At 44.0% G+C, this 55,728-nt stretch carries 65 protein-coding genes and 1 tRNA gene; 51 read left to right on the top strand and 15 right to left on the bottom strand.

Going from position 1 to position 55,728, the window contains the following annotated elements:
* The first annotated feature begins 89 nt into the window (after positions 1 to 89).
* From V2H45_RS06020 to V2H45_RS06010, 3 genes are all read left to right on the top strand, one after another.
* Entirely contained in the window at positions 90 to 806 is a 717-nt protein-coding gene (locus tag V2H45_RS06020) for a tRNA1(Val) (adenine(37)-N6)-methyltransferase (RefSeq protein ID WP_330482719.1), read from the top strand.
* A gap of 76 nt (positions 807 to 882) precedes the next feature.
* Positions 883 to 1,737, top strand: coding sequence for an alpha/beta fold hydrolase (locus tag V2H45_RS06015; protein ID WP_330482718.1), 855 nt, complete (start codon positions 883 to 885; stop codon positions 1,735 to 1,737).
* 37 nt (positions 1,738 to 1,774) lie between these two features.
* Positions 1,775 to 2,101, top strand: a complete 327-nt coding sequence (locus V2H45_RS06010; protein ID WP_330482717.1) for a cupin domain-containing protein — start codon at positions 1,775 to 1,777, stop codon at positions 2,099 to 2,101.
* Between the two features lies 1 nt (position 2,102).
* Here the strand turns inward: V2H45_RS06010 and V2H45_RS06005 are convergent, their stop codons facing one another.
* Positions 2,103 to 2,396, bottom strand: a complete 294-nt coding sequence (locus tag V2H45_RS06005) for a TIGR03792 family protein (RefSeq protein WP_330482716.1) — start codon at positions 2,394 to 2,396, stop codon at positions 2,103 to 2,105.
* Positions 2,397 to 2,474: 78 nt separating this feature from the next.
* Here V2H45_RS06005 and V2H45_RS06000 point away from each other — a divergent pair, with 78 nt between their 5' ends.
* Positions 2,475 to 4,115, top strand: coding sequence for a SpoIIE family protein phosphatase (locus V2H45_RS06000; protein ID WP_330482715.1), 1,641 nt, complete (start codon positions 2,475 to 2,477; stop codon positions 4,113 to 4,115).
* A gap of 237 nt (positions 4,116 to 4,352) precedes the next feature.
* Positions 4,353 to 5,054, top strand: coding sequence for a GDSL-type esterase/lipase family protein (locus tag V2H45_RS05995; protein WP_330482714.1), 702 nt, complete (start codon positions 4,353 to 4,355; stop codon positions 5,052 to 5,054).
* Between the two features lie 207 nt (positions 5,055 to 5,261).
* Here V2H45_RS05995 and V2H45_RS05990 read toward each other — a convergent pair whose 3' ends face one another.
* Entirely contained in the window at positions 5,262 to 6,620 is a 1,359-nt protein-coding gene (locus V2H45_RS05990; protein WP_330482713.1) for a hypothetical protein, read from the bottom strand.
* A 445-nt stretch (positions 6,621 to 7,065) separates the two neighbouring features.
* On the opposite strand from V2H45_RS05990, the gene V2H45_RS05985 reads away from it, so the two are divergent.
* From V2H45_RS05985 to V2H45_RS05930, 12 genes are all read left to right on the top strand, one after another.
* The gene (locus tag V2H45_RS05985; protein ID WP_330482712.1) at positions 7,066 to 7,839 is read left to right on the top strand and encodes a hypothetical protein; all 774 of its coding nucleotides are present in this window, start codon (positions 7,066 to 7,068) and stop codon (positions 7,837 to 7,839) included.
* A 56-nt stretch (positions 7,840 to 7,895) separates the two neighbouring features.
* Positions 7,896 to 8,744 carry a hypothetical protein gene (locus V2H45_RS05980; RefSeq protein ID WP_330482711.1) on the top strand — a complete coding sequence of 283 codons (849 nt, stop codon included), beginning with the start codon at positions 7,896 to 7,898 and terminating at the stop codon, positions 8,742 to 8,744.
* Between the two features lie 56 nt (positions 8,745 to 8,800).
* Entirely contained in the window at positions 8,801 to 9,031 is a 231-nt protein-coding gene (locus V2H45_RS05975) for a hypothetical protein (protein WP_330482710.1), read from the top strand.
* Positions 9,024 to 9,434 carry a hypothetical protein gene (locus V2H45_RS05970; RefSeq protein WP_330482709.1) on the top strand — a complete coding sequence of 137 codons (411 nt, stop codon included), beginning with the start codon at positions 9,024 to 9,026 and terminating at the stop codon, positions 9,432 to 9,434. The genes V2H45_RS05975 and V2H45_RS05970 overlap by 8 nt, the downstream gene beginning before the upstream one ends.
* Positions 9,431 to 9,829, top strand: a complete 399-nt coding sequence (locus V2H45_RS05965) for a hypothetical protein (RefSeq protein ID WP_330482708.1) — start codon at positions 9,431 to 9,433, stop codon at positions 9,827 to 9,829. The genes V2H45_RS05970 and V2H45_RS05965 overlap by 4 nt, the downstream gene beginning before the upstream one ends.
* Positions 9,826 to 10,155, top strand: a complete 330-nt coding sequence (locus V2H45_RS05960) for a hypothetical protein (RefSeq protein WP_330482707.1) — start codon at positions 9,826 to 9,828, stop codon at positions 10,153 to 10,155. Before V2H45_RS05965 ends, V2H45_RS05960 begins: the two co-directional genes overlap by 4 nt.
* Positions 10,152 to 10,784, top strand: coding sequence for a hypothetical protein (locus tag V2H45_RS05955; RefSeq protein WP_330482706.1), 633 nt, complete (start codon positions 10,152 to 10,154; stop codon positions 10,782 to 10,784). Before V2H45_RS05960 ends, V2H45_RS05955 begins: the two co-directional genes overlap by 4 nt.
* A 3-nt stretch (positions 10,785 to 10,787) precedes the next feature.
* Positions 10,788 to 11,177 (top strand): hypothetical protein, encoded by a 390-nt coding sequence (locus V2H45_RS05950; protein ID WP_330482705.1) that lies wholly within the window; start codon positions 10,788 to 10,790, stop codon positions 11,175 to 11,177.
* Between the two features lie 6 nt (positions 11,178 to 11,183).
* A complete protein-coding gene (locus V2H45_RS05945) occupies positions 11,184 to 11,513 on the top strand; it encodes a hypothetical protein (RefSeq protein WP_330482704.1) in 330 nt (109 codons plus the stop codon).
* Complete coding sequence (locus V2H45_RS05940; RefSeq protein WP_330482703.1) at positions 11,510 to 11,896, top strand: hypothetical protein; 387 nt, start codon at positions 11,510 to 11,512, stop codon at positions 11,894 to 11,896. The genes V2H45_RS05945 and V2H45_RS05940 overlap by 4 nt, the downstream gene beginning before the upstream one ends.
* Positions 11,897 to 11,907: 11 nt before the next feature.
* Positions 11,908 to 12,153, top strand: coding sequence for a hypothetical protein (locus tag V2H45_RS05935; protein ID WP_330482702.1), 246 nt, complete (start codon positions 11,908 to 11,910; stop codon positions 12,151 to 12,153).
* Positions 12,154 to 12,259: 106 nt separating this feature from the next.
* Positions 12,260 to 13,579, top strand: a complete 1,320-nt coding sequence (locus tag V2H45_RS05930; RefSeq protein WP_330482701.1) for a hypothetical protein — start codon at positions 12,260 to 12,262, stop codon at positions 13,577 to 13,579.
* 13 nt (positions 13,580 to 13,592) lie between these two features.
* Here the strand turns inward: V2H45_RS05930 and V2H45_RS05925 are convergent, their stop codons facing one another.
* The 3 genes from V2H45_RS05925 to V2H45_RS05915 all read right to left on the bottom strand — a co-directional run bounded on the left by V2H45_RS05925 (position 13,593) and on the right by V2H45_RS05915 (position 14,456).
* On the bottom strand, positions 13,593 to 13,784 hold the full coding sequence (locus V2H45_RS05925; RefSeq protein ID WP_330482700.1) for a hypothetical protein: 192 nt from the start codon (positions 13,782 to 13,784) through the stop codon (positions 13,593 to 13,595).
* A gap of 84 nt (positions 13,785 to 13,868) precedes the next feature.
* Positions 13,869 to 14,204 (bottom strand): hypothetical protein, encoded by a 336-nt coding sequence (locus tag V2H45_RS05920; RefSeq protein WP_330482699.1) that lies wholly within the window; start codon positions 14,202 to 14,204, stop codon positions 13,869 to 13,871.
* 18 nt (positions 14,205 to 14,222) lie between these two features.
* Positions 14,223 to 14,456 carry a helix-turn-helix domain-containing protein gene (locus V2H45_RS05915; RefSeq protein ID WP_330482698.1) on the bottom strand — a complete coding sequence of 78 codons (234 nt, stop codon included), beginning with the start codon at positions 14,454 to 14,456 and terminating at the stop codon, positions 14,223 to 14,225.
* Positions 14,457 to 14,859: 403 nt separating this feature from the next.
* On the opposite strand from V2H45_RS05915, the gene V2H45_RS05910 reads away from it, so the two are divergent.
* The 10 genes from V2H45_RS05910 (at position 14,860) to V2H45_RS05865 (ending at position 20,284) form a co-directional block, all read left to right on the top strand.
* On the top strand, positions 14,860 to 15,309 hold the full coding sequence (locus tag V2H45_RS05910; RefSeq protein ID WP_330482697.1) for a hypothetical protein: 450 nt from the start codon (positions 14,860 to 14,862) through the stop codon (positions 15,307 to 15,309).
* Between the two features lie 60 nt (positions 15,310 to 15,369).
* Positions 15,370 to 15,573, top strand: coding sequence for a hypothetical protein (locus tag V2H45_RS05905; RefSeq protein WP_330482696.1), 204 nt, complete (start codon positions 15,370 to 15,372; stop codon positions 15,571 to 15,573).
* 50 nt (positions 15,574 to 15,623) lie between these two features.
* Positions 15,624 to 15,770: a hypothetical protein gene (locus V2H45_RS05900; RefSeq protein WP_330482695.1), complete on the top strand. Its 147-nt coding sequence runs from the start codon at positions 15,624 to 15,626 to the stop codon at positions 15,768 to 15,770.
* A 65-nt stretch (positions 15,771 to 15,835) separates the two neighbouring features.
* A complete protein-coding gene (locus V2H45_RS05895) occupies positions 15,836 to 15,982 on the top strand; it encodes a hypothetical protein (RefSeq protein ID WP_330482694.1) in 147 nt (48 codons plus the stop codon).
* 4 nt (positions 15,983 to 15,986) lie between these two features.
* Positions 15,987 to 16,190, top strand: coding sequence for a hypothetical protein (locus V2H45_RS05890; protein ID WP_330482693.1), 204 nt, complete (start codon positions 15,987 to 15,989; stop codon positions 16,188 to 16,190).
* Positions 16,177 to 16,446 (top strand): hypothetical protein, encoded by a 270-nt coding sequence (locus tag V2H45_RS05885; RefSeq protein ID WP_330482692.1) that lies wholly within the window; start codon positions 16,177 to 16,179, stop codon positions 16,444 to 16,446. Before V2H45_RS05890 ends, V2H45_RS05885 begins: the two co-directional genes overlap by 14 nt.
* Positions 16,447 to 16,838: 392 nt before the next feature.
* Positions 16,839 to 17,057, top strand: a complete 219-nt coding sequence (locus V2H45_RS05880) for a hypothetical protein (RefSeq protein WP_330482691.1) — start codon at positions 16,839 to 16,841, stop codon at positions 17,055 to 17,057.
* Between the two features lie 2 nt (positions 17,058 to 17,059).
* Positions 17,060 to 17,290, top strand: coding sequence for a hypothetical protein (locus V2H45_RS05875; RefSeq protein WP_330482690.1), 231 nt, complete (start codon positions 17,060 to 17,062; stop codon positions 17,288 to 17,290).
* Positions 17,291 to 17,292: 2 nt separating this feature from the next.
* A complete protein-coding gene (locus tag V2H45_RS05870) occupies positions 17,293 to 20,064 on the top strand; it encodes a DUF3854 domain-containing protein (protein ID WP_330482689.1) in 2,772 nt (923 codons plus the stop codon).
* Positions 20,057 to 20,284 (top strand): hypothetical protein, encoded by a 228-nt coding sequence (locus tag V2H45_RS05865; RefSeq protein ID WP_330482688.1) that lies wholly within the window; start codon positions 20,057 to 20,059, stop codon positions 20,282 to 20,284. The genes V2H45_RS05870 and V2H45_RS05865 overlap by 8 nt, the downstream gene beginning before the upstream one ends.
* Here the strand turns inward: V2H45_RS05865 and V2H45_RS05860 are convergent.
* The 3 genes from V2H45_RS05860 to V2H45_RS05850 form a co-directional block, all read right to left on the bottom strand.
* Complete coding sequence (locus V2H45_RS05860) at positions 20,244 to 21,353, bottom strand: site-specific integrase (protein ID WP_330482687.1); 1,110 nt, start codon at positions 21,351 to 21,353, stop codon at positions 20,244 to 20,246. The genes V2H45_RS05865 and V2H45_RS05860 overlap by 41 nt on opposite strands.
* A gap of 135 nt (positions 21,354 to 21,488) precedes the next feature.
* Positions 21,489 to 21,561: transfer RNA gene (locus V2H45_RS05855), tRNA-Phe, on the bottom strand.
* Positions 21,562 to 21,744: 183 nt separating this feature from the next.
* Positions 21,745 to 22,998, bottom strand: a complete 1,254-nt coding sequence (locus tag V2H45_RS05850; protein WP_330482686.1) for a DUF4912 domain-containing protein — start codon at positions 22,996 to 22,998, stop codon at positions 21,745 to 21,747.
* A 395-nt stretch (positions 22,999 to 23,393) separates the two neighbouring features.
* On the opposite strand from V2H45_RS05850, the gene V2H45_RS05845 reads away from it, so the two are divergent.
* Entirely contained in the window at positions 23,394 to 23,888 is a 495-nt protein-coding gene (locus tag V2H45_RS05845; RefSeq protein WP_330482685.1) for a hypothetical protein, read from the top strand.
* 176 nt (positions 23,889 to 24,064) lie between these two features.
* Positions 24,065 to 25,366: a sensor histidine kinase gene (locus V2H45_RS05840; protein ID WP_330482684.1), complete on the top strand. Its 1,302-nt coding sequence runs from the start codon at positions 24,065 to 24,067 to the stop codon at positions 25,364 to 25,366.
* Between the two features lie 94 nt (positions 25,367 to 25,460).
* On the opposite strand, the gene V2H45_RS05835 is transcribed toward V2H45_RS05840, so the two are convergent.
* Positions 25,461 to 25,892, bottom strand: coding sequence for an NUDIX hydrolase (locus V2H45_RS05835; RefSeq protein WP_330482683.1), 432 nt, complete (start codon positions 25,890 to 25,892; stop codon positions 25,461 to 25,463).
* Positions 25,893 to 26,401: 509 nt separating this feature from the next.
* Here V2H45_RS05835 and V2H45_RS05830 point away from each other — a divergent pair.
* The 12 genes from V2H45_RS05830 (at position 26,402) to V2H45_RS05775 (ending at position 38,266) form a co-directional block, all read left to right on the top strand.
* On the top strand, positions 26,402 to 27,199 hold the full coding sequence (locus tag V2H45_RS05830) for a response regulator transcription factor (protein WP_330482682.1): 798 nt from the start codon (positions 26,402 to 26,404) through the stop codon (positions 27,197 to 27,199).
* 206 nt (positions 27,200 to 27,405) lie between these two features.
* Positions 27,406 to 29,148 (top strand): succinate dehydrogenase/fumarate reductase flavoprotein subunit, encoded by a 1,743-nt coding sequence (locus V2H45_RS05825; RefSeq protein ID WP_408648738.1) that lies wholly within the window; start codon positions 27,406 to 27,408, stop codon positions 29,146 to 29,148.
* A gap of 225 nt (positions 29,149 to 29,373) precedes the next feature.
* Entirely contained in the window at positions 29,374 to 29,715 is a 342-nt protein-coding gene (locus V2H45_RS05820) for a slr1659 superfamily regulator (RefSeq protein ID WP_330482680.1), read from the top strand.
* A gap of 258 nt (positions 29,716 to 29,973) precedes the next feature.
* Positions 29,974 to 30,705 (top strand): diacylglycerol/polyprenol kinase family protein, encoded by a 732-nt coding sequence (locus V2H45_RS05815; protein ID WP_330482679.1) that lies wholly within the window; start codon positions 29,974 to 29,976, stop codon positions 30,703 to 30,705.
* A gap of 142 nt (positions 30,706 to 30,847) precedes the next feature.
* Positions 30,848 to 31,390 carry a ribosome maturation factor RimM gene (rimM, locus tag V2H45_RS05810; RefSeq protein WP_330482678.1) on the top strand — a complete coding sequence of 181 codons (543 nt, stop codon included), beginning with the start codon at positions 30,848 to 30,850 and terminating at the stop codon, positions 31,388 to 31,390.
* Positions 31,391 to 31,444: 54 nt separating this feature from the next.
* Positions 31,445 to 32,323 carry a pentapeptide repeat-containing protein gene (locus V2H45_RS05805; RefSeq protein WP_330482677.1) on the top strand — a complete coding sequence of 293 codons (879 nt, stop codon included), beginning with the start codon at positions 31,445 to 31,447 and terminating at the stop codon, positions 32,321 to 32,323.
* A 141-nt stretch (positions 32,324 to 32,464) separates the two neighbouring features.
* Positions 32,465 to 32,587, top strand: a complete 123-nt coding sequence (locus V2H45_RS05800) for a hypothetical protein (RefSeq protein WP_330482676.1) — start codon at positions 32,465 to 32,467, stop codon at positions 32,585 to 32,587.
* Between the two features lie 394 nt (positions 32,588 to 32,981).
* Positions 32,982 to 33,581: a hypothetical protein gene (locus V2H45_RS05795; protein ID WP_330482675.1), complete on the top strand. Its 600-nt coding sequence runs from the start codon at positions 32,982 to 32,984 to the stop codon at positions 33,579 to 33,581.
* Between the two features lie 57 nt (positions 33,582 to 33,638).
* Positions 33,639 to 36,905 carry an FtsK/SpoIIIE domain-containing protein gene (locus V2H45_RS05790; protein WP_330482674.1) on the top strand — a complete coding sequence of 1,089 codons (3,267 nt, stop codon included), beginning with the start codon at positions 33,639 to 33,641 and terminating at the stop codon, positions 36,903 to 36,905.
* Positions 36,906 to 36,999: 94 nt separating this feature from the next.
* On the top strand, positions 37,000 to 37,272 hold the full coding sequence (locus tag V2H45_RS05785; RefSeq protein ID WP_330482673.1) for a WXG100 family type VII secretion target: 273 nt from the start codon (positions 37,000 to 37,002) through the stop codon (positions 37,270 to 37,272).
* 112 nt (positions 37,273 to 37,384) lie between these two features.
* Positions 37,385 to 37,678, top strand: a complete 294-nt coding sequence (locus V2H45_RS05780; protein WP_330482672.1) for a hypothetical protein — start codon at positions 37,385 to 37,387, stop codon at positions 37,676 to 37,678.
* Positions 37,679 to 37,747: 69 nt separating this feature from the next.
* The gene (locus tag V2H45_RS05775; RefSeq protein ID WP_330482671.1) at positions 37,748 to 38,266 is read left to right on the top strand and encodes a hypothetical protein; all 519 of its coding nucleotides are present in this window, start codon (positions 37,748 to 37,750) and stop codon (positions 38,264 to 38,266) included.
* Between the two features lie 26 nt (positions 38,267 to 38,292).
* Here V2H45_RS05775 and V2H45_RS05770 read toward each other — a convergent pair whose 3' ends face one another.
* The 4 genes from V2H45_RS05770 to V2H45_RS05755 form a co-directional block, all read right to left on the bottom strand.
* Positions 38,293 to 38,850 carry a Uma2 family endonuclease gene (locus V2H45_RS05770; RefSeq protein WP_330482670.1) on the bottom strand — a complete coding sequence of 186 codons (558 nt, stop codon included), beginning with the start codon at positions 38,848 to 38,850 and terminating at the stop codon, positions 38,293 to 38,295.
* Positions 38,851 to 38,900: 50 nt separating this feature from the next.
* On the bottom strand, positions 38,901 to 39,485 hold the full coding sequence (locus V2H45_RS05765) for a Uma2 family endonuclease (RefSeq protein ID WP_330482669.1): 585 nt from the start codon (positions 39,483 to 39,485) through the stop codon (positions 38,901 to 38,903).
* Between the two features lie 77 nt (positions 39,486 to 39,562).
* Positions 39,563 to 40,729, bottom strand: coding sequence for a WD40 repeat domain-containing protein (locus tag V2H45_RS05760; RefSeq protein ID WP_330482668.1), 1,167 nt, complete (start codon positions 40,727 to 40,729; stop codon positions 39,563 to 39,565).
* Complete coding sequence (locus tag V2H45_RS05755; protein ID WP_330482667.1) at positions 40,717 to 41,811, bottom strand: CobW family GTP-binding protein; 1,095 nt, start codon at positions 41,809 to 41,811, stop codon at positions 40,717 to 40,719. Before V2H45_RS05755 ends, V2H45_RS05760 begins: the two co-directional genes overlap by 13 nt.
* 142 nt (positions 41,812 to 41,953) lie before the next feature.
* On the opposite strand from V2H45_RS05755, the gene V2H45_RS05750 reads away from it, so the two are divergent.
* The 5 genes from V2H45_RS05750 to V2H45_RS05730 all read left to right on the top strand — a co-directional run bounded on the left by V2H45_RS05750 (position 41,954) and on the right by V2H45_RS05730 (position 45,826).
* Positions 41,954 to 42,403: an SRPBCC family protein gene (locus tag V2H45_RS05750; protein WP_330482666.1), complete on the top strand. Its 450-nt coding sequence runs from the start codon at positions 41,954 to 41,956 to the stop codon at positions 42,401 to 42,403.
* 112 nt (positions 42,404 to 42,515) lie between these two features.
* Positions 42,516 to 43,541, top strand: coding sequence for a rod shape-determining protein (locus V2H45_RS05745; protein ID WP_330482665.1), 1,026 nt, complete (start codon positions 42,516 to 42,518; stop codon positions 43,539 to 43,541).
* Between the two features lie 11 nt (positions 43,542 to 43,552).
* Positions 43,553 to 44,299, top strand: a complete 747-nt coding sequence (gene mreC / locus V2H45_RS05740) for a rod shape-determining protein MreC (protein ID WP_330482664.1) — start codon at positions 43,553 to 43,555, stop codon at positions 44,297 to 44,299.
* A 114-nt stretch (positions 44,300 to 44,413) separates the two neighbouring features.
* The gene (gene mreD / locus V2H45_RS05735; RefSeq protein WP_330482663.1) at positions 44,414 to 44,962 is read left to right on the top strand and encodes a rod shape-determining protein MreD; all 549 of its coding nucleotides are present in this window, start codon (positions 44,414 to 44,416) and stop codon (positions 44,960 to 44,962) included.
* 39 nt (positions 44,963 to 45,001) lie between these two features.
* Positions 45,002 to 45,826 carry an alpha/beta fold hydrolase gene (locus V2H45_RS05730; protein WP_330482662.1) on the top strand — a complete coding sequence of 275 codons (825 nt, stop codon included), beginning with the start codon at positions 45,002 to 45,004 and terminating at the stop codon, positions 45,824 to 45,826.
* Positions 45,827 to 45,912: 86 nt separating this feature from the next.
* Here V2H45_RS05730 and V2H45_RS05725 read toward each other — a convergent pair whose 3' ends face one another.
* Complete coding sequence (locus V2H45_RS05725; protein WP_330482661.1) at positions 45,913 to 46,200, bottom strand: hypothetical protein; 288 nt, start codon at positions 46,198 to 46,200, stop codon at positions 45,913 to 45,915.
* Between the two features lie 341 nt (positions 46,201 to 46,541).
* Between V2H45_RS05725 and V2H45_RS05720 the strand changes: the two genes are divergently transcribed.
* From V2H45_RS05720 to V2H45_RS05705, 4 genes are read left to right on the top strand one after another with little or no spacing between them, the layout of a single operon-like run.
* Positions 46,542 to 46,958 (top strand): XisH family protein, encoded by a 417-nt coding sequence (locus tag V2H45_RS05720; RefSeq protein WP_330482660.1) that lies wholly within the window; start codon positions 46,542 to 46,544, stop codon positions 46,956 to 46,958.
* Entirely contained in the window at positions 46,946 to 47,284 is a 339-nt protein-coding gene (locus tag V2H45_RS05715) for a XisI protein (RefSeq protein ID WP_330482659.1), read from the top strand. The genes V2H45_RS05720 and V2H45_RS05715 overlap by 13 nt, the downstream gene beginning before the upstream one ends.
* A 39-nt stretch (positions 47,285 to 47,323) precedes the next feature.
* Positions 47,324 to 48,424 carry a pentapeptide repeat-containing protein gene (locus V2H45_RS05710; protein ID WP_330482658.1) on the top strand — a complete coding sequence of 367 codons (1,101 nt, stop codon included), beginning with the start codon at positions 47,324 to 47,326 and terminating at the stop codon, positions 48,422 to 48,424.
* A complete protein-coding gene (locus V2H45_RS05705; RefSeq protein ID WP_330482657.1) occupies positions 48,393 to 48,779 on the top strand; it encodes a hypothetical protein in 387 nt (128 codons plus the stop codon). The genes V2H45_RS05710 and V2H45_RS05705 overlap by 32 nt, the downstream gene beginning before the upstream one ends.
* A 183-nt stretch (positions 48,780 to 48,962) precedes the next feature.
* Here the strand turns inward: V2H45_RS05705 and V2H45_RS05700 are convergent, their stop codons facing one another.
* The gene (locus V2H45_RS05700; protein WP_330482656.1) at positions 48,963 to 53,918 is read right to left on the bottom strand and encodes a chemotaxis protein CheB; all 4,956 of its coding nucleotides are present in this window, start codon (positions 53,916 to 53,918) and stop codon (positions 48,963 to 48,965) included.
* Between the two features lie 640 nt (positions 53,919 to 54,558).
* Here V2H45_RS05700 and V2H45_RS05695 point away from each other — a divergent pair.
* Positions 54,559 to 55,692: a PAS domain-containing response regulator gene (locus tag V2H45_RS05695; RefSeq protein WP_330482655.1), complete on the top strand. Its 1,134-nt coding sequence runs from the start codon at positions 54,559 to 54,561 to the stop codon at positions 55,690 to 55,692.
* Positions 55,693 to 55,728: the final 36 nt, after the last annotated feature.

The raw sequence follows: 55,728 nt of genomic DNA, 5'->3' as shown, positions 1-55,728 counted from the left end.
GGAACTGATCCACAAAAAAACTATTGCGATCGCATCTTGTAACGATAGCAATTCTGAAGCACAAAAAACATCTGTAGAAACACCACGAAATGCCCAATCCCTACTTCCATTTTCAACAGTTCTCAATCTTTCAAGAACGATGTGCGATGAAGGTTGGCACGGATGGTGTATTACTGGGGGCATGGGTAGATACCACATCCACTAGGCGAATTCTAGACGTTGGCACGGGAACGGGTTTACTTACCCTGATGTTGGCTCAGCGATCGCCTGCACAGATTGATGCCATAGAAATAGATGCGATCGCCTACGATCAAGCGAAAGAGAATATTCAGCGATCGCCTTGGGCAGAGCGTATCCAAATCCATCTTGGTGCGATTCAGGACTATACATCCTCCTGTTTGGAACGTTACGATCTAATTGTTTCCAATCCTCCTTTTTTTGAGAATGCCTCTAAAGCAAACAAGCATTCCAGAACCCTAGCAAGACACAATGATTTTCTCCCGCCCGTCGATCTTTTGAGAACTGCGGCAAGATTACTTAAGGAAGATGGTAGGTTGGCGATAATTTACCCAACTGAAGCGGCCCATAGTTTCCAGGCTAAAGCCGAAGCTTTTAATTTTTTCTGCAATCGCAAACTTTGTGTCAAAACAACACCCAAAAGTCCGATCAAGCGTATTCTATTCGAACTCAGTCAAAGACAGTCCGATTGTAGGGAGGATGCGATCGCGATAGAAGTCGCAAAGCATGTCTACAGCGAGGAATATCATGCCTTAACGAAAGATTTCTATCTCCGCAATTCTTCTTAAATTTGAAATCTGGAATTTAGTTGCATCGCGCCAACTAATTTGATTTGATAGAGGACAGTTTCTACACTTTTCTAACTTGTCCAACCCCGATCGCTATACCCTCGAACTACCAAATCTACGCCTCTCCTATCTCGTTTGGGGACAGGGGCGCGAACCTCTCTTGTGCTTGCACGGCATGGCGGACTGTGGTTTGGTCTGGTCGCATTTAGGGCAGTCGCTCAGCGATCGCTATTGTGTGGTTGCCCCAGATCTGCGCGGTCATGGCGAAAGTGATAAACCCGCCGATTACTCCTTTGATAGTATCATCGCCGACTTGGAAGCCTTAATGCAGGCATTGGGTTGGGAAAGCGCTCACATTCTCGCCCACTCTTGGAGTGCAAAGACAGTAGCTCTATGGGCGCAGCGATCGCCTCATCGTTTTAAAAGTCTGATTTTGGTCGATCCATTTTTTATGGGGCGCTTTCCTGCTTGGGTGCGGCTCACATTTCCCTTGTTCTATCGCGTCTTGCCATTCCTCAAATTGGTGGGCAAGTTTCCCAGCTATGAGGTTGCGGAGCAGATTGCCCGAACGCTCAAACAATATCGGGGTTGGACGGCTTTGCAACAAGAAGTCTTTCGTGCCACGATCGCCCAACAATCGGATGGATCTTGGCAGAGCAAGTTTCCTGAAAACGCCCGCGATCGCATCTTTGAGGCAATTCTCAATATTGATGGCTTGACCGCAACGATCGCCGTACCGACGTTATTTGTCAAACCGCAGCAGGGACTCAACCGCATGGCTTGGCAACTGCAACCCTACAAAAACCATTGTCTCAATTTACAAATTCGCGAAGTACCTGGAAATCACTGGACATTCTTGACCGAACCAGAAGCTTTCGATCGCGCGATCTCTGAATTTCTGGAAGGCTTAAAGTCTTCTAGTTCACCTTAAATAGTCTCAAGAATTAAGTCCAGCATATGATGTCAGTATGGCTAATATTTTTAACCTTCCCCAAGAATCGATTCCATTAGAGTTATTTGAAGCACTGGCATCGGGTGATGACATCCTGATCGAGCGGATTATTTCCAGTGGGCAAATTACGCCAGAGGGACAATGGTACGACCAAACCACAGATGAATGGGTGATTTTGCTTCAGGGTGAAGCCGAAATCGCCTATCTTGACGGTTCGCGACAACAATTACGAGCAGGCGACCATATTCTGATCCCTGCCCATCACAAACATCGCGTTGCCTACACGAGCATTGAACCTGCCTGTATTTGGCTTGCCGTGCATGGGAGGATGCAGGCAGCCTAATCTAATGGAAGAACTTCCGTACTTGGTACTGCTGGCTTTCAAGTAAAGGCATGGTGAGTTCGCCCATTTGTTTCTCTAGGTAATCTATCTTGGCTTTGGGAACTGCTTCCCAAGCTTGGCGGCTTTCCCATCGAATCACCAAGACAACATCGAAGGTAATGGGATCGATCCATACTTCTTTCCCTAAAAAGCCCGAAAATTTTTGCATTTCCTGCGTCCACACTTCATCATCCTTGCGAATAAAGGCTTCTCGCAAAGATTCAGGTACGTGAAATTTCAGCCATTCGATCATCATTGTTTTTAGATTTGTGCGATCGCAGCTAATTGTATACTGACTAAATGGCTTGTTCGCTAGCGTATGTAGGAGTTTATTGTGAGTAGTTTGACTCTATGGTTGCTAGGGGCTATAGCTGGTTTGATTGCACTTTTGGCTATGGCTTTGTATCTCGGCGATCGAGAGCGGCGGAGGCTTCAAGATACTTTGCGCCAAAGCGAAGCGACGAGTAAAGCACTGATGTCTGCCATGCCCGACCTATTGATTCGGATGAAGGGAGATGGCACCTATTTGGGAATAGTCAGTAGCGATCGCCTTTCTGTATTGAATCCTGAACTCTCCTCAGCGGGGGATGTCAGTATCTATGACATTCTGCAACCCGATATTGCCGAGCAGCGGATGTACCATATTCGCAAGGCGCTCCAGATGGGCGAAATGCAAATTTACGAACAACAGATTGACATTGATGGTCAAATTCAGCATGAAGAAGTGCGGATCGTGATCACGGGTGACAATGAAGTTCTCAATATCATTCGGGATATTACCGATCGCAAGCAAGCAGAAGAAGCCCTGCGCCACAATGAAGAACGCCTGCGCAGTCTGATTTCTAATATTCCGGGGGCAATTTATCGCTGTAAAATAAATGCTGTTTGGCTCGTCGATTTTATAAGTAATTCCATTCTAGATATCGCTGGCTACCCTGCGGAAGATTTCATCGAAAACAGAGTCCGAACCCTAGAGAGCATCATCGATCCTGACGATCGCGAAATTTTAATGCAAACGATACACGAAGCTCTGGCGAAACAACAGCCTTACCAAGTGGAATATCGTATTTCACACCAAAATGGATCTACGCGATGGGTACAGGAGCGCGGCAAAGGTATCTTTGACACAAATGGAAAGCCACTGTACCTTGATGGGGCAATGTTTGATATTACCGAACAAAAGCAGGCAGAGGCGATCGCTGCGATGAACGAACAATTAAAAACCGAAAACCTGCGCATGGGTGCGGAACTCAATATTGCCCGCCAGATTCAGCAAATGATTTTGCCAAAACCTGAAGAGTTAGCGATCGAAGGGCTTGATATTGCTGGCTACATGGAACCTGCGGATGAGGTAGGGGGTGACTATTACGATGTCCTCAATACCGATGGTGTAGTCACGATCAGTATTGGCGATGTCACGGGTCACGGGCTCGAAAGTGGCCTGCTGATGCTGATGGCACAAACAGCGGTGCGAACGCTTAAAGAAGTGCGAGAAGAAGATCCAGTTCGGTTTTTGTCAACGCTGAACCGCGCCATTTACAAGAACGTACAGCGAATGGACTGCAACAAAAACCTATCCTTGCTGGTTCTCAATTATATCGATGGCAAAATCAGTATCAGCGGTCAACATGAAGAAATGCTGGTAGTTCGTAAAAATGGGGCAGTAGAGAGAGTCGATACCATCGATCTCGGTTTTCCGATCGGGCTCGATGATGACATTGCGAACTTCATTAATTTAGCGATTATTGAGTTAAATTTTGGAGATGGTGTTGTGCTCTACACCGATGGCATTCCTGAAGCGATCGATATTCAAAAAAAGCAGTATGGCATCGAACGGCTATGTCGTCAGGTTAGTGAAAATTGGCATAGATCGGCAGATGAAATCAAGCAAGCTGTAATTGATGATGTTAGCTGCCACATTGGCTCGCAAAAAGTGTTTGATGACATTACCCTACTGATCCTAAAGCGTCTGTAATTGAACTGCCTCGTTTTTATGCCTGACTCACTCTGCATCTATAGGTCTTTGGACGGAAAGTATTAGGAAGGATTAGGCTTCGCTCAACCAACGAGGAGAATTTTGTCTTAACTTCTCTAGCGATCGCTATACTAAAAAAATATACTAAAGAAATATTAAGCGATCGTGCTTAATTACGCTAATCTAAATGTAATTTTATGAAGTTTTCGTCCTACCTTTTTCAAAGCGCATTTTCTGATGACGACCTTAAACCTTCTGAAAGCTCCCACCATTTCTTCGCGCTCCCATCAACCTCTAAGGGTTACAGCCTTTGGCGATAGTCTAATCTATGGCTATGGCGATCCAGTCCATGGAGGTTGGGTGGAGCAACTACGGCGACAATGGATGGGTACAGAAACAGGGCATGTCCTCTATAATTTGGGAGTAAGGGGCGATACGGTTTCCCATGTCAATCATCGCTTAGAGCAAGAATTTTTACTGCGGGGCGAACTCCGTAATAAGATTCCCGATTTGATGATTTTGTCCGTTGGCGTGAATGATTCTGCAAGGGTTGGCAAACGCGAAAGTAGAACGATGACGGATTACGATCGCTTTACCTTAGAAATAGTCAACTTGCTTGACAAGGCGCAAAATCTCTGTCCAACGATCTTTGTGGGTATGGTTCCCGTCGATGAATCGAAAATGCCTTTTTTGGACTGTTTGCACTTCAATCATGAAGATCAGTTTCGCTATAAAGAAATGACAAAATTAGCTTGCCAAGTAGGAAATATTCCCTACTTAGATATCTTCGATCTATGGCAAGAACGAGGGCAAACTTGGATGCGCGATCGCATCTGTCAGGACGGATTGCACCCAAATACGAATGGCTATCTTGCGCTCTTAGAGGATATTTGTAGCTGGCAACCCTTGATGCAATTGGGGCAGGTATCCGCATCGTAATCTCCAATGTGAGGAGAGTACGGGCAAATTACTATTTATCTATAAAACTTGAGTATTTATGATGCCAGGAACGAGACTTGAACTCGTGACACGTGGATTTTCAGTCCACAAAGCGCATACTGAAAAAGCTTTCTGGGCAAAGCTTTGAAAATTATTAAATTTTGAGTGACTAGACTTTAGCCTAAAAATGCTTAGGTATTACCAGATCTAACAGCCATTTCTAGGGGGTTTAAATGTCCAAACATTTTTGGGTTCACCAGTATCTTTATCTATATCGATCCATGTAGCCGATACAACCTTAAGTACCCTGTTTCTTGGTTTTCTTAAAGGCGATCCATTTTTTACAATTCTTACGGGTAGATCGTCATTACCCATCACGGGTTTAGTTTGAGAAAGTGGGATGATCCACTTAGTCATGAAAGCGATCGCCTCTTCTTCGCTCTGAAAATAACAGGATGTTTTATTTTTATGGCTACCAAATTTCACGGTAGCAAAAACGTTGCCTATAACCCTTTGCATGGGTTCAAAATGCACGCACCAGAAAATTTTCTCACATGGTATCGGATCGGGTATTGAAACATACCAAGCAGATTTCTTTTCTTCCCTTGTTTTTGCATCTTTGTGCTGAAATTTAAGAACTAACTGCGAAGACACTGGAAGCATTTCAAACTTTTCACCAATAAATATCGGCACAGCATCAGAGCCACTTGAGGAAATATTACAGACTGATTCCACAATCTTTCCTTGCTGCCTACTAAGTTCGCTTCCTAGTGGGGCTAATATGTTAAATCCTCTTCCAGTAATTACTTTAGACGTTGGAACGAGGCTAAATGAACCAGTGTTATCTTTAACGCATTCCAAAGAAGAGATAGGAATTGTTAAATCTGGGCATAAAAGCTGGGTCATTTTGTCTAGATGCTTTGCAAGCATGGAAACCTGATTAGCTATACCATTCAAGCCCTGACCTGTATAAGTGAGAGTAATTATTTTAGGAGCTGGCTTGAGTGTTTGCCTGATTAGTTGCGATATGAAATCGGCTAAGGCATTGCTAACTAATTCAGATACTTTTGAAATTACTAAATTTATCAAAGGATTTGCTTTGAATCTTCCGAAAGCTGCATTGATAATTAGGTTTGTTAAATTAGAAATCAAAGCACTTATCAAAGCATCGACAATCGCAGGATAGGGAACTGTAGGGGCTGGCTCGTCTTTACAGGAAGTAAATTCAAATTCTCCTGTAATATTTATCGAGACATAACCCTTAATCGTACTTACATCGCTCTCAATAGTAATTAATTTGTCGTAGATATCAGTTATTTTCTTCTCAAAAGAAACTAGTTTGTTGTATGTATTAATCACATCGCTTTCGATAGAAATTAATTTGTCATAAATATCTGTTAATTTTGTCTCAACAGAAACTAATTTATTGTAAGTATTAGTTACCTTTGTTTCAATATTAGTAACCTTAGTTTCTACATTTGTAAGTCTCGTGTCAAAATCACAAAACTTTTCATAAATATCATTTATTTTGCTGTAAATGTCTTGTAGGGTCTGTAGTTGAGTCATTTTTTAATAATTTTATATTGACTTATTTTTTTTTCCAAAATTCAAGAATTACTGACTTACTCCACCTATATGAGTGAGGACAAGGACAAACAAACAAATTTTTACGAAAAGTTATTCCGAACAAATGCTTTTCTCTAAGTAACTTTTTGCATTGTTGAACTGTTAAAAAATAAAGATTACAAAAATCGGAAAGTTTAATCATTCTTGGCGGCATCAAATAACCATCTATTTCACATGGAGACATGTAAAAAGTAGATTTGTAATGTTTTGAATGAAGTCTAGCCATTTTAAACCTTTATCTTTTTGCGTCTAGTAATCGACTCCATTATTTTAACGCTGAAACCATTGAAAATACTAGTGTTATTGCTATCTTTGATGCAACGAACTTTTATTGACTTAAGGTTCTTTTGTCGATTTAAGCAACAACAATTATGAGGTTTCTTTCATGAGTTTTGAATATTTTGACGCTGCTGGCAATGCTACGAATGATGGTGTTTTCATTCCTGTCGCAGCTCTTCCGGGCGTACTTGCTACTGAATTAGCTGCTGCACAACCTGCTACAACCAAATTAAGTAAAGCAATCTTTGCAATCCTCAATCAGATCTATGACACCATCTCGCCTACAACCTTTAATGCACTTGGTTTTACTGCATCTAAGGCAAACCCTTCAGGGGCTGGTACTGACCTCTTAAATCAGAATTTTAGCTTTACTGCCCAAAAGCTAATCAACTTTGATACTGATACTGTTTCTCAGGTTCCAGTTCCTTCTACTGGTGCAAACACAGGGCTAGGTAAATTCAGCATTTCAGACATTTTTGCAGGTGCTGCTGTCGTAGCTGCCGCTGGTACAGTTGCTGGTGCAGGCATCGTGATTCCTACTTCTTTATTGCTTCCTTATACCAGTCTGACTCATGCAGGGCTGACTATCAGTGGAACTTCTGATAATAGAGACTGGTTTGCAGCTTTGTTTGATTTCTTAGGCAACGATTTACCTGTTCGTAGCTCTACGGTTGCATCTGCTGTTACTGCTCGGACTGCTTCAGCGATCGCCGCCACTACGATTCCTGCCGCTTATGTTGATGCAACTGCACCCACATCAGGAATTTTGGTAGCAGATCTCCCTGCGCGTGGCTTGGTTTCTAAATCCTACTCACTCACAATCCAACTGATTTTAGACCAAAGTTCCCAATCCTTTGACGTAAATTCAGTCATCGGTTAGATCGTTTCAATTTAGGGGCAACCATGCCCCTTTCAGCCCTTTACTTAATAACCAAAATGAAGAAAGCAAAAAAAGTTCTCGCTAACTACATCAGCGATATTCAAGGTGGAGGTTTAAACGACGATGGTATTTATAGCGACATACCATTTTCAATCCGTGAAGGCTTAGACGATTGCATTCCCTACAACAATGTAGTCTCTAACTGTCTATGCGCTATTAGTACTTTTAACATGCGTGCTCTAGTTGCCACGTTTGGTACAAAAAATCCCGATCGCTCTTGCATGTCGATCCGATTCCCAATACCTTCCCCCAACCCAGACTCTATCGCGGCTTTTGTTCAAAAGCTAAAAGCTTGCGGTGCAATTTGCATAGATCTTGATGGCGAAGAATGGAAGGTCGTACCCCCCGGTCTGAGTCCAAGACTTAACTACGGACCAACCTTCACCCCAATTCAGTTACCCGTTGGAGCATTTGCACCTAAAATTTCAGGGCGTATGGCAGAGTATGAAACCGATGGGACTGTTGCCATTCAACGCCCAAAGGTAGCGGTAGAATCTGAGCCTGTTGCTTTCTCTAGCATTATTGTTGGTGATGTGGTGGTATCGACAATCAACGGGATTAAAACTGCAAGCGTTGCAGGACCCGGGGGCTGCACAGGACAACTTTTAAAACAAGATATTTGCTTACTTGCAAATATCTCGCCACGACATGCGATCGCTTATGGGTCATCTATCGCCGCTGGCAACAATGCCGTTGAGGCAGTGAGTAAGTTTGTAAGAAAAGCACCCATCAAAAGACGGCAAGATATTATCGATTGCATCAAAAAACTCGGCAACTATCCTGGTATTCATTGTGTGGGCTATAAAGGCGAGTCTATTAAGAACATTCACGAACTCGTATCGTAAATTGCTCTGATTTCGCTCCTGACATTTCCTGAAATCCCTTACAGAGTCTAATCGCCATGATTATTTCAAGAGAGTTTATACAAGCACTTGATACCCTTGCTAGTCAGTGGACAGGCAAGAAATTTCAAGCTGCTGAAGACCTTTACGATGCGATCGACGAATTGCATAATTTCGCTGAAGAGCATAGAAATTTGGATTTCGTTCAAATCCCTCCTCAGCAATCAGAGGATACTGTACCCGCAATAGATGCAACTGCACAGTCCGTAACTACTCCTACCAATGGCTAGGTACACTGGGACTTATCAGCTAGACAACGGCTATATCGCCGAAAGCGTTGCATTGACTGTATTTGCAGTCAATCTTGCAAATCCTATTGCTGGCAGTCCCTTTGGTGGCGAAAGAACTGACACGCGGTTAGATTTCGATAAGAACTTCTTACCGCCTAGTTTTCTTCTAAATCTTGTTGGTGTAAGACCTTGCTGTACAATCCCTGTCAATTCAATTCGTCACGCTAGGCTATTTTACTCAGATACGCGATATCTCTTTATCCCATGCCCATTTAGAGGCGGTACACCTGAGTTTTTTGGCTTCTATAAAGAGCTATTTTTGAACACTCAACAGGTTCATTTAGAAGCTCATGGCGAGACTGTTGGAGCTGATCGCATTCTTGTTTTTGCAAATAGACCATGATTAAAGCTGGGGCTAAAACAAGACGTTACGAAGTAGTAGGAGTCTACTACGACAATGATTTTGCCCTAACTAGCATCGTTCCCTTACGAATCTATAAGGATGAAATCGGCACTGTACAGACTCCAATCACCTCTTTGCTTGTAGGCAGATTTGTAAATACAGATTGTGCCATCCCAAAGGCGAAAGAGTTTGAACCGAGATACGTCAATGCTTGCTCAGAGAATGGTAGCAGTGTTACTGGTGAATCAAACTTTACTGTAATCGTGCCATTCCACCCAACCAACGAAGTCAATCACAAAGCCCAGATTAGAGAGATTGCTAAATTTCCTGATGTGTTGGCTATTAGTTATTTTGGGGAAACCCATACAACATCTATAGAGAGGTTTATACGGTGAGAGTTTTAAATGTTTCCGATGACTATCTAGCTACGGTTTGGACTGCCTGCTTAGCGGTTCTAAACTGTCCTAAAACAGTAGAAGAAAAGGTTCAAATCCTTGAATCTGCCCTAGTTCAAAAACTTCTAACTACAGGTCAAAGCCTAGCGCAACTGCAAACAGGGCTAGAACCTTTTGACACGGCAATTGTCAGCTATACGACTGACTTAGAGAAGAAGCTGGAATCTGCTAAATCCGTGAAGGTAGATACTGGCTTTACTGCCTTAGACACAGCGCTTACAAGCCACGTTCAAGACTTCCTTACAAAATTCGCGCCTGAGTCATGACCAATGCGATCGCTAACCAAATATGGAGTGGATTCACCAATCCTAATCAGATCGATAAATCAACTACTTTCTCTGGCTGTGATTTCTTGCTTCTTAACGCTCTGTCTGTGGGTCGCGATAACTTTGAAATTGCTGCTTCTATTGTCGTCAACGTGATTGCAGACACGCTCTATCTGAATGGGTCTGTACAAGTACCGCAAGCACCGCTAGGCAAGAAAGAGATACCTTTAGAGATTTCCTATTTTGACACCGCTTTGATCGTGGCTCTGCCTTCAGAAGCAACGCGATCGCAGTGTGAATGTCAGGTATGTCTCACTACTAGTTACAGCGTCAATCTTGAGATTTTCTCTGTTTCTAAAAAGGCTCTTTGCGATTGCAAGTTAGAGCTTGACCAGATTCAGAGTGATGTCAATTTTTTGAAGTTGCTGACAGGTGCGATTGGCGTAAATCAGGTAGCTCAAGATGTGGTGTTATTGGCGACGGCTACAGTAATTGGTGCAGGGTTAGCGCTGCCAACTGCGGGCGCGTCTCTTGCTCTGCCACCAGCTGCGGGTGCTGCACTTACCCCTGCATCTGGTGCGTTAATTCCTATTTTGGTAAGTGCAGGTTTCGCAATTGCAGGAGGTTGATAAATGACGAACGTAGCAGAAACTCTTTTAGGTGGCAATCAAGCCATTAGAGGATACAAGCGAAACGGTACTTTTGCCCCCGCAAATGCCGTTTCTGAGTTCGTTGATTTCGTCAAACTCGCTATTTCAGGTGCTTTCTCGTTTCAATATGATTCGGATTTGAGAATTGTGTCTTTGCAAGCCGATCAAAATACCAGCAATTACACGATTGCGATCGCAGATTTTAACGAAAACGTTTATTTCTCAAATACATATCAGGCTTTGGTTTATGACCCTGCTTATCTGATCGTACCAGCGGGTCACAAGGTCATAGTTACGCCGATCGCAAATCTAACTAGATTGCGTTTAGTCTCTCAAATCATTGCAGTTCAAGACATCATTTCTTTGAGGTAACAAAAAATGGCTTTATATCCTAGTAGCAATTTTACTGGTTCATTGATTCCAACTCCTTCGACTAACCCTGTCGTGGCATCGGCAACGATTGGTACGTCCTCATCGCAGATTTTAGCGGCAAATGCCACGAGGCAAAGCTTTTCAGTCTATAACAACAGCAACAGAACCATAGCTTTAGGTTTTGTAACTGGTGTTACTTTGACTGCAAATTATTTCACTCTAATACCTGCAAATGCGCTCTATGAATGGAGTCAGGAAGCGATTCCTACGGGTGCGATTTTTGCGATCGCATCTGGTGCTAATGCTGCTGTTCAAATTAGTGAGTTAAACCCATGATCAGACCGATTCAGACTATTACAAAATTGGCTGAATCGACTTTCAGATGTAGTTGGGTGGGTGTCGAGAACAGCACGTTAAAGCTTAATTTTGACGTGCTGATCGACCACTTCCAACTAGAAGGAAAGTTTTGTCTAGTTCACTGGCAAGCCAAGCCTAGAAACTTCAGAAAGTGGGGTGTTTACTGCCATTCAGCGGATGCCTATTTCTCTGTTAAATTTGACAAGTTGATTTTTGAAGAGGGGATGACGGTAAAGGCTTTGCAGATTCCAGATAAGGTTACTCACACCATACCTACTGCTGTGCTGATCTACCTAAATACTTATGTTCAAGAAAATGATGGTTTGATATGGATAAAGAAAGCAGGAGAGGGGAATCTATGAGTTTAGGGGATATGGTTTCAGTTATCGCTCTCTGCGTGACAATTAGCGGCGTACTCGTTGCTGTAGGTAGGTTTGTGGCTTCTCAAAAAAGCATTGAGAGTGTACTTAGTCGCATTAGCGATAAGATGGATGCTTATGATAAGAGAATGGATAAGATGAGTAACTTTATGGTCAGGGTTGACCAAAGAGTTATGAATCTTGAAACCCGCGTCATAGGCGAGAATAACTCAGCGAGGGAAAGAGAGTCTGATGTCTAGCGGATGTATCTTTGGAGGCATAAAGAAGGCATCTGCACCCGCGTCATTTAACTTGACGACGGGTGTTATTTGTTCCGTATTTGGAGTCACTCACCCAGCCTGTAAGGTGTTAGATGTAATTTTGCCTAACCTTGCTGGAGGGGCGCTTGGTGTAGCTGCTAAGTTTGGCTTAAAAATCAAGTCTAAAATGTTAACTCGATTGATTGAGGCTAAGGAGAAATTCGATAAATTAAAAAAGCCTTACGATCAAATAAAAGCCTTAATTGATTTGTTTCCTGACCCAGATATTCCTACAGCTGAATTTTGCTTAATTGACCCGCCTGACTTCCCTGAAGACATTACCTATGCCGATGTTTTTGAGGCTTTTTCAGGGGTTCCAGTATCTACTTGGTTTGGGAATTCAAGCCTGCTAGAAAAAATTGCCGATATCTATGCATATCAGAAGTGGTATGAATTCTGTGAGTGTCGGACTAGTCAAGAACCAGATCCGCCAAACGTGCCTACAGTTCCTACTGTGCCTAGCATTGATGATATAGACTTCCCTCCCAATGGCTGTTTAGAATTTTATCGCGCTGCTGTGATTGGAGAACTAAATGGAGCTAACTCAAGAGCGGCGGCTTATAACGGATTTTTAGATCAGGCTGTCGCTGGTGGACTTTCTATAAGAAATCAGGAAGTAATACCAACAATCTGCACGGACCCGGATAAAAATCTGGCTGATCACTGTCAATTGTTTTTGGTGGGTTCTTTTAACTCTTGCTTATGTTATTTCTATATCCCTGTAAAAGTAAGTTATTTCGCTATTCTTGTCGGAGATATCTCGCAGATAACAGGTTGTAACGGCGTTGGGTCAGGTTGTCAGATTATTTCAGAAAGTTCAGTGCAAATTCAAGTTCAAATCCCAATGCAGTTTAAATTTGGGATATCTGGTGACGGGGAGGATTGCAACTTGCCACCAGCACCAAATTACGATCCACCCCCTGTACCCGATCCTGATTTGCCTGGATTCTGTGATTTTTTTCCTGAAGCCTGTGCAAATGGGTGCGGCGATCATGGCAGTGGTACTGGTAGTTGTGTACCTGAAACTACGACTGTAAAAGTATGGCAATCGTGCCGTAACTTCACAATGGAATCGCGAGAGTTATTAACATCAAGCGCTTCGCCTACCCCAACCCCTACCCCAACCCCTACACCAACCCCAACCCCTACACCAACGCCTACCCCTACACCAGATTGCTCAGGTGCGTATTCTTATGCCTTTCCAATCGGTCAGTCTAATGGAAATAGTTTTAGTTGCTCACAATTGAGCGCTCTGTTAGCGAATTTTGAAGATAGTACCTTGAATGGTCAAGCTGGTTTTGATGTATCTTGTGACCCTGATTTAACCCAGGGTTACATAGACGGTTTTAACTCAACTTGTAATTAGCGATGGATGGGTATTACTTTCTTGCCCGCTGGTTATTACTAGGCTTTGGCTTGCTGCCATAGTTGGGGAAGATTAACCAGAAGATGCCACGGACTGTTACAGCTATGCCTAGCAGTGGTAGGAAGGGAATGCGAGTAAGGACAAAAAAGAACCAGAGAGTCAGACCTGTAGGAATCAGCAAAGCACCGAGTAAACGCTTGTTCATGATTTTCTCGCAATTGGTATCTAAATTTTAGACGATTAAAGGGGCTATGTAGCCCCTTTTTGCTTTGGTAAATTGTGCGATCGCTTAATCTAAATCTGCTTTGTCTGTCATGAATAAATAACCACCAGCAAATATAGCGCCAAAGCCAAGGACTAAATCCCACAGATTGATTGAACGAACAACTATAAAGCCACTTGAAAACATTGCAATAAAACTTCCAACGATCGAAGTTAAGGCGTAATTTCTGTTTCCCAACCCTCCAAAGAAAAGGGTGGCAATGCCACCTAACAATAAAGGGATCGAAAGATCTGCTAATAAATTTGAAAAAGGTGGATTGAAAATTACGGTATTAAAAGTGATGGTTTTTCCTAGAAGGTAGATACCAAGAATCATTAAGCCTAAGCCGATATATTTCACCATGATGTTTTGGTTGTTAATTCAGGATGCGACTGAAGAATTTTCAGAATTAAACCTCAAAGCCAAATAGTAAAACCTCGCATCGTCTGGCAGGGCATCCACTAGTTTATCGAAAGTGTCTTGTCTTAGATTTTGCTGCTTCCCCGTTTTGAATTTACTAATTACCTCTGGAGCAACCCCTGATTTTTCAGAAACTTCAGCGGCTTTTACATGAAATGTTTCGAGTGTCTTAAAAAAAGCAGTCTTGCTATCCATAGCAGCGTTACAACGAAATATATATTGCATTATCTCTTTTGTTGTTAAATCTCACAATGTGAGAAAACTCTACTGTTGATGTATTCTTTAGAAAATTAGTGAGATGTAACAATGACCCCTGAAGAATTTGTCAACAGCCCTTTAAGTCATATAGCCCAAGTAACTGAGATAGATAAGAGTAACTGGAGTAAGTTTTTTAATGGACACCTACTAAGTGAAAGAACTCTTAATAGAGCTGCAATCAGCCTAATCATGAAGCCTGAAGACCTTTTGAGAGCAATTAACATAAGAAGATCCAAAAACAGTCTTGTGAAATCTCACAATAGCTGATATGTTTTAAATAAGTTGTCATTTATCACAACAAAAGAACCAAGACAACCTATCACCCAACAAGGTAATCACCATGTGTCACAGGAACATTAACACTCCTAGCCAACAGCCTACTGATGGTTTTCAGATGCCAGACCTTTCTGCATTTGCCTCAGTAGCAGGCATTAAGATTCCCGATCTAAGTGCCGTCAGCGTACCCATGCAATTCATGCCATCAGACGATAAGGCAATGCAGGGTGGGATGGTTGCATTACTTGGAGTAGGACTAGGGGCTTTGCTTGTATCAGAGTTTGCTGGCTTGGGGAAAACTACCCAGCCCGCAGCTCCCCCAACAGATCAGACCAACCCCTATCGGTCTAACCCATTTAGAGGCAATCAAACCGTCAAGGATATCGAAAAGGCTCTGCTACTCAAACCATCGTCATACCAACGTGATGAAATCTTGAAAGAGTTGGCTAGATACCCTGAAACGATGCCGATCGCAAACTTACCCGAACAGGCGATCGCTCTAATTGCTGGCTAAAAAAACAGAGCGATCGCCACTGCGATCGCTCCTATCAACTTCACCCACATCATACCAACCATGAAACCAACAGATTTGACACCAGGCATGTCCTTTTACTTGCTAGACACCGACATTGCAGGTACGCAAGTAAACGTTAGATATCAATGCTCCCAATCGCACCCAGACGGCATCTACGCCACTGGCTTACGAGTCTTTGAAGAAGGTACGTTAAACAATCCTTTCTGGGTTCCCAATTTCACCGATATCCAACTAGCCGACTAATCACCAGCGGGGCTACCAAGCCCTGCTTTTTCATTACCAAAAATAACACCATGACCAAACCACTCACCTACTTTGTCAACCTGTCGCCTGAATGCGATCGCGAGATTATCTCACTGTCACCTCAAGAAAAGCTCGATCTTGTTAGAGCCATAGTCGAAATAGTACAGAGCGACATCAGAAACCCTATTTCTAAATAACCAACCAGCGATCGCACCCTGACCGACGGGGGCGATCGCTTCATTTATTAGAGAAGAAAAACACCATGACCAAACCAATCACCTATTACCTACATCTGTCTGAAATCACTGCTAGAGAGCTTGAAACCCTATCTATACAGGAAAAACTAGCCCTCGCCAAAGGTCTGATCGAGTTGTCCCAAGAAGAAGTAAGAAACAGAGAAAAGAGGTAAAGCCATGAATCACAACTACCATAAGGCAAGAGTCAGAGGTAAGCACTGGGAGGGTAACCAACTTCGCGGCTATGCCACGATTGACGGCTTAGATATTCACGTCACCTATTCCAAGGTGATCGGATGGTTTTTTATGGATCGAGAGCATTGTTTTCACTACATTGATGAGCCTGTTGTCCCGTTGGAGGTGGTAAGTGAACGAAGCTGATAGAGAAAAACTAGTAGTTAGCTGTGCCTGTCTCTTCCTTTTTCACACAGCAGAGATGCGCCCCCCTAATAGGCTTCCCAGCGTTAAGGAATATCAAAGGCACGAAACGGCTAGAGAACGCGCCCTCTATCAAATGGCAAAGGCTCTAGGCTGGGAAAATTTGTCCATTGATGGACAGCTAACCCTCCCTCAATGGAATGCTGCCATTCAGCATATTTCACAAATGCAAAAAGAGGGGAATTTGCCCAATGTCTAGAAAATGCCCTAACTGCAACCGACCGACCGCAACGATAAGACAATTCGCATCTGACGAGGGCATCTATACCTCGATCAGATGCTCTTCTTGCAACCACAACGAAATCAAGCAAGAGCAGACTGTCCGTAAATTTTTTGAAACTTAAAAAGGAGAAAGAATTAATGATTTACTACTACATCCAAGTTCCAAAGCCATACAATATCGCTTTTAATCAAGCACCTATTAACAGTGATGGATGGTACACGAAACCAGAATGTTTCAAAACCCTTGCAGATGCAAGATTTCATGCAGTGAAGGTTATGAAGAACCCGAAATGTCGAATCGTCAGAATGGAACTAGTCGAAGAAATTCTAGAAGTCTCGTAAAAGTTTGCGATCGCATGGAGAAAGCAGATGAATCAAAACAGACTGGCTCAGAAAATCGGCAAAGTAAAAGCACAAGATTTTTTTGACAGATTTCGCACAGGCACACTTGTTACTACTTCCAAGTTTAGCCCTACTCCATTAGGTCGCATCACCCGATGTCATCCCCATCTAGGAAAGGTCTCAGTCAGGCGTTTCATGGATGGGCATCGGCGTGTTTATCCTGTGTTTTCTATCATCATTTTGTAACTATGGATAAGACGGAAAGACGAATACAACGCCTTGAAAATCAAGTGATGGCACTCAAAGAAGAGCTACTCGAAACACTTCGAGTTTTATATGCGATCAAGCTTCAACTAGTAACTGAAAACTATGGAGAGAACGAGGTAATCGAAGATGCTTTTTTGACTCTGGACAAAGGGAAAATCAAAGCGATCGCAGAGCGAATCAAACAAATCAAGCGATATGAAACGAATTATTAACCATGCCATCAGCACTAATATTTGATGAACTCTCACCAGCGCATCTCAAAGAATGGGAAAGCACAGACCCTGAAATCGTTAAGCTCAATGTCCAAACCGTAACTGATGAACGAACGATCGCTCATCTGCTTGGCTGGAAAACTGGAAGATGGAAAAGCGGCTGGAAAAATGGCGGCGGCTGGGTAGTTTGGGGAGATAGTTTAGGACGTGACACTCAGCATGCAGGTTTGCAATTCAAGCCCGATAAACCTCGTGTCATTAACATTGGGGAAAAAGAAAAAACTCTCAAGTACGAATCACCACTAAAAGCAAATAAAGAAGCGGCTCCAGAGCCGTTATTTTTGCGAGTAAGCGATCGCATTTGGGAAAGTATTGCCCGACGGTGGCAAGTGCCAATATTGCCCGACGATCTAGCCAAAGGTTTTTGGTCATGGGTCAAACAAAATACCCAACTACCAATCCTGATTACTGAAGGAGCCAAAAAAGCAGGGGCTGCACTCACGCATGACTTTATTTGCATCTCTATTCCAGGTGTCAGCAACGGACAATTTGAGGGTCGTATCAACCCACTGCTCAAAGATTTTGTCACCACAGGTCGATCGATTTACCTTGCTTTCGATAGCGATTTACATATCAAACGTGAAGTAAGGCATGAGTTAGACCGTTTGTCTCGCCTCATCGCTCGCAAAGGTGCAGTACCAGAAATTCTAATCTGGGACTACCACGAAGAAACCAAAGGGTTAGATGACCTGATCGCTGCCAAGAGGGGGCAGATATTAGACCATTTGTTAGAAACTGCAATCACCTTTGAGCAATATCGCAAGCAAGAAATATTGGAGCTAGAACGCAGTGACCCTGATGAATTTCCTATCTCTGAACATTTCAACCAAATTGCTCAAAAGAAATTATTTAGCGATCACCGCTGGGTTTGCATCAATGACACCTTGCACTACTGGACTGGAACGCACTATGAACCCAGTCCTGATGCAGTCGAAAAGAGAAGAATCAGCCAATTTTGCAGCACGTTCAGCGTTTTCGATCATCGTACCAACACTCGCAGCTATAAATATGCCAACGAGCAAAGCGTAAATGCTGTTTTGAAATGGGTGAAAGTTATATTTGGCGTTGATGCCCTCATCGTCAATCCGTCTGGTTTGAATCTTGCCAACGGTGTTTTAACGATCGAATGGCAAGGGAAAGAACCCCGCTGGACATTGCGAAAGCATCACCCAGAATTAATTTATACCTACTGTTCAAAGGTTAAATACGACCCAAAAGCCGATCCTGAACCATGCGATCGGCTATTAATTGCCCTGGACGATGCCCAACGCGATGTATTTTTAAAAACCATTGCTGCGAGTTTGGATTTACCAAATGTGCGTAAGTTCATGCCCGACCGGTTGCGAGGTTTATTGTTGCAGGGTGATGGTTCCAACGGTAAAGACACGCTCAGAGAGTCAATCGCTGAGATTTTTTCACGAGGGATTACAGGTTGCTCTCTGCGAGATTTCCAACAGTATGACGAGGGCAAAAAATTTCCACTGTCAAAGCTGGAATATTCGCGCATCAATTGGGCATCGGAAAATCACTCGCGTCTAAGTTTGGATAGTTTGCAAAGTCTAAAAAATGTCTTGACAGGCGATCCGATCGATATCGAGCGCAAAAGTCAGGATGATTACAGCATCAAACCTGCCTGCATTGTCCTGTTGAACTGTAATGAAGCCCCTTCAATTGTTGGCGCACAAAAGGCGATCGAGTCTAGGTATGCGATCGTCAAATTTGCCAAAACTTTCACGAGTCACCCGCAATCACCAGACGAGCTACCAGCCGACCCAAGATTTAAAAATGACCCAGATTTTTTACAAAATTACGTCTGTCCGTCGTTGCTGAATCGTTTGCTTGATGCCCTTGGCAGACTGATGCAAGAGGGCATCGACTATAAGCCCTTAGCAGGTGCAATTCAGGATGCAAAAGAGTCATCGTGCCATTTGATTAGATGGGCTGCCGATATAAATCTCGAACAAGGTAACGGACGCATCAAGTTAGGTGATTTATTTGAAAGTTTGAAATCTTGGTACGTAGATCAGGGTGTTTTAGACATCGAACTTACAACAAGTGGCAAAGAAAAACTGGAATGGTTAGATGAGGGCAATAAATTCGATCCTTGGATAAAAGCACCTCGCCTTATGAGAGCTGCATTAACCAAAATCTTTCCTAGAGTGCGTTTCAGCGAAAAAACAGAGTATGGGTTCTTTGCTATAGGTATTCAATCTATAGATTTTACAATTTCTCCTAATTTTGGTTCATTTGGTTCAGGAAAAGAAGAGAAAGAAGACACAGAAAGAGTTTCAGTGGCTGAACCAAATCCTGAATCAAATAATTTAGGTTCATTTTTCCTGAACCAAAACTCGGCTGAACCAAATTTGCAGGCTGAACCAAATTTTTTAGCCGCTGAACCAAAAAAACCTGACAACCACGCCATTCCTGAACCAAATGAACCAACTGAACCAAATTTGAAAGTGATTAATAATTACTCAAACAAAATTGAAAATTCTGCACAAAAAATTGAAATTGGCGATCGCGTGATCATTGCAAATTTATCGGCAATGTTAGAGCAACGCCCAGGAATGCTCGTAGAGTTCCAGATTGCCACCTACGAGGTGCGAAGTTTTCAAGGTCATAAAGCCCAGTGCTATTACAAAGGACGAACTTTCAGTATTCATAAAGACTGGTTGGAAGCGATCGCTAAAAAGTCAGAGGTGCAGCATGGCTAGAAGTAAATCAACACCAAACTTTGTCAAAACTGAGGATCTTTTAGAGGTTTTAAAGTGCGATCGCGAATATCTGATCGGCTTGGTCAAAGATGGTAGTTTGAAAATTGGCATTCATTATTTAGACTTGCGATCTAAGAAATCTCAGAGAGCCATGTATAGATGGCATTTTGATAATTGCGTTAAGTACTTTGCAACGCCACCAGATGAACGGGTGCAGTAGGTCGATCTGCTCTCATCATCAACAGGTCATAAACCCGCTGGTGATGTCGATCGTCTATCCAGTGGTGATAGAGGTCTGTGTGAGTTTTGACCGAGTGACCCATTTGTTGCGCCGCGAGTTCTATGGGCAAGCCAAACTCGATCGCTCGCACAGCCCAACAATGACGCAAATCCAATAAATGAAATGGCATTTTCCCTCTGCGAAAATATTGAGATGCTCTTTCACTAAGTTCTGAGTTATTGCGTCCTGTAATTTTTGGTGGATTGACTTGATTTAGGTTCCAAGCTTCACACCATTCTGGATATAAAGCCCATACTCTGCGCCGCCCTGTTTTGCCATCTAACACGGTTAAAACTGGAAAATCACTAAAGTCAATTTGAAAAACTTCATGAGACCTTAGCCCATATGCTGCAACCATGCCGTAGAACCACTGCCAATTAGGATTTAAGATTTTGGTGAACCAATCAGCGATCGCGCTGTCATCTGGTAGGTTACGCGGCGTAACTTCTCTGGGGGAATATTTGCCGCTGTAAGGCTTAGCATCAAATTCTATTCCAGCAAATTGAGCCAATGCACCAAGCACCATACAGCAACGCTTTCGAGTTTTTGTGTCTGCATCAGTGCCTAGAATCGTACTTAGCATTAACTCTCTCGTGAGCAGTTCGTCCGACGGCAGTTTTCTGAAAATAGACAAATAATCTTTTTGATAAGTTGTCTCTGTTTTAGGCGATCGCTCTCGTTTTGAAAAATAATCAGTCTCAAATTTAGTCACCAGACTTGAAACGGTGGGGACATCTGTATTGATTTTGAGATATGGAGACCAATTAAACTCTTTGCAGGCGAGTAAAGCCCCTATTTTCCTTGCTTCTGCTTCTGCGGCGCTAAGCCCTGCACCACTGGCATAAATCCCCAAAGCAATTCTCTGCTGATAAGCATCGATGCGATCTGAATCTGGCTTGGGTGGCAATGTTGCCCTTAGATATAAATGGTTACCCTTTTGCTCAATTCTTACGCCAACATTCGCAACTTTCAATCTACCGTTTGCTTGTGCGATCTTGCCTTCAATCATGGTGACTAAACTTTGCCTAAAATTTTACCTATATCCAAGGGTATCAGTAGGTATCTATAGGTATAGCTAAAAGCAACCAGTTACTGAAACCCTTTCAGGTATTAGCTTTTTACTTATTTTTAGGCATGACAGAAATGCCAGGAACGAGACTTGAACTCGTGACACGTGGATTTTCAGTCCACTGCTCTACCAACTGAGCTATCCCGGCGTTTTTTGCGCTTTATGAATATAGCACTTACGAATGAACTTCATCAAGTGCAATTTAGAAAATTTTCAAAGTTTTTTCTAGGAGGCAAATTTATTGCCAATAAAAAACTCCACCCGTAAAAATCTGAGAATCTAGAGGTGGAGTCAATGTATTGTCAAAACCGAGTATTGGCAATATCGAGATCTAGCTAATCCATTCTGGAATTGCTTCTTCCTTGGTATTTGTCCGACGCTCTAGGGTCTGGCGTTCAAACTTGAGGTGAATCGAACGATTTTGTTCGCCATCTGCAGCTACCGCAAAGATCGGATAATCAACAATGCCATCTTGGAAGGACATGTGGTGGCGGAAAGTACCATCGGGGCTGAGTTTAATTGGACGACCGCCGATCGTAACATTCGCATCAGGTTCAGTTGCCCCATAGACGATTAGCTCAGCATCGGCAACGAGCCAGAACTGACGGGGACGAGAGGATATAGATCCAGAGAACAAGCCAGCGCCTGACATCCCAATGCCTGAATAGTTGATGCCGGAAGCGCTCAGCGCACCTGCTGCCAACAAGCCTGCCCCTGATGGGAAGACATGGGAGCTGAGAGATTCGATGCCTGCCCCAGACATTTGCATCGAGCCATACAAGGAACCTGCAACACGTTGCGCTTCGACGCTGCGAGCCATGTTAAAGATTTCGTCGTAGAGGGCGTCGCCAACACTTGGGCTTTGTGTAGCTTCGACCTTTTTGCGGCTAGGAGGTACAAGGGTAAACAGGGTTTGACCGTTAAGGTTCTTTTCCCAAGGTACGGTAATAAAGTGATCTTCTACCCAGTCCGAAGGATAGGTAGGAGGAATGTGAACGTTTGCCGAACGAGCAAGGGTTAGCCAACGTCCATCGGCACAACGGTACCCGATTTCAACAACATAGTCGCGATCGCTAATGGGGATAGGCAAATACCATTCTCTTGCCAATTCGTCACAGTGATATTCTTGAACGTTGTTGGGGGCTTGGGTATTGATGTCAATGTCAGTGACATCGTATAAACGCAGTGCAAGTTGTTGGCCACCCTGATGTCTGAGACTTTCTTTAGCCGAATTAGGGATGTCCCAATAAACATATCCCCATTGAGGATCGCGGGGCATGATCACAATACGGCTTTCCCCATAGCCTAGGGGGAGATCGCCAAGGGGTTCATCAACCGCAGATAGAACTGCTGAGGTTGGTTCTTCGCTTCCTAAATCAAATTTTGTTGCTTCCACGATTTCTTTGATCTCCGAGTTACTGTTTAATCTATTAGGGACAACATTTGCTGCCATCATTGCAACTTGAATAGCAGAAAGCAGTTGAGACTTTCGCATACGGCTGTAACGAGAGACTTCAAATTCGGCAGCTACTTTGCGTAACTGTCGCAAAGTCATTTCTTCTAAAGGGGGACGCTCTTTTGCCATGTAAGTTTTACCTCCGATTATTACTTTTAATCCCGTATCAGATGTGCTCTGCAACACAGCGACTCTTTGCTTGAATGTGTTGTGGGATCAGCTTTGGTTCAAGGCATTTTTATAGTCCACAATTGGTATTGTTGCCAAACAATGTTCGTTGGTCAACTTCTGCACAGCTTAATTTTTGGGCTTGTCACAGTTCCTTAGGCATGTAAGCAAGCATAAATACTTAGTCGAAACCCAGTTTTGATCGAGGTTTCATCTAAAACACAATGGGGATCGATGCGGGATCAATAATGTTATGATCCCCTGACATTTTGATCCCGCTTACCTTTCTGAAGATAGAAAGGGGATTGTCCCAAAAGCCATAAAATTAATTTAAAGACAGATAACAAAATTGATTCATGAAAGAGAAATATACTCAGCTAGTTTCTAAGTCATTACAGTGCTTACTGATGGTGACTCTTGTGTTTGTGACTAGTCTGATCGGATATGGCAACACACAAGACGCGATCGCGGCAGGTTTGTTTACCAGAAAAGTTGACATCACAAACCGCGAACTCATTGAACGCGTCAATGCTGGGATGACTGGCAATTATGTCGAAGACACCAAGTTACTTGTAGCTAGCCTACGCACTGCTGTGACTTTGCCACCAGATGCTCAGGATAAAGACAAGATCCAGACTGAGGCTCACTATAAGATCAATGCTTATTCTTCTCGTTACCGAGCCAATCCAGAAAAAAATTCGCTTTACTCGTTTACAACTTTAAGAACTGCGCTCAATGCGGTTGCCAGTTATTACAACGGTACCAGTCGTCGATCTGTACCCCAAAAAGTACGCGATCGCGTCTTAGTTGAGCTAGATCGTGTAGATACCGCCTTAAGCGAAGGTCGATAAAATACGTATTTGATTCTCAGGAAGTCCCCCTATAGCTACCCAGTAAATCTGGAGGCACTATAGGGGGCTTTTTAGCTTGTTCAGTCTCCTGATTTTGATAATCTTGGGGTTAGTAAGGAGTATTATTAGGTACGAAAAACATGAAAAGTCGGTAAGCCGAGTTTGGAGTAGCACAATTGTCAGCAACAATTTATGAAGTGCTGCTTGATAGTGAGTTTGTTGAAGAACTCCACCAAACCAGTGCTAGAGAGTTTTGGTATCGATTTGTAGCAGTTATATGGCAGTTCTCAGCAAGAGAACCGCTCAAAGGTTTGCTATTTACCCATAGTCCCTATGTATTACTAGATCGGCAGTCAGAAGACCTGCACACTTGGGTATTTACGACCAGTGATTCCTCTCTGTTACATACGGGCACATTACCGATCGCCCATACCCAAGTTATCAAGCTTTCTAAGGATGACCCACTTAAGTCTGAGTGGTTGTGTCTTTTGCTCACTGAATCCTTAAGTGTGATTGCTTTGGCTTCCGATCGCAGTCAAAGCTGTTTGATCTCTATGCATCCTCAACCGATTCAACAAGCGATCGCTGTGCTCAAACAACGCATCACTAATTCGGAGCAACTCGCCCTATTAGAATCTCAACTCAAGCAGTTCCCACCTAAACTGCCTCCGTATCAGGTAATGTCGAGATTTGGGGCTTTGCTACTGGCACAATCGGTCAACCAAGAACTACCGATTCCTGAAATTCAAGAAGTTGACATCATTAAGGCAATTACCCATGAGGTGCGAACGCCCCTAACCACGATTCGCACTCTGGTTCGTTCTTTGATGCGGCGTAAAGATGCTACGGCTGATATTAAGCGGCGGTTAGAGCAGATCAATGCTGAATGTACGGAGCAAATAGAACGGTTCAATCTAATTTTTGAAGCGGCTGAGTTAGCTGCTTACCCAATTCCTTTAGAAGCAACTTTTATTCAGGAATTGTTAGAAACTCAGATCTCACGTTGGCAAGAGCAAGCAAGTCGCAGACAAGTTAAGTTCGAAGCCAATTTACCGACTTATATTCCTGCGATTTTGAGTAACGCGAAACTACTACAGCAGGTACTCAACGGTTTGGTCGATCGCTTAATTCGGAGTTTTCCGCCTGGTAGTCAGATTCAAATGTATGTGACCGTAGCGGGCGAACACTTAAAGTTTCAGTTTTTATCGTTACCCGAACATGCTGAGAATCGCAAGTCGGTTCGGCAAAATTCACCATTACTTTCGCCGTTACTTTCGCCGCTACTCAAAGCGGTTGGGCAATGGCTTATGCTACAGCCTGAAACGGGAACCTTGAGCTTAAGCCTACCGATTACGAAGACAATTTTGCAGGCACTGGGCGGAAAATTAACCGTGAAGCTTCATCCCACCAGTGCTTCTTATGATGGCGAAATTCTCACAATTTTTCTGCCCTTTTATCATGCTGAAGAATTATCCTAGTAGTCCACGATTAGTTGAGGATATACGGAATCTAGAAAATTTTTTGGGTATGTTTTTTGAAGGGTGAAAACCTTCAAAAATTCTTGATAGAACACTAGCTCAAACTTGGGCGGATTCCATAAAGCCGATAGCGCCAATAGTCTCGTAAAATTTGCTCGTGGTCAAAGCATAGGGGAGTTGGCATTTCCCACGCATGAAATAAGCCTAGATTTTTGGCATCATCATCGGCTTTGGGTTCGCCTTTTGCCTCTGCTAGAAACACCGCACTAATCGTATGTTGGCGGCGATCGCGGTTGGGGTCAGAATAAAAATGAAATTGACTAATTAACTCAACCTCAAGCCCAGTTTCCTCCTTAGCTTCGCGCCTTGCCGCATTTTCTAAACTCTCGCCATAGTCAACAAATCCACCAGGAATCGCCCATCCATGCGGCAGATTTCGCCGTTCGATCAGCACAATAGGGATATGGGGGCGATCGATCATGGCAATAATGATATCTACGGTGGGGGCGGGATTACGATAGGTCACTGTTTAAATTGGCGAATGAAGTGATTTGTACTTTGGAGCCGTTTAGCACCCGAAGGTTAAGCAGATCTGAAATCTAGAATTGCTATATCAAATTTAATTGAAATTGTGACGAAGCGGAATTTGTGTTCCGCCTAGAAAGCAGACTTTTATAAAAAAGTGGTATTCATTGCAGAGATTAATTATTAGATGGTTAACCCGTGAATAGTAGCAATGACTTGGGTAGTGACAGCTACAAAAATCTAGTTTTGGCTAAGCTATCATGCTGAATTATGTTTACGAACTTCAGTTCTTTACAAGTTAGTTGATTAGCAATCCGAGCGAGAGCAAAAAATTCTAAGCAAAAAATTAATCTCACAAGGGCTTGGTAGTTATGGCACACCACTAAAAGCTAGTTATAGTTTTTAGTCTGACTATTGGATCATTACTGAAGTCTAAGCCCAAGTGGACTACTGAATTTAACTTACTATAGAAATTTGAGCTAAACCTCAAACTTGGCAGGAGCGTGTATTTTGATCCCGATTAGTATTCAAATTGTCGAGGGTAATCCCAATCTTGCTTCACTTTTAGGTTGGCATTTGCAACAAGTGGGCTACTCAGTGATTCAAACTGCGGGTTTACCACAAGCAAAACTAGTGTTTCAAAAGCAGCAGCCCAGCTTGATCGTCTTAAGCTCAGACTTGCCCGATGGTGATGGCATCGAACTTTGTCGTTGGATGTACAAGCAAAGAAAGGCGCTGATCTTTATAATTTCTGCCCATGCTGCCGAAACCGATGTGGTGGTTGGTCTAAAAGCGGGAGCTGACGACTATTTAGCTAAACCCTTTGGGATTCAAGAGTTTTTGGCAAGAGTAGAAGCCTTGACTCGACGCATTCGTCAGGGGGCTCCTCCAGCCTATTTGGACTATGGCAACCTTAAAATTGACCTCGTGCAACGACAGGTAAGGCTAAAGGGGATAGCCATTGACTTAACGCCACAGGAGTTTAGTTTGCTTTACGTATTGGCACAGGCAGAAGGTGCGGCGATTAGTCGGGCTGAACTTTTGCAAAGAGCTTGGCCTGATGAAATCAATAACCCTCGCACGGTGGATACGCATGTTTTGTCTCTCCGCAAAAAGATTGAACTCGATCCGCAGCAACCCAATTTAATTCAAACCGTGCGGAATGTGGGCTATCGATTTAATACAGATGCTTTGATGCGATCGCCCGTTCGTAACAATCTAAACACGACAACAGTTAGTTCCAATCCAACAAATCCCAATCCTAACCTTGCCTCTCAAATCCCTAATCGTGTTTTTGCCAAGTATTGAGCAAGTAGTTCACTTGATTAAAAGGTAAACACCTTGTCCTAGTTTGTGAAGTTCTAGAATCATACATATCAAGCGGAAAGTTTTCGTTTATTCTGGCGTGAGGGAGCTAGCTTGTTTTGTGTTCGCGATCTCTAGCGCATTGATTAGATTAAGTAATTGTAAACGTAGCGTTAGTTTGCCGATCGCTGCAACCTATAATTATGCTCATGATAGAACATGACGTAATTATTGTTGGTGGTGGGCTGGCAGGATCGAGGGCAGCCGTTGCGATCGCGCAAACCAATCCCAATCTTAGTGTGGGCTTGATTTCTAAAGTGCATCCGATTCGATCGCATTCGGTGGCTGCACAAGGGGGGATTGCGGCAGCACTCAAAAATGTTGATGCCCATGATGACTGGCTCACCCATGCCTTCGATACAGTGAAAGGCTCAGACTATTTAGCCGATCAAGATGCCGTCGAAATTCTCACCAAGTCAGCAGCAGAAGTAATTATTGACCTAGAGCATTTAGGGGTCTTGTTCTCGCGTGCTGAAGACGGGCGCATTGCCCAACGAGCTTTTGGTGGACATACAAACAGTCGCGCTTGCTATGCTGCGGACAAAACGGGGCATGCAATTTTGCACGAACTGGTGATGAACCTGCTGCGCCTTGGTACCAAGGTATATCAGGAATGGTATGTGATGCGGCTAATCTACGAAGAAGGTGAAGTCAAGGGTCTGGTCGCCTATTGTCTAGAGACAGGCGCGATCGAAGTCTTTAAAGCCAAGGCGGTTCTATTTGCTACAGGTGGCTATGGGCGCGTGTTTAACACGACTTCCAATGACTACTCCTCTACTGGAGATGGTTTGTGTCTTACTGCGATCGCGGGGCTACCGCTACAGGATATGGAATTTGTACAGTTCCATCCCACTGGTTTATATCCTGTTGGAGTATTGATTTCTGAGGCAGTGCGCGGAGAGGGAGCCTATTTGATTAACGATCTCGGCGAACGCTTTATGGGAAATTATGCGATCAGTAAGAATAAAATGGAACTATCGCCCCGCGATATCACTTCGCGCAATATTGCCCAAGAGATTCGTGAAGGTCGTGGTATCAACGGTGGAGCTTATGTACATCTAGATGTGCGGCATCTAGGCAAAGAAAAGATTATTAGTCGCATTCCCTTTGCTAGAGAAGAAGGAATGCGCATGTTAGGAATTGACTGCATCGATCGCCCGTTACCGATCAGACCCACCGTCCATTACTCCATGGGTGGCATTCCCACCAATATTGATTGTCAGGTGATTGGGGTAGATAGTCAGCCGATCGCAGGCTTTTTTGCTTCAGGGGAATGTGCCTGTCTGTCTGTACATGGCGCGAATCGCCTCGGCGCGAATTCTTTGTTGGAATGCGTCGTATTTGGGAAACGCTCGGGGGAAAAGGTGGCTGAATATGCGAGCGATCGCCCCATGCCTAAATTCGATCCTACAATCTATCAACGTGAAGCTGAGTCCAAAAACAAAAAACTGCTTACCCATCAGGGCAATACACGCATCGCCGAACTACGTCAGGCATTACAGGATTTAACCACTGAGCACTGCGGTATCTTTCGCGATCGCACCAGCCTCACAGAAGGTTTAGAGAAATTGCAGGGACTCAAACATCGCTATGCTGAGGATCTACATCTTGACGATCGTGGCGAAGTTTTTAATATGGAATTGACGGCAGCTTTGGAATTGGGGAGTCTGCTAACTGTGGGTGAAATCATTATGACAAGCGCTTTATCGCGGCAGGAGAGTCGAGGTGCTCACTCGCGTAGCGATTATCCCAATCGCGATGACAGCAACTACCTCCAACATTCGCTTGGTTATCTGGATGGAAATACAGTAAAGACTGCTTTTCGTCCCGTAAATTTGAGCTTACAGGCTGTAGACCGCGATCGCTTCACACCGCAAGAACGCAAATATTGATTTTGGGCTAATCTTACCTTCGTTTTGCCTCTTTAGTTTTAACGGACTTCTCTTCTCATTCCTGATTATTCGGGGACTTGAGGATTTGATATGATTAGATTAGAATCAGCAAATCATATGTACCAATGTACCAAACTGTTTAATTATCGTGAATTAATAGAGCGGTAAAGTTCGTGTTGATTCCTTTCTGGCTTCATGAGAAATTCTTATTGTTAGGCAGTTGTTGTGGAGATTACAACCCAAGACTATTGTGTTTGGTACGATCGAGAAAAAGATACTACCTTCTTGAAGGGATTTATTCGATTAAATGGAGAATTGGAATATAAACCCATAAAGAATCTACTCGTTGATATTGCTGTACAAAATGGAGCGATTTCTATAGATCTTCAAGAGCTAGAGTTTCTCAATAGTTCAGGCATTAATATGCTATCAATGGTCGTACTTGCTTTGCGCAAAAAAGGTGACATTCGCGTTATTTTAAGAGGTTCTAGCCAAGTTTTGTGGCAGACGAAATCATTAAAAAATTTGCAGCGTCTCATGCCCGACTTGCAATTAGAAATGAGCTGACTTATTGATTCTGATTAGCAATTTCTCTGTGAGGAGATCTTTATTCGGAACTGAAATCCTGCTATCTTTTTTGAAACTATTAGGCTGGTTTACGGTTTGAAAACATAGAGATAACTGAACTAGCAGAATAATTTTGGATGTAGTGGAACAACCGATTTTCGGCTAGCAAACAGGAGAAAGTCGATTGATGAATCTAGCAATAGTAGAATATGCTAAAGCTAACGCTCAGTCAGTCAACCTCATACTTTACATTCCTTCATGCTTTTGCTAGGTGATATTGCTCCGTCACTCGCACTATCGATTCAAGTCGGTGCTGTAGTTGTTTGGTTGGGCTTTGTATTCTCTCTATCCGCGATTTTGCGACAGTTTGGCAATAATTCAGAACTCGTGCGGAAGGTTGTGCATATCGGCACAGGCAATGTGTTGTTGATTGCTTGGGGACTACAGATTCCGCTATGGCTCTGTCTGATCGCAGGTGGATTGTTTAGTGCGATCGCCTATTTATCGTATTACACCAATATCTTGCCCATGCTCAATGGTGTGGGACGCAAGACCCATGGCGTATTTTACTATGCAGTCAGTATTACGCTTTTGGTTGCCCTGTTTTGGCGGATCGATCTCCCGCAATTTGCCGTTGTGGGCGTGATGGTAATGTCATGGGGTGATGGAGTTGCCGCACTTGTGGGGCAGCGTTGGGGCAAGCATAGCTATTCTTGCTTGGGAAATAAACGCACCTTAGAAGGCTCCTTGGCAATGCTGGGCGTAAGTTATTTGATCGTGGTACTTGTACTATCCCTTGCAAACGGATGGCTCGGGGGAGGGAGTGAATTGTTTCACTCAAGTTCCCATCATTGGCTGATCGCTTTACCTGTTGCTGCGATCGCCACCTTATTTGAAGCTTTCTCGCCCGGAGGAACAGATAATCTCACCGTGCCATTATCGAGTGCTCTGCTCTGCTACACCCTCAACTCTGGGCTAACACCGTTCTAAACCTGATAGGATAAATACACGCTCTTGGGGATCGTATATTCTTGCAAGCCTAGCAGAATATTCTCCTGAACTAGTTTTTCATGTTTTTAAAGTCATTAGACTGAAGGTCTTTCAGCAAGCAAAAGTTTAAGCAGCCCCTTCTATGCCTCAAGATGACTGGTTAATTATTGGTAAGATTGTATCCACGCAAGGTCTTAAAGGAGAGTTACGAGTATTATCTTACTCAGATTTTCCCGAAAGATTTGAGCAAGCAGGCAAACGTTGGATCTGTCCAACTGAGACTGCTCCACGCCAAGCAGTTGAGCTAATTAATGGGCGTTGTTTGCCCAACAAATCTGGTCTCTATATTGTGCGGCTAGCGGGGATTGATACCTGCGATCAAGCAGAGGCTTTACGAAATTATCTGTTTGTGGTTCCAAGTAGCGATCGCCCTACCTTAGAACCAGATGAATATCATGTTTCCGATTTAATCGATTGTGATGTGATACATCAACCAACAGGTAAGTTATTAGGTAAAGTGATTGGCATTATGACCGCAGGAAATGACTTGCTGGAAGTACAAAACCAAGACGATCGGCAAGTTGTCTTAATTCCCTTTGTTAAGGCGATCGCTCCCATCGTCGATCTCGATCGTAAATGTATTGAAATAACTCCACCCAATGGTCTGGTGGATCACTGGCTTTAAGTAATCTAAGCTTAAACTAACAGAAAGAAAAAACACATTCTAGGAAGATAGGCTGTGGCAAATCAGGAACACCTCAATTTAATTAACCAAGGGGCAGCTAACTGGAACCATTGGAGAGAGCAAAACCCCAGTCAAGGTGTTGACTTGAGCATGGTTAATCTCAACAATCTCGATCTCACAGGCATCAACTTGAGTATGGTGAACCTGCGGGGTGTCAAGTTTAGTGGCATCGATCTTAGTAATGCCAATCTCCGTAGCGCTGACCTCAATATGGCAAATCTGCAAGGGGTTAAACTGCAAGGCGCTAATCTCAGTATGGCGTACCTAAGTATGGTAAATCTCAGCGAAGCCGACTTGAGCGAAGCTAACCTTACGATCGCCGATCTAAGAGGAGCAACCTTGAAGCAGGCTAATCTCTATAAAGCCGAACTCAACATGGTTAGACTGAGCATGGCTAATTTGGTTAATGCCAATTTAGTCGGGGCAAATCTAATTAGTGCCAATCTCAGTAAAGCCGATCTAAGTAAGGCAAACTTGATGGGAGTCGATCTGAGTCGGGCAAACCTCAATGAGTCGAATCTCAGTTATGCAACCTTAAATGTTTCCTGTCTTGTGGGGACTGACCTGATTGGTGCAAATTTAATCAGTACAGACTTTAGCGAATCAAATCTCAACCGTGCTAATCTGATCGGCGCTGATTTGTCTGGGGCAAATTTGAGTGAATGTGACCTTGTGGGAGCCGATCTAAGAGGCACAAATCTAAGTGGGGCATATCTCAGCGGAGCCGACCTCAACCGCGCCGATTTGCGGAGGGCTCTATTGGTTGGGGCAAACCTTAGTAAGGCAAATCTTGATGGAGCCGATCTAACCCAAGCCAATTTAACGGGTGCAACCATGCCCCATGACTATGAATTCTCAGATCGTGAAGGGTAAAACGCAGATTAAAAAATTGAGGTTTAACATCCTGACTCAATTACTCTAGAAGCATTTGAGAAATATGCCAATTGTTACAGTAAATTAGCTTCAAAAGCACCACAGACAGAAATCTAAAGTACGCTCTGCGAGCTAAACTTTGTGGTGGATTTGTTAGAACTGCGGCTTACCGCAGTGCCCCTAGCAGAGACAATCTTTGTGTTTGAGGTTTGCACGAGAGGCAGTATTGAGGATATTGCATCTCAAGCTCGAATTGGTTTCTAAATATTACAGAGATCAAGAGTTCTAGGTAAATTCATAGATTCAAAAGTGTTGCTTTTCTTTTTTTTTTCTGTAAAATTTAAACTGAAAGATTAAACCTAAAACTACAACGGTGGGAAAGCACATGAGAATTTTCTTTAGATATGCCCACGTTAATATAAAACCTGTAGTTTAGATCCCCGATTTTTTTCGTAAACCTGCAATTTTTTTTTGTATGAAGCAGAAAAAGCTGGGGTTCTTTGTAGCAATAAATTTTAGGTATAGCAATCGCCAGAGAGGTTAAGACAAAATTCTCCTCGTTGGTCGAGCGCAGCCGAGGCCTAATTCGTCCTATTAGACTTGGCTACTGCTATATATTTCACTAGAGATTTGATAAACATCCAAACGGGGTTTCATTATGACCATTCAAGATATCTCAGTAGATATTCAGTTGCCTAAATCATCAAAGGATATTGATAGATTTTCTCTCTCTCTTCACCAAAATTCTTTAAAAACACTTTTTGAGGCGTGGGAGCATTCGCAAGCCTCTAAAGAGCTTAGGCACTACTGCGATAAAAGGCTTGATGAAAACGAAATAGCATCTGCCATTGATGGTTCTGGTTGCAATGATACTGACAGGTTGCCAAAAGTTGATCATCTTGAGCAGCAAAAAATCTTGGAAGCTTTATCAAGTTTGGAAGCAGATAAATTTGATGCTTATATTAGCTACTTTCTTCAGTCCTTTAGCAATTGGAAAAGTCACTCCCAAAAGGCTCATGAGGAACTAAATTTATTGCAAAAAGATCAGTCCTCTGCAATGAAATCTGCACAACAAAAGATTTCTTCAATTGATAATGATATTAGCGAAAAGGAACGGAAGATTGAAAAATACAATCTTAAGATTATGTTGGAATTATCACTTCTAGTTTTAGCGCTTATCTTCGGTGCAGTGGGTGGAATATTGGGGGTACTTATTGTAGTTAGTTTGATGTACTTTTGGCGCATTAGTACTGACTAATTGTCCGAATTTCAAAATCAAAACACAATGTAGAAATCAACTACAGAAAAAATAGACATGGCAAGTATTTTTGATCTAATCGGTAAAAAAATTGCAGTGCAACAAGCGATTGAACGTTGCATAGCAGAAAAAGAGAATCGAAAACGAGAACTTGACGAGCTAAGTCAGCTTCATCCAAGAACATATCAACTAAGATATGAAGTTTTGAATACGATGCGCGAAAAACTTCAACTGGAAGTATCATATCGTTTCTCTTTGGTACTTGAGTTTTTGAAGACTCTGGCGAAACAAGAAGGTGAGTCTCTAGAAGACTTTTATCAAGCTATAGGGTTATCTACTAACAAAATATCCATATCCCACAAGCTACAGGATCATGTGATCAGAATAGTTTTGCCAGAGCAAAAGTTGGAAGAGCTTGATACGACTTCTAGACAAATTACTCCTTCTTGGCAAGATAAGCGATGGTGGGATGAAGGAATCTTAAATAGCTATAAACCAAGAATAGAAGGACTTGGACCAATGGTGATTAGGGCTGGGACGCTTCATCAAATCAAGACACAAAAGAGTAAATTTACTCTCGATCTCATTGAATTAAACCTTAGCGAACCAAGGAGTGGAATATTACTTAAATCACTTTTGCAAGATTGCTACACCAGTTTGGATGATATTCCACTTTTATTACAGTGTCGCTCGTCTAATCAATTCTCTAATAAGTTTGGGCATATTGCTATCTTCACCAACAGCGCTGAAACCAGACAAGCCGCAACTGTTGCACTTGAGTCGATCGCCTTGCGTGCCATTGCCACTTTCCCCGCTCGTAAATTGCAAGGCATCTTCATCGATCCTGTCAGCATGGGAAACACATTCCCATTCAAGAGCCTACCCGAAGAAATTCGCGGTAAGCGTACTTATACCACCAGTGATGACATTCAAGAACAATTGCATAAGTTGATTGGACATACCGAGCAAGTCATCCAAAACTATCTCAGCCGTGATTACGACAATATTGAGGCATACAACGCCGCCGCCGAAGCTATTCAAGAAGCTTATCGTTATCTGTTTATTGCAGACTTCCCTAGCAAATTTGACAATCGCTCCTTTGAGTATCTCAATAGCCTTTTAGTTAATGGTTCGAGAGCAGGAGTTTATACGATTATTCACATTGACGAAACCCTAGAAAAACCACGAAACTTTAATTACGATCTATTCAAAGCACATTGTCAAATTTTGCGCCCCGCTGATCGCGCTTACAATGGCGAACCGCTATTTGTCTATGAATCGCCCGAAGCACCGATCATTTGCTATGCGACTTTGGATAAACCACCAGAAAGCGATCGCTTTAACCAGCTCACCGCCATGATTAGCAGGGCAAGTGGAGAAGTCAAAGTTGATACCGTTGCTTTCTCGCAGCTATACCCTGAGAACCTATGGGTCGAAGACAGCCGCAAGGAAATTAGGACAGCGATCGGTGTCGCAGGTGCGCGAGAAAAATTAGAATTCTGGCTAGGACAAAATCCCAAGGGTTTAGAAGTTAGTCAATCGCTGCTCTTTGGTAAACCAGGGGCAGGTAAAAGCTACACCTTGCACAGCATCATTAACGGATTAGCTATGCGTTATGCTCCAGATGAACTAGAACTTTATCTATTGGACTTCAAAGAAGGTGTGGAGTTTCAGGTCTATGTCGATCCCGATCGCGGTGAAGATGCCGACTCAGCCCCTAGCCTCGATCTGTCTAAATCTCTACCCCATGCCAAAGTAATTTCTATTGAAAGCGATCGCGAGTTTGGTTTGAGCGTCCTCCGCAAAGTCAACGAGCAGTTTCAGATTCGTGCTAATGAGTGGAAATCTATCTCCAACGACATTACCAAGGTTGCAGAATATCGAGATAAAACCAATGGCAAAAAGATGCCCCGCATCCTCATTGTCATTGATGAGTTTCAAGTCCTATTTGAAGACAACGACAGCATTTCTGCTGAGCTAAATCAAATCTTTGACACCATTGTTAAAAAAGGTCGCGCCTTTGGCATCCATCTATTACTAGCCTCGCAATCGCCCAACATCAAAAACATTACCCGTAGCGTCTATGACCTGATCGACCTGCGGATGGCAATGCAGATGAATCAAAATGTTGCTGCAATGACTCTAGCGGAAGGCAATACCGATGCAGTGGATTTACTCGATCGCCCTGGGCGAATTATTTACAACGCAGACTTTGGACGCAAAGGCAGTAACGAAATTGGTCAAGTTGCCGATGCCTCCACAGGCGAACGCAAAAAAGCCCTACGCAAAATCCAAGAAACAGTGCAAGCCACTGGCTACCAACGCCCACCCACCGATCAACTGGTGGTGTTTGATGGTAGACATCCCACCCGCCTCCGAAATAACGGACTATTAACAGTTTTAGCCTCGGCTGATACTTGGCTCAGTCCTGCGGATATCAAGGATGTCGTCAATGAATCGAACTGGCGGGTTCGTGACTTTCCTAGCATTGCATGGGTCGGCGAAGCAATGCAAATTGGCTACCATAGCCGCGCCATCTTCCGCCGCCGCACTCGTAGCAATATGCTGTTAGTCGGCAACATCGAAGAAAATATCTTTGGTATTCTGGGCGGCGTTTTGACCAGTCTTGTTTGCTGCCATCAACCCCAAAAAGCTGAATTTCACATCATCGACTTATCCGATGAAGACGATCGCGGTAGTCACTGGTCAAGCATGACGCTTGATTTCCGTGAAGCCTTCTCGCAGTTTCTCCCAATTACCATTGCTAAAGACTTCGCCGATCGCGATCACCAAATCAGCAAAGCTGCAACTACCTTGCAAAACATCTCGGCAGAATTTGAGCGCCGCAAACAATTGCGCGAAGCCGATCCCGATACGACTAACTTTGGGGCTTCGATCTTTTTTGTGGCAGCGATCGGCACGTTAGAACGTCTGAATAGCTTGCGCCCCACCGTTGACAGTCGGGGTAATCCCGATATGTCCGATGATGCGAAAAAGATTTTAGCGATCGCCTCTCAAGGTGCAGAACTTGGTATTCATCTAATTCTCTGGGTGGAAGGCATCAAAACATTAAATCAACTATTTGCAGGAAAAGAGCGTATTTCCCTAAGCAATTTTGACCTACGGATTGGCTTAACCATGCCTACCGATGACTCCCGCGCTCTATTCAATGAAACCCTAGCCGCCAGTCTCACTAAACTTCGCGCCTATTTCAAAGACGAAGCCACAGCCGCCAATTTGGAGAAATTCAAACCCTATGCTGTTCCAACTAAACAAGAATTTGCCACCTATGCGAATTATCTCAAACAGAAACGTATTGTGTAGAGGCAATTCCCCCGTGGTTGCCCTGATCCTCAGTAGGCACGCACCATCCGCTACCCCTACGGAATTTATTCAATCAAAATAACAGGAGAACTCTATGGCAAGAGATATAGATGTCAATATTGATGAATTGAGTCGGTTTATCGATGTCTTGAGCAATTTTCAAAGACAAGTCGGTGATGAGTTTAAGGAACTAGAAGCCAAATGGAAAAAATGTGATGAGTCTTGGCAGGGTGAATCCAAGGAACGCTTCACCAAAGAATTTGAGGAAACCACAAGTACGACTCAATCTGCACTTGATGCAGGCGAAGACGCGAAGAAATGGCTAGACCGATTTCTAGAAATTGTTGAAGAATTTGAAAGGAATTGAGGTGTTTAAGATCCCCGACTTTTCTTTGAAAGCACAGATCACTTTTGCTAATCATACAAAAAGTCGGGGATCTGGATATCACTTAACTTAAGCACAATAAAAGGAACATATTATGGCAGTACAAACTACCTTCGATCTTGATGATGCCAAAGACTTACTAAAACAATTGGAAAACTTTCATCAAGTTATGAAACAAGATTGGTCAAGAGTGGAAAATCAATGGGCAAACTTGCGATCGTGCTGGCATGATGACCAGTATCAAACCTTTGAGCCACTATACGAAAAACTAGCCGCAACTCACAAAGATAGTCAGAAAGAATCCGAAGAATATATCTCCTTCATGCGCGAACAAGTTCGCATTGCTGAAGAGCGTAGGGCTAAATTGGGAGCTTTAAAGGGACTTTAGATTATGGCAGCACAGACAAAGTTTAATCTTGAAGATGCTGAAGACTTGCAAAGGCAGTTAGCTCGGTTTGTGGGAACTTTACAAAGGGAATTAGACCGAGTAGAAAATCAATGGGCAAATTTGCAAGCTACATGGCGTGATGATAATCACAATGATTTTGTGACAAATTTCCTTGAGAGATTTCTGGTAACTACCAAGCAAGTTCTGCGCGATTGCGAAAATTACGAAGTGTTTCTAAATGATAAAGTCAAAACCGCAGAAAGCTTGAAACAAAAATTACGGAAATTGGCTCAAAATGCCTCTGTGGTAGCACAAATATTTCAGACTGTCACATCAGTTGTAGGTGGTTCAGCACCCGTACAAGCTATGATTCAAAGCCAATCAATACCAGCTACTGCCTTGACTTCAGAATGCAGAATCAGTCCTAAACTTGATGATCCTTTAGCCAAAACTGAAGATCCATCTGCTATTTCCAAAGAGTTTGAACCGCTAAATGATTGGTTGGAAGTAATTGATGAAAAGAAAAAGGAGGAAAGGGAGAAACTTCTCAATTTGCCAGATCGACCTGAAATAATTGAAGGAAAATAATTACTGTAATGATTTACAACTTGGCTTTATAGGAAATCAGAGATTGACAATTTAATATCAGGAAATGCTAGAGGAGAAATCACCTCGACATCAGATATCTCTTGGCGGGAGAGATATCCATCTGGACTTGGCAATCGAAAAACATATAGCTGGCGATTGTTGAGATCTAGTACCCAATAATCCTCAATACCCGCTTGGGAATAGAGTTTAGACTTGTACTCGCAATCTTGTCGCAGAGTCGTATCGGATATTTCAATAATTAAATAGACTTCTGATGGTGTGGGATGATGATCGGCATAAAAAGAAAGATTAGGAACCACAACGGCAACATCTGGTTCTGGCTCAGAGTAGTTGTCTAGTCTAATTGGATCTTGCGTTCTTACCAATACGCGATCGCCTAAGAGATTCTCTAATAATTTTTCTAGACGCTTATTCGTAGATGTATGTCGCGTTCCCTTCATAGGCTTTTTGACAATTTGCCCTGCTAGCAATTCCACTTTTTCATCGGGGTTGAGAATACCTAACTCACCCATGCGATGATATTCTGCAACTGATATTAAGCGGATATCTAGTAATATCGTCATCACGAATAGTTATCTGTTTGCTTAGCAGACGATTATATCATTACGGTTAATTACAAAATCTGATTGATCGCGATCGCTATCTTTTCCGCAGCACCAAAATTAACTACTTCTCCTCTCTGGTAATCCCGAACGATTTCATAGCCATTCTCACCAACCTGACGATAGACCTCTAAAAGTCGATCTTCTAAATTTACAATCCAAACTTCAGGAATGTCATACTTGGCATAGAGTGGCAACTTCACCTCGCGGTCGTATTTCAAGGTCGAATCAGAAACCTCGATTAACAGCAAAATATCGTTATGCTGCGGATGTCCTGAAGCGTAGTAATCTTCGCGATAACGCACGATCGCTAGATCGGGCTGTGGTTCAGAGAGGTTGCTTAAATGAATCGGAAGTTGCACCCGCACATCCAACGAATCTGGCAAAAGTCGGATCAGCAATCTGGTTGCTTTGGCAATACAGGCAGCATGAAGCCTTCCCATCGGGGACATATCGATAATTTCTCCTTCAATTAGCTCTGTACCTTTGGTGATGTCCAGAATGCCAACTTCTGCCATCTGGTAATATTGCTCAACCGTGAAGGTATGTCTTGCGATTCCTTTCAGGATGCTTTCCGTTGCTGATGTTGTCACCATAGCTGTGCCATGAAGTACAGCATAATTCTAGCCTGTTATTTTTGTGGATATGGCGACTTTGCTGCTTTGGTGAAGCTTTAACGAAACCCTTTTGCTTGGGTTGACTCAGTCCACACAAACAACTCACCATCAGCATTGCCAGCGGCTAATCGGTGGGCTTGAGGCTGCCACTGAAGACAGGTAATCTCTGCCTCTGAGTTTTCCAGTGCCTGAATCCAGTTTGTCGCATCTTGCCAGAGACTCACCCTGCCATCTTCCCCTGCTGAAGTTAAGACGGCGGATTTGGGCTTAAAGGCGACTAAACCCACATTGCCAACATGCCCCTGAAGAATTTGACCTTCCCAGCCAATTTCAGGATCGGGATGTCGCCGCCACACCACTACCTCTGAGCCACTTGATGAAACCAAAAGCGAGGAGTCGTTCGGCACTTTTTTCTCTTTCCCTGAAGATTTTGCGGTTTCTGCAAACTCCGTCCAAGCAAAGGCGCGTACCTTACCGGGAAATCCCTGCATTCGCCAAGGAGAGTCGTCAAAGCGATTCCCTTCGGGATGCGTACCGCCGCCCAACCACTCAAACAAGACAACCAAATTATCTAGGGTATTCGAGGCTAAATATCGTCCTGATGGGTGCCAAGTCATCAGTCCTGTGGCAGTTGGCAACTCAAAGTCGATCGGATCTTCATACCAATCTTTTGCCGACCACAGCTTAATGCCCTGATAGCCACCGACGGTAAGCCAATCCCCACTAGGATGCCAGTTTAACGCGAGTACTGAAGACTGCTCAAAATTGACGGTTGTAATGATATCTTGGCGATCGGCGCTCCAAACTTGGACATATTTTCCAAAAGTAAAGGCAAACTCGGCACGAATGGGATGCCACACCAAATGTTCGATCCACTGATTCCCTTTGCCTCCTAAATCACCCCGATCGATCGCTACCTGTTTCATAGCATTCGTCGAATCCCATAGGAGGATTTTGCCATCTTGTCCCGCCGCCACCAACCAGCGACCATCGGCGGAAAAACTGAGGCAATCTACGGAACTATTCGTCTCTGTCTGAAGCCTTGTCAGCTTATCGGTGGCTTTACTGACATCGTCATACAGCACAATTTCACCCGCCGCCGTTGCGGCTGCCAAGATTTTGCCATTGGGCGTCCAAGCAATCGCGGTGACATATTCGCCCAAAGTGGTTTGCCAGAGAGGTTTGGCGTTAAGAACAGGTTGTTGCTTTTTTAAGCTAGGCATGCACGAAATCCTTGGGTAAGTTGGTCGCGGTCTAGGTTACGACCGATAAACACTAGCTGATTTTGGCGTACCTCATCAGGCTTCCACAGGCGATCGCGCGTGCCATCAAACTGCATATGTACGCCCTGAAACACAAAGCGATTTTCCGAGCCAGCCACGTCAATAATGCCTTTCATCCGAAAAATGTCTCCCCCTTGGGTTTGCAGCAACTCGTTGATCCAAGCTTGAAACTTGTAAGGATCGACCGCCCCGCGATCGAGAATGCTCACTGACAGAATAGACTCGTCGTGAATGTGATTGTGCTCGTGTTCGTCATGCTCGTGTTCGTCGTGGTCATGATGTTCGTGGTCATGCTCGTGTTCGTGGTCATGATGCTCGTGATCATGCTCCTCATGGCTATGCGTAGCCTCCCCCAAGAAATCAGGGGATTTTTCGAGAATGCGCTGCAAATCAAAGCCACCAACGCCTAAAAGCTTCTCCACTTTAGATTCTTCGGACTGGGTCAGTTGGGTGCGGTAAATTTTTGCCAGTACGTTCATGTGGTGAATTTTTGCCTCTAGCGCTTCTAGATCTTTGAGGGGAACCAAGTCTGTTTTATTCAGCAAAATTACATCGGCAAAGGCAATTTGTTCCAATGCCTCGCGATCGCCCCAGTGTTGTTGAATGTGCTTGGCATCGACGACGGTGACAACAGCATCGAGCATGACTTGCTTGTGAATATCTTCATCCACAAAAAAGGTTTGAATCACGGGGCCCGGATCGGCTAATCCCGTCGTCTCAATAATTAAATGGTCGAATTTATGGCGACGACGCATTAAATTCCCAATAATGCGGATCAGATCGCCTCTGACGGTGCAACAGATGCAGCCATTGTTCATCTCAAAAATTTCTTCGTCAGCGTTAATTACCAACTGTTGGTCGATCCCAATTTCACCAAACTCATTCACGATCACCGCGACTTTCTTACCATGTTCGGCTGTGAGAATATGATTGAGTAATGTCGTTTTCCCTGCACCTAAGTAGCCTGTTAAAACAGTTGCTGGCACTTGTTGGATGGTTGGTGTTGTCACTGGTGTTGGCATAGTTCAAGATTTAGGTTAAGGATTTGCGAAATGACAATGCTTTCCTCAATTTTAGGAGCTAAAACCAGTTATACATAAAGTTATATAAACTGGATGTATTCCTAAATTTACAAATGTCGATTTTAAACGTCGATAACAGAACATGAGTGATTGGCTCGAACATACTGTCCAGATTGAAGTAAATCATCCCGTAGAGCGGATTTGGGCTTTATGGGCAAACATTGAAATGATGCCACGCTGGATGAAATGGATTCAGGCTGTGCATATTACCCCTGATAATCCTAGCCTGTCCAGTTGGGAACTTGGCTCAAATGGGTTTACCTTTACCTGGCGATCGCGCATTCTCAAACAGATTCCTAACCAGATCATTCAATGGGAGTCGATCGATGGTTTGCCCAATCGTGGGGCAATCAGATTTTATGGTCGCCCAGAAAGTACGATCGTAAAAATGACGATTTCCTATGCCATTCCCGGAATAATCGGTCACTTGATGGATGATATCTTTCTCGGTCGTATGGTAGAGTCAACCCTCATGGCAGATCTTGAAAGATTTCGTGATTACGCTGATACGATTACGGATCGGGCTAGTTAACTTAAAAAACTAGGAAGTCCAGTCTAAATTTAAAAAGTTGACTAGACTTTGTAACACTTAACATATTAAGATTTGAAATTGAAACAATTGTTAATCTCTGGAATAACTTACCGTGGGGATTTTTCGTCGCTTTGCAAAAGACATTGGTATCGACCTCGGTACAGCCAACACCCTGATCTATGTATCTGGTGAAGGCATTGTATTGCAGGAACCCTCTGTGGTTGCTATCGATCAAAGAGATAAGACAGTCTATGCCGTTGGTGACGAAGCCAACAAAATGATTGGTCGCACGCCCGGTGATATCGTTGCCGTAAGACCTCTAAAGGACGGTGTGATCGCTGACTTTGATTCAGCCGAGCAGATGCTGAAAGCATTTATTAATAAAGTTAAGCACGGCGTCTTTAATCCTCGGATCGCGATCGGGATTCCTAGCGGTGTAACGGGGGTAGAGTGGCGAGCTGTGATGGATGCCGCCCGTAGAGCAGGAGCTAGCGAAGTTTATCCGATTGACGAACCTGTTGCTGCTGCGATCGGGGCAGGCTTACCCGTTACCGAAGCTACAGGTAACATGATTATTGACATTGGTGGTGGGACGACTGAGGTCGCCGTCATGAGTTTGCAAGGTATTGTACTGAGTGAATCGGTACGTGTGGCTGGAGACGAACTCAGCGAAGCGATTATGAACTACATGAAAAAGGTTCATAACCTCGTTGTGGGCGAACGTACATCCGAAGAAATTAAAATCAAAATTGGTTCGGCTTACCCCACGACGGAGGAAGCTTCCATGGAAGTTAGAGGCTTACATATGCTTTCTGGCTTGCCTCGCACGGTTACAGTGAAAGCGACCGAAATCCGCGAGAGTATGTCAGAGCCTTTGTCAGTGATTGTCGAAGCGGTAAAACGCACCCTAGAACGTACGCCCCCAGAACTTGCGGCTGACATTATCGATCGCGGCATTATGCTAGCGGGTGGTGGTGCATTGCTCAATGGCATCGATACGTTGATTAGTCATGAAACTGGAATCGTCACCCACATCGCCCCTGCCCCCCTAAATTGCGTGGTAATTGGAGCAGGAAAAGTCTTAGAAGATTATAAGAACCTCGGTCGTGTGTTAACCAGTCGCATGAAAAATTTCTAGGTTGCTAGTACATGGAATCAATACGTCGTTGGTGGGGACGCTACAGTCTACAGACTGCTTTAGTAACAAGTGGACTGGTCATATCGTGGGTAATGCGTCAAACCAATGGCGTCGCCCTCATGGAGACTTATCAGTTTTTTAGTCGTCCATTTCAAGCACTGCACTCTAGTCAAGAGCTGCTCTCAGATGCCCAAACGCGGGAGTTACGCTATCGGCTCACTGAGCTAGAAGCACAAAACCAAAATCTACAAAAGCTTTTAGGAGCAAAGCCTAATTACTCTGATGCCGGAAGTTGGGCAATGGTGATTGGTCGCAGTGCTGACTCTTGGTGGAATCAAGTGATTATTGCCAAGGGTAGCAGCGATGGTATCCAAAAAGGCGCGATCGCGGTAGGCCCGGGTGGTTTAGTCGGTCGCGTTACCGATGTCTCGCCCCATAGCAGTCGAGTATTACTAATTAGCGACCCCAGCAGTCAAGTGGGTGTGGTCGTGAGCCGCAGCCGCTATATGGGTATGTTGCGCGGGCAAACCCAGACTACAGCCTCCTTAGAGTTTTTTGAACGCGACCCCGATGTTAAGCCCGGTGACATTGTTTTAACTTCGCAGTTTAGTACTTTATTTCCAGCGGGAATTCCTGTGGGCAGAGTTATGTCTGTCAACTTAGACAAGCAACCAGCCCCAGAAGCAACGGTAGAATTTTCAGTACCCATTGGTTTATTGGAATTTGTGAAGGTGTATCCATTTACAGAGCATAAGTAGGGGTAAAGTCCTTAGCGATTCATTTCTTATTCATATTTTTACGATATACAGGTTGGTATTCTGAATATTCTGAATGCTCTGCTTTTGTCCATAAAGTTTTCTGTGCCTTGAACTATGCCCAGCCAACAAAATTCTTGGTCTCCTAAATTAGTAGGCGCACTGATTACTTTTGGTTCGCTGGCGCTTTGTATTTTGGCATTGCCAACCCGATTTCCAGGGATGACCCTCATGGATCTAAGCCCAAACTGGTTGCTGATTTGGCTCGTAGCATGGAGCATCAATCGCCCAGTGGCGTTAGCTGTAATCACAGGTACAGCCCTTGGTTTTTTACAGGATGCTATGACCATTCCTAGTGATGTCACGATTGCTCCAACCCATGCCTTGGGCATGGCGATCGCTGGTGGACTAACGGCATTACTCCAAAAGCAACGCTACATGCAAGAGGACTTTATCTCGATCGCGTTTATTGTATTTGGCATGGCAGTGGTGGTAGAAACCGCGATCGCCGTGCAACTAACCCTGATGGGCGCTGATGTCAATAAAGTTTGGTTACTGCACCAACGAATTGCACTGGGTTCAGCCATTCTCAGTAGTCTGTGGTCGCCTGTTTTGCATTTGCCCCTAAGCCGCTGGTGGCGAGCGCAAGAGAAGGTCGAAGATTAAGCCCCAAAATTAAGCCCAGAAATTAAGCTTAAAGATGACATGCTGAAACAGCAAATTCACCTCAAAGAATACACAGCCGCTTACTTGGAACAGGGGGAAGGGTTTCCGATTATTTTTCTCCATGGATTTTTAGGAGAAAGTAGTAATTGGTTGCCCTTGATGGCGTCATTACAGGCACAAGCTCCAAGTAAATTTCGGTACATTGCGCTCGATCTACTGGGTTTTGGCAGTTCATCAAAGCCGCGCTTGAAATATGTGGTCGATCATCAGGTGGACTTTTTCACAGAGTTTATAGCTGCCATGGGAATAGAGAAATTTGCCTTAGTCGGGCATTCCTATGGGGGGTGGGTGACGGCCGCCTACGCGATCGCCCATGCTTCAGAAGCTTCTACATTTTTAGAGAACATCACCCTGATTGCCCCCGCAGGGATTAGGGATGACAGCTTTGTGGGACGGTATCAGCACCTCAGACCGCTACTCTGGGATACAAAGTTGGTAGATTTGGTGCTGGCGACGATCGCCCCGATCGCTAGCCTTGTCGGCAAACAAAAGCAATTTGCCACCATTCAGATGGCGCGGCGAGAACTGATGCAGCAGCCAGTTGCGAGATCCTTCTTGGTCGATCGCTGGCGACCCGAAGATGCGATCGACACCGTTGAGACCAAAATTCACAAAATCAATGTGCCAACGCTAGTAATTGCTGGACAGCAGGATGACACCATTCCTTTGTGGCATTGTCAGACCTATGCAGAGAGAATTCCCAATGCGAGGTTGGAAGTCCTCTCTGATGCGGGGCATGACTTAATTCAGACGCATCGCGAAGCGATCGCGCAACTGCTTGCCGCTCATTACTCAGAATTGTGAATTCGCTCGTTCCGAAGTCTTACCACTACGAATTTGTACGGATTTCGGATTCGCAGTCGAATAGAGTCGAAGCAATAGCAATGGGCTTACGGAGGAAAACGTCTTCTAGTAGAGAGGACGAGGCGATCGTCAAAATCTTCAGTGATTTCGAGAGGGTCTTGAGGGGCAATTAAAGATGCATTTAATTCGGTTTTAAATGTCTTTGCTAGTTGGTCGATATGGTAGCAAGTTCGGAGGTGCTTTCCCGCTAGGCAGTCACAAGAGAGCGCGCCAGCCAATAAGTTAAGGGTATAGATATTGCCCGTACTCCCCAGGGTTGACCAAGTGCGAGGTGTAACTTGGGTGAATTTCAGTTTTGTTTGTAAAGCTGTCATAGACCGACTGTTTCTCCCTATCAGAATAGAATTTATCCAAATTTCATTGCAGGAATTGTCTGGAATCCCAGAGCCGACTTTTATCAAAAATGCTCTCACAGCAAGGCTTTTGTGTTTGTAGGTCGCTTGTATTGTGCGCTTTGTTTTTGATGTTTGATTATTGTACATTAATCAAAAAAATTAGCAAGCATTAATTTTCAAAATTTGTGATTCATGTCTTGACCAAGCCAAATCCCTGTGCACATAGCTGATGGAGGCATTTATTCCCGTCACCTTATGACAGAATATAAATATTCAGGAAATTTACAAATAGCTTAAGAATTTACTTTCAGCAGCGAATAATGTCAGCAAGAGATATCTTTCATGATGCGGTGCGCAAAGGGTTAGAGGATGAAGGGTGGGTGATTACAGACGATCCTCTAAAAATTCGCGTCGGGAGGGTCGATATGCAAATTGATTTGGGGGCAGAGCGCGTTATTGCCGCAAGTCGCGGAGATGAGAAGATTGCTGTAGAAATTAAGAGCTTTGTGAACGCATCAAATATTTATGAATTTCATACTGCGGTTGGGCAGTTTATAAACTATCGAGTTGCGCTAGAAGAAAAACAGTCAGATCGATTACTATATTTAGCAATTCCAGAAAGTGCTTATCAAACGTTCTTTAATTTGCCATTTGTCCAAGTCGTTATTAAAAAGTTCCAAATTTATCTAATTGTTTACGATCCAACCAATGAGGTGATTTTACAATGGATAAACTAACTCGCTATCGTGAATATATTCAACAGTTGTTAAGCGACTATGCTAGCTCTAGTCCTAAAGGTCAAGACTTTGAGACTGAAGTCATTTTTGATGTGGTACGCGATCGCTATTTAGTGGTACATACTGGTTGGGAAAAACGACAAGCAATGTATGGATGCGTGTTGCACGTCGATCTAAAAAATGATGGGAAAATATGGATACATTATGACGGAACTGAGGTGGGCATTGCGAACGAACTAGTGCGGTTGGGGGTTCCACGATCGGATATTGTGTTAGCTTTTCACGAGCCTTTGTTGCGTCCATATACTGATTTTGCAGTTAGCTAGTTGCAGTAAATTCTTACAAAAATACCTGTCAAAACACCCTTGATCTCTTCTCCCTCACCTATCAAAATTCTGGCTTTGTTGAGTGGCGCGATCGCTACAGGCATCGCGATCGCTGGCATATTAATGCCCGAAGAACGACTGATTTTGCCCAGCTTAGCGATCGCTTCGGTGATGGTGCTGTTGGTTTTAGTGCCTGCGATCCAACGGGCATTGATTCACTCGCCTTTAGGCAAACATTGGGATGTGACCCTGTCTGTTATTTTAGGGGGCACAATTCTCTGGATTGGTGGGCATGTTACCGAGTTGGATAACGCCTTTTGGATTTGGTTCAATAGTTTGAGGTGGGATGCCCTGGGTGCAGTCGGGCAAATTTTGATCGCAATCTTGGCGGTATGGGTGGCATGGCGACAAAATGAAATTTCTGAAAAGCTTACGGGCCAGCAAAATGTAATTACCCAACAGCAAACCATTGACGCTTATTTTCAGGGAATCTCTGACCTCGTTCTCGATCCGCAGGGACAGCTAGAAGATTGGCCCTTGGAACGCGCGATCGCAAAATCACGAACTGCCGCCTTGATGGGTGGCTCTGACCCTGAAGGTAGGGCAAAAATCATCCGATTTTTATCGAGTGCGAACCTGCTCACCCCACTCAAACGCGATGGTCTGTTGGGGCGAGCGATTTTAGATGGGTCGGGTGGCTATGTAGTGGACTTGGCGCATGGCGTGCGGGTGATCAGTCTTGGTATGATGCTAGCGGGCAAAGACATGAGCGGTACGGATTTGCGCGGATCCGATTTTAGTGGTGCTAACTTGATTAAAGCTAACTTTAGTGGATGCAATCTGACCGAGACCAACTTTAGTGGGGCAGTGTTGGCAAAAACCAATTTACGAAACTGCGATCTGAGTAAGGTGAGATTGTTTTATGGCAGTCTGGCGACGACTTCCCCGCGCGATCGCTTACATAACCCAAACTTTGAGACAGGGGAATATACTGGTGCTGTGGTAGAGGAGGCAGATTTTACAAATGCCCAAGATTTATCTGAAGAAAATCGTAAATATCTCTGTGCTTGGGGCGGAAACAAAACCCGCCGCACCATCCCAGGCGGTTGTGACGGCATTCCCAATCGCTTGGGACGATAAAAGAGCAGATACAAAAAGCATCGGTAAGAGAATTACTAGGCTATTCCTCAGCTTTCCCATTATTCTGAGTGCGTTCTGCGGGTCGTTGCCTCTGTGCGCTCAGACAAAAGACGCTTCGCTGCCGCCTGCTAGCGATACGCCTGAAGAGGTTTTACGTGCAGAGATTTATACGGAAGCGCGATCGCCGATCGATGGCAAGGTCTTAACTGCGGCAGAATATATCGAACTATCGGAGGAACTGAGTTCCCTCGATCGCGTCCCACCCGATGCATTTGTCTCTCCTGCGGTGCGCCGACTGATTGGCATGTTAAGACTGCGCAAATTCCTGCGCCAAGTGATTCCATTCTTTCCATAATCTCAGTTCGGGATAAGAAAACCTGAAACGCTATACATCCCAAGGATCCCCCCCAGCCCCCCTTGAAAAAAGGGGGGAGAATCCACTTCCCTTTTTCAAGGGGGATGCCCGATAGGGCAGGGGGATCAAACCCCTCGGTTCCAAAAAGTTAGCTTGCTTTGAGCTTAAGTCCTTAACCCGAATTCACGCTTCGTATTTTTGGCGCTCGGCGGTGAGGGCTATTTTTACCCGATCGCTTTCTGAGATAAAGGCTTGTAATTTTTCGGGACTAACGTCTATCGTGCCATAACGAGCCATAAGCTCAAACTCTTTACAAAGACTAGAGAGGGTTTTAGCGCCAAGGGTAGCACTGGTGGATTTGAGGGAATGGGCATTCTCTCTCAGAACTGTTGCGTCTTGGGCAGCGATCGCAGTTTGAATTGCAGAGGTCATTCTTTCACAATCTGTCAAAAAAACATCGAGCATATGTGCTAAAAAGCTGGGCTCGTTTTTAAACTGCTCTTGTAGGGTTTGGATCGCTTGAGGATCGAGAACTGGCCCAGTTAAGACTATGGTTGAGGTTTCAGGTTCGCATCGTTTTAACGCTTGGGCTAAATCTTCCATCCTAATGGGCTTACTGATAAAGTGATCCATTCCAGCTTCTAAGCAGATTTCTTTATCACCGATCAGGACATTGGCAGTTAGTGCGATGATTTTGATCGGGTTTGGTGGTTGTGGTGCACGCGCTTCCTTAGGACTTGTCTCCCAAGTATTCAAGTTTTCCTGTTCTATTTCTCTGATCTGTTTGGTTGCCTCTAATCCATTCATCTCTGGCATTTGGATATCCATGAGAAGTGCGTCATAGGGCTGGGAATTAATGGCTGCAAGGACTTCAATACCATTGTTGGCGATATCGGCATCATATCCTAACTTTTGAAGGAAGGCGATCGCTAGTTTTTGATTGAAGATATTATCTTCTGCTAATAGGATTTTTAGAGGCGATCGCGTTGTTACAGAAGCTCGGTCGTCAGAAGAAGTCGAAGGAGAAAGGTGGACAGTGGGGAGAGTATTGTCGGAATTACTCGATCGCACTGCGATCGTGAAGTAAAAGGTTGAACCTTCTGTACTGACATTATCTTGCTGCCATTCCACAGGAGGGGTTCCACCTAAACAACCATTGCTCTCTACCCAAAGCGTACCACCCATTAATTTGCTCAAGCGATCGCTGATTGCCAAGCCTAGTCCCGTTCCACCATAGTGACGCGCAATCTCAGGATCTCCCTGACTAAAGGGTATAAATAAGTGGGCTAAGCGATCGGGCTTGATGCCAATGCCACCATCTTTAATCGCAAATAGAATCTCAATGGTTTGAGTATCTTGACGATTTGCTAAATTCTCAGATGCTGGATGTTCTAGATTCTCGTTGTGGGAAGTGTATAGATCTACGGACAAAATTACCGCGCCGCTATTTGTAAACTTGATTGCATTCCCAATTAGATTGATCAGAACCTGTTTGAGTCGAATCATATCTCCCATAATTGAAGTGGGAACATCAGTGCCGATTGCATAGGAAAGCTCGATCTTTTTATCTTGCGCTTTGACATCTAACAGACCGATCGTAGCTTCAATACATGTAGGTAAATTAAATATCCCTTGCAATAGATCTAATTTACCCGCTTCAATTTTTGAGAAGTCTAAGATGTCATTCACAATGGATAGCAGATTCTCACCACTGTGACTGATGATTTCGACAAATTCTTGTTGTTCGGTTGTGAGTTGAGTCTCTAAAAGTAACTGGGTAAAGCCAAGTAGACCATTCATCGGTGTGCGAATTTCATGGCTCATCATTGCCAAAAATTCGCTCTTGGCACGGTTCGCTGCCTCTGCTTCGGCACGGGCTGCCTGTTCTTGCACCAAAAGCTGAGCCCTTTCTGTTTCTAGTTGCTGGCGTTGGGTGATATCTTCGATCGCGAGTAAAATTAGGCGACGATTGCTGTTGGGATTTTTCCCGCCGCTAGATTCTTCAATTTGGCGGGCATTGAGACGCATCACTTTATGTCCGATCGTGGCAAACTCATGTTCCACTTCAAAGTCTTGAAATTGACGATTGGTTTGAATTAATTCCGATAGTAGCGATCGCAGACTGGGAATATTCCACTCACCGTTGCTAATATTGTAGATGGGATGGTTCTCAACTTGGGCGGGTACGAGCTGAAACATCCGATAAAAAGCGCGATTTGCCGAGACAATGATCAAATTTGTGTCGAGGACGAGCAATGGTTCCCACAGGGTTTCGACGATCGCCAAAGCATAATTTTGCGATGCCAGCAGTCGCTGTTCGCTGCGCTTGATCGGATCGATGTCGATCGCGACGATCACGGCTCCCACAATCTGATTTTCTCGGGTTTTATAGGGTCTAACGATCAGGTTATACCAGCGTTCTTCTAAGTCTTGTACCTCCAGTTGACTGACGCTGAGCGTATCAATTACTTGCAAGACCAATTGCTCTAAGTTGTCGAGCTTGAGATTATGTCTGATATCAAGGAACGATCTGCCTTCGTCTGTGGGAATTAGGTTAAACATTCGCTCTGCCATCTGGGTAAAGCGCCGAATCCGCAGATCGTTACCCAAAATCAAAATTGGCAGGGCGACACTGCTGAGTAAATTGAGCAAGTCGTCATTGAGTTGCGCCGCTTCTAAATTTCGGTTTCGCAGTTCGTCGTTTACGGTATTCAGTTCTTCATTGGCTGACTGAATCTCTTCTTTAGCGGTTTCTAATTCCTCATTGGTACTTTGCAATTCCTCATTGCTAGAGAGAATCTCTTCGTTAGCAGCGCGAAAATCTTGATTGGTGTTTTCCTGCTCTTCAATAATGACTTGCAGAAACTCTTTGGTTGAGGCTAATTCCTGCCGAAGTTGGGCAATTTCTTGCTCTAAGAGGGTTTGCTTAGTGGTTCGGCTCGATCGCGACGGTTTTCTAGAGGTATCAGGGGCAGAAGCGGGAATTGTTGGTGTTTGGGATAAATCGGATGGATTGGGGTGATGCTCTATCCCCCATGGTTCCTGCTCAAATAAAATCAAGTAATAGCGCAGATCGGCTGCGGTCGGTTGAAACGGAATCACAGAAATGGCGATCGTTGTTCCGATTTCAGGATCTTGGAGATTGATGCCATACTTTTCAATTGGAATATTTTGCTTGATCGCTTGACGCGTCGCCGTTCGCAATTCTAGAGCTAAACCCGATCGCGCCATTTTGAGAAGGTTAAAACTAGGCTTCCCTGCCGCAGGACGAAGATAGAGACTGGTATCGCCGCGAAATTGCAAAATTTCTAGATCGGCATTGACGATCACTCCAGCAGGAGCGTAGCGCTCGATCGCGATCCGATCGGCAACTTTTTGGATATCTAACTCATGGGAAGCATTATCTGTCATGGGTTTACCAGACCTGAGATTGTCTGAAGCATAGCGGTTTTGGGTGAAATCAAAGTTTAATCTCGTTGCGATTTCTTTTTTGGTATAAATCTTGCAATCTTTGTCCAAGGTGGTAAACAAGTCAATAAATCCGTGAGTGGTTTCTGAAGTGCCCAGTATTAAAAAGCCATTAGGATTTAGCCCATAATGAAAACTCTGCATTGCTTTTTTTTGAATTGACTTGCCGAAATAAATTAGGACATTGCGACAACTGACTAAGTCCAAGTTGGAAAAAGGTGGATCGCCAATTAGATTGTGTTTGGCAAATACGCAGAGTTCGCGAATAGATTTAGCAATCTGAAAGCCACCCTTGACGGGGACAAAAAAACGACGCAACCGCTCTGGTGAAACTCCTGACATGCCATGCCTATAGATACCCGATCGCGCGCGCGCGATCGCGGACTCGTTCACATCGGTGGCAAAAATTTGGATGGGTGGTTGGATCGGTAAATTTTCTAGAAACTCTACTAAGCAAATTGCGATCGAGTAGACTTCTTCGCCCGAAGAACAGCCTGCTACCCAAATTCGGATCGGCAAATTGTGCGATCTCTCAGCAATCAGCTTGGGAAAAATTTGGGTTTTTAATGCCTCAAACACTTCGGGATCGCGAAAGAAGTTGGTGACGTCGATCAATAAATCTTGGAACAAGTCATTGATTTCTGCGGTATTACCTAGAAGATAGGCGACATAATTTTCCAGTTTAGACATGCCCTGTAGAGCCATGCGTCTTTGGATTCTACGGTGCATGGTGGAGGGTTTGTAATTACTAAAATCAACCCGCAACTCTCGCCACAGGAGCGCAAAAATCTGCTCTAGTGGTTCTTCATCTCCTACAGGTAAAACTGACTCTTTGGTTTCTATCCCTATTAGGGGAATTTTGCTTTCATCTTCTATAATTTCATCTTCTGTAGTTCGATCGTTTGTCTTCTCTCCTACAAGGGAGGTTTTGGCTTCCTTACCTTCTTCGATCTCATCTTCTGACTTCTTGCCTTTAGTGTGGGGGGGAGTTTCATTTGCAGTGCTTTTATCTTCTAACTTCTTTCTCTTAACGGAAGTTTTGGTTTTATCTTCTACGTTCTCATCATTTGGCTTTTCTCCTTTAAGGGGAGAAGGTGGTTTTTCCCCAACAGATTTTTGAGAGATTTTGACCAACTCCTTTGCAATTCCCTCAGTAGGTAGAATAAAATCTACATAACCCGCAGCGATCGCGCTCTCTGGCATCTGTCCAAATTGCGATGATGCTGCATCTTGAGCAAAGGTAATCCCCCCCTTTGTTTTTATGGCTTTTAGCCCTAATGTGCCGTCGCTATCCGCACCAGATAGCACGATCGCGATCGCGTCTTTACCGCACTCTGTAGCAAGCGATCGAAAGAATGTATCGATCGGCAAATGTCTTCCGTGAGTCTTTTCGCGTGGCGATAGGCGTAAAAATCCTTGCTCTAGCACCATCTTTGTATTCGGTGGAATCACATAGACATGGTTGGGCGCGATCGACATCTCGTTTGTGACTTCGCAGACGGGCATCTGGGTTTGCCGAGCCAGTAACTCAGTCAACAGACTCTTATGATCGGGGTCTAAATGTTGAATCAGTACAAACGCCATGCCCGTATCTGATGGCAAATGTTTGAGCAATTGGGTAAATGCTCCCAATCCTCCTGCTGAAGCACCGATTCCAACGACTGGATACATAAGCGACCTGATGCCTAGATTTGGTTTAAAATCCCTTGTTTCAATTAAAAATTAAGGGGTAAACCTTTTTTAAGGCATTGACTTAAGCATACAAGATAAAACAAGTTTCGCCTTCCAAAATCGCAAAAAAATTATATACAGCGTTCCCAAATGATACAAATGAAACATAATGCTTAGAGCGTGTTTGCGAAGTTTTATCCTCTCTCCCTTGGAATTGGCTACCTTGCACAAGTAAATTTGTCTTCGTCTCAAGCGATCTAGCCCCCTAAATCTCCCAATTCTGGGGGCTTTAAGAATTCTTTTCCCCCAATTCTGGGGGCTGGGGGCAATCACTCTCTTAGAATTGTCAATCGGTCGATCTCATGGAGATGCATTTCATTTTTTTTAGAATTGGAAAGACTTTCTCAAAATGGATAGAATGAGCCGCGATCGCATTTGAGAAGCTTAGATTAACGTCTATTCGGGACAAGAAAACCTGAAACGCTATATATCCCGATCCCCCCAGCCCCTTGCAAAAAGGGGGAGAATATACTTCTTACGGCAAAAGAGTTTTTTGTAAAGAATCGTATTGTAATCAAACAAATGATGCATTTGCTTGATGTAAATCTTATAAGGTTTATATAAATCCAGAAATAAAATCATGATCGTCACGAATCCACCGAAGCCTTTGATGGCTGTTTTGATTGTGGATGATTCTGAAAGCGATCGCGCCATTTATTCTCGTTATCTCCAGTCTGATGCGACTAGCAATTATCATATTATCGAAGCTAAAACCCTTGAAGCAGGAAAAGAGCTTTGGAAATTGCAGTCTCCCGATCTAGTTTTTGTCGATCTGCTTTTACCCGATGGCAATGGCTTGGAATTGTTAGAAGCCATGAGGGAAGATGATCCAGATTTGTTTCTACCCGCGATCGTATTGACGGGGCAGGGAAACGAGCACTCGGCAGTTCAGGCAATGAAACTGGGAGCAACGGATTATTTAGCCAAAAGCGAAGTCAACGCTGCGGTACTTTGTAAAAGCGCTCGTAATGCCATCAATCGCATCGTCATCCATCGATTGCAGCAAGAATCTCTCAAGGCTTCCGACTCTGTGAATATGCAACTCGATCGGCGCAATGACGAGCTAGAAAAAAGTAATTGCGAATTGCAGATCGCACTAGAAGAACTGAGAGCCACTGAAGAAGAACTCAGGGAAAAAAACATACAACTACTATCCGAGCAGGATCGCTACCGTTTGTTGTTCAACTTGGCTCCTGATGGTTACTTGGTGACCGATGCGAATGGCAAGATTTTGGAAGCGAATCAAGCGATTTCCAACCAACTGGCGTGCAGACCAGAATATTTGGTTGACAAACCATTGGTTGTTTTTGTCGCACAACAGGAGATGTCATTCTTTTACAGCCAATTGCAAGAACTGTTGACTGAGCCGCAAGTCAAAACTTGGGAGATCGCACTTCAAGCAAGGCAGGGAAAGACATTTCCCGTGGAGGTCACAGCAAATCATAGCTACGATACTGCCACGAAAGAGACGCAAATTCGATGGTTTATGCGCGATATCAGCGATCGCAAACAGTACGAAGCTTCGCTGCAACAACTCAACCAAGAACTAGAGCAAAGAGTCGAGCAAAGGACTGCGGAACTACAAGAAACAAACCAAAAACTGGCGATTTCTAATGCCGAACTTGCCCATGCCACAAGACTCAAAGATGAGTTTCTCGCCAATATGAGCCACGAACTTCGGACTCCCCTCAATACTAGAGTTGTTGGGAAATAAAAACAAGTTGTGGACAGGGTTTTCCTCTTCCCTTCC

It is taken from the genome of Tumidithrix elongata BACA0141, assembly GCF_036349135.1.
Classification (GTDB): domain Bacteria; phylum Cyanobacteriota; class Cyanobacteriia; order Pseudanabaenales; family Pseudanabaenaceae; genus Tumidithrix; species Tumidithrix elongata.
Note: the sequence above shows the minus strand (reverse complement) of the source record. Positions and strands in the feature narration are given on the sequence as shown.

What these genes read in the sequence shown, in the direction of transcription:
- V2H45_RS06020 (WP_330482719.1), top strand. Translation starts at nt 90, where the DNA reads ATGCCCAATCCCTACTTCCATTTTCAACAGTTCTCAATCTTTCAAGAA.
- V2H45_RS06010 (WP_330482717.1), top strand. Translation starts at nt 1,775, where the DNA reads ATGGCTAATATTTTTAACCTTCCCCAAGAATCGATTCCATTAGAGTTA.
- V2H45_RS06005 (WP_330482716.1), bottom strand. Translation starts at nt 2,396, where the DNA reads ATGATGATCGAATGGCTGAAATTTCACGTACCTGAATCTTTGCGAGAA.
- V2H45_RS05995 (WP_330482714.1), top strand. Translation starts at nt 4,353, where the DNA reads ATGACGACCTTAAACCTTCTGAAAGCTCCCACCATTTCTTCGCGCTCC.
- V2H45_RS05990 (WP_330482713.1), bottom strand. Translation starts at nt 6,620, where the DNA reads ATGACTCAACTACAGACCCTACAAGACATTTACAGCAAAATAAATGAT.
- V2H45_RS05985 (WP_330482712.1), top strand. Translation starts at nt 7,066, where the DNA reads ATGAGTTTTGAATATTTTGACGCTGCTGGCAATGCTACGAATGATGGT.
- V2H45_RS05980 (WP_330482711.1), top strand. Translation starts at nt 7,896, where the DNA reads ATGAAGAAAGCAAAAAAAGTTCTCGCTAACTACATCAGCGATATTCAA.
- V2H45_RS05975 (WP_330482710.1), top strand. Translation starts at nt 8,801, where the DNA reads ATGATTATTTCAAGAGAGTTTATACAAGCACTTGATACCCTTGCTAGT.
- V2H45_RS05970 (WP_330482709.1), top strand. Translation starts at nt 9,024, where the DNA reads ATGGCTAGGTACACTGGGACTTATCAGCTAGACAACGGCTATATCGCC.
- V2H45_RS05965 (WP_330482708.1), top strand. Translation starts at nt 9,431, where the DNA reads ATGATTAAAGCTGGGGCTAAAACAAGACGTTACGAAGTAGTAGGAGTC.
- V2H45_RS05955 (WP_330482706.1), top strand. Translation starts at nt 10,152, where the DNA reads ATGACCAATGCGATCGCTAACCAAATATGGAGTGGATTCACCAATCCT.
- V2H45_RS05950 (WP_330482705.1), top strand. Translation starts at nt 10,788, where the DNA reads ATGACGAACGTAGCAGAAACTCTTTTAGGTGGCAATCAAGCCATTAGA.
- V2H45_RS05945 (WP_330482704.1), top strand. Translation starts at nt 11,184, where the DNA reads ATGGCTTTATATCCTAGTAGCAATTTTACTGGTTCATTGATTCCAACT.
- V2H45_RS05940 (WP_330482703.1), top strand. Translation starts at nt 11,510, where the DNA reads ATGATCAGACCGATTCAGACTATTACAAAATTGGCTGAATCGACTTTC.
- V2H45_RS05935 (WP_330482702.1), top strand. Translation starts at nt 11,908, where the DNA reads ATGGTTTCAGTTATCGCTCTCTGCGTGACAATTAGCGGCGTACTCGTT.
- V2H45_RS05925 (WP_330482700.1), bottom strand. Translation starts at nt 13,784, where the DNA reads ATGAACAAGCGTTTACTCGGTGCTTTGCTGATTCCTACAGGTCTGACT.
- V2H45_RS05920 (WP_330482699.1), bottom strand. Translation starts at nt 14,204, where the DNA reads ATGGTGAAATATATCGGCTTAGGCTTAATGATTCTTGGTATCTACCTT.
- V2H45_RS05915 (WP_330482698.1), bottom strand. Translation starts at nt 14,456, where the DNA reads ATGGATAGCAAGACTGCTTTTTTTAAGACACTCGAAACATTTCATGTA.
- V2H45_RS05910 (WP_330482697.1), top strand. Translation starts at nt 14,860, where the DNA reads ATGTGTCACAGGAACATTAACACTCCTAGCCAACAGCCTACTGATGGT.
- V2H45_RS05905 (WP_330482696.1), top strand. Translation starts at nt 15,370, where the DNA reads ATGAAACCAACAGATTTGACACCAGGCATGTCCTTTTACTTGCTAGAC.
- V2H45_RS05900 (WP_330482695.1), top strand. Translation starts at nt 15,624, where the DNA reads ATGACCAAACCACTCACCTACTTTGTCAACCTGTCGCCTGAATGCGAT.
- V2H45_RS05895 (WP_330482694.1), top strand. Translation starts at nt 15,836, where the DNA reads ATGACCAAACCAATCACCTATTACCTACATCTGTCTGAAATCACTGCT.
- V2H45_RS05890 (WP_330482693.1), top strand. Translation starts at nt 15,987, where the DNA reads ATGAATCACAACTACCATAAGGCAAGAGTCAGAGGTAAGCACTGGGAG.
- V2H45_RS05880 (WP_330482691.1), top strand. Translation starts at nt 16,839, where the DNA reads ATGAATCAAAACAGACTGGCTCAGAAAATCGGCAAAGTAAAAGCACAA.
- V2H45_RS05875 (WP_330482690.1), top strand. Translation starts at nt 17,060, where the DNA reads ATGGATAAGACGGAAAGACGAATACAACGCCTTGAAAATCAAGTGATG.
- V2H45_RS05870 (WP_330482689.1), top strand. Translation starts at nt 17,293, where the DNA reads ATGCCATCAGCACTAATATTTGATGAACTCTCACCAGCGCATCTCAAA.
- V2H45_RS05865 (WP_330482688.1), top strand. Translation starts at nt 20,057, where the DNA reads ATGGCTAGAAGTAAATCAACACCAAACTTTGTCAAAACTGAGGATCTT.
- V2H45_RS05860 (WP_330482687.1), bottom strand. Translation starts at nt 21,353, where the DNA reads ATGATTGAAGGCAAGATCGCACAAGCAAACGGTAGATTGAAAGTTGCG.
- V2H45_RS05850 (WP_330482686.1), bottom strand. Translation starts at nt 22,998, where the DNA reads ATGGCAAAAGAGCGTCCCCCTTTAGAAGAAATGACTTTGCGACAGTTA.
- V2H45_RS05845 (WP_330482685.1), top strand. Translation starts at nt 23,394, where the DNA reads ATGAAAGAGAAATATACTCAGCTAGTTTCTAAGTCATTACAGTGCTTA.
- V2H45_RS05825 (WP_408648738.1), top strand. Translation starts at nt 27,406, where the DNA reads ATGATAGAACATGACGTAATTATTGTTGGTGGTGGGCTGGCAGGATCG.
- V2H45_RS05815 (WP_330482679.1), top strand. Translation starts at nt 29,974, where the DNA reads ATGCTTTTGCTAGGTGATATTGCTCCGTCACTCGCACTATCGATTCAA.
- rimM (WP_330482678.1), top strand. Translation starts at nt 30,848, where the DNA reads ATGCCTCAAGATGACTGGTTAATTATTGGTAAGATTGTATCCACGCAA.
- V2H45_RS05795 (WP_330482675.1), top strand. Translation starts at nt 32,982, where the DNA reads ATGACCATTCAAGATATCTCAGTAGATATTCAGTTGCCTAAATCATCA.
- V2H45_RS05790 (WP_330482674.1), top strand. Translation starts at nt 33,639, where the DNA reads ATGGCAAGTATTTTTGATCTAATCGGTAAAAAAATTGCAGTGCAACAA.
- V2H45_RS05785 (WP_330482673.1), top strand. Translation starts at nt 37,000, where the DNA reads ATGGCAAGAGATATAGATGTCAATATTGATGAATTGAGTCGGTTTATC.
- V2H45_RS05780 (WP_330482672.1), top strand. Translation starts at nt 37,385, where the DNA reads ATGGCAGTACAAACTACCTTCGATCTTGATGATGCCAAAGACTTACTA.
- V2H45_RS05770 (WP_330482670.1), bottom strand. Translation starts at nt 38,850, where the DNA reads ATGACGATATTACTAGATATCCGCTTAATATCAGTTGCAGAATATCAT.
- V2H45_RS05765 (WP_330482669.1), bottom strand. Translation starts at nt 39,485, where the DNA reads ATGGTGACAACATCAGCAACGGAAAGCATCCTGAAAGGAATCGCAAGA.
- V2H45_RS05760 (WP_330482668.1), bottom strand. Translation starts at nt 40,729, where the DNA reads ATGCCTAGCTTAAAAAAGCAACAACCTGTTCTTAACGCCAAACCTCTC.
- V2H45_RS05755 (WP_330482667.1), bottom strand. Translation starts at nt 41,811, where the DNA reads ATGCCAACACCAGTGACAACACCAACCATCCAACAAGTGCCAGCAACT.
- V2H45_RS05750 (WP_330482666.1), top strand. Translation starts at nt 41,954, where the DNA reads ATGAGTGATTGGCTCGAACATACTGTCCAGATTGAAGTAAATCATCCC.
- mreC (WP_330482664.1), top strand. Translation starts at nt 43,553, where the DNA reads ATGGAATCAATACGTCGTTGGTGGGGACGCTACAGTCTACAGACTGCT.
- mreD (WP_330482663.1), top strand. Translation starts at nt 44,414, where the DNA reads ATGCCCAGCCAACAAAATTCTTGGTCTCCTAAATTAGTAGGCGCACTG.
- V2H45_RS05730 (WP_330482662.1), top strand. Translation starts at nt 45,002, where the DNA reads ATGCTGAAACAGCAAATTCACCTCAAAGAATACACAGCCGCTTACTTG.
- V2H45_RS05725 (WP_330482661.1), bottom strand. Translation starts at nt 46,200, where the DNA reads ATGACAGCTTTACAAACAAAACTGAAATTCACCCAAGTTACACCTCGC.
- V2H45_RS05720 (WP_330482660.1), top strand. Translation starts at nt 46,542, where the DNA reads ATGTCAGCAAGAGATATCTTTCATGATGCGGTGCGCAAAGGGTTAGAG.
- V2H45_RS05715 (WP_330482659.1), top strand. Translation starts at nt 46,946, where the DNA reads ATGGATAAACTAACTCGCTATCGTGAATATATTCAACAGTTGTTAAGC.
- V2H45_RS05700 (WP_330482656.1), bottom strand. Translation starts at nt 53,918, where the DNA reads ATGTATCCAGTCGTTGGAATCGGTGCTTCAGCAGGAGGATTGGGAGCA.
- V2H45_RS05695 (WP_330482655.1), top strand. Translation starts at nt 54,559, where the DNA reads ATGATCGTCACGAATCCACCGAAGCCTTTGATGGCTGTTTTGATTGTG.